Below are 57,671 nucleotides of genomic sequence, written 5' to 3' on the forward strand. Positions count from 1 at the left end.
TCTACCTTGACAGATAGCGCACCCAAGGGGTTAATAAAAAAAGCTTTTATGGACTGATGAAATAAAACCAATGAAAGAATGTAAATTTTATTGACATACCAGTCCGTTTTGAAACGGTAAAAAAGGAGGAGCATGCGGCCACGCATTGCACTTGCGTCGGCGAATACGAGGGGATGAGTGGGATAACGTACGGACACCACGAAGACGCTGCGTCAGTCTGGCGATGCAGCCAAAACTGGAAACGGGATCACGCCATGAACACAACGTTTCGAAAACTGATCATTGCCTCGGGTGTCGCACTCGCGCTTGGTGCCACGAGCGGTGCTGCCACCGAGGACTCGCCGTCCGGCAACCCGAGCGACATCCGGCTGGAGGAGCGGATCTCGACGACCTACGCCCTGGATCCGCACCTGCAGGAGGGCGATATCACGGTGTCGGTGGCGGATGGCAAGGCCACGCTGACGGGAACGGTACCGGAAGACATCCACAAGGAGATGGCGGAACAGTTCGCACGAAACGTTGAGGGTGTCACCGAAGTGGACAACCAGCTGATTGTCGATGCGGAGTACGTTCCTCCGGAAACGACAGACTCGCCCGGCTTCGGCGAACGGATCGCCGATGCGACGATCACCGCCGCGGTAAAATCCCGGCTGATGTGGTCGCGGCACGCGGAAGGGCTGGCCACCGACGTGAGCACCACCTCCGGTCACGTCACGCTGGAGGGGACGGCTGAATCGGAGGAGGCGAGTGAGCTCGCCGAGCGGCTGGCCATGACCACCACCGGCGTGATCTCGGTGGAAAACCGGCTGGAAATCCGGGATCCGGACACCGCCGAAGCACCCGACACGGATGACGGCCCCGTGGCCGGGCCCCGGGAGACTGCGTCTGACACCGGAGACTACATCAGTGACACCTGGATCACCACCAAGGTACGGTCTACCTTCATCTGGTCCAGCGGCGTAAGCGCCAGGGACATCTCGGTGAGCACCGAGGATGGTATCGTCACCCTCAGCGGTGAGGTGGACAGCGAAGCGGAGCACCAGATGGCGATCGAGCTGGCCGAACAACTGCGCGGCGTAAGGCGGGTCGACGCCTCTGGGCTCACGTTCTGAGCGGGCTCACTGCGAGCAGAGACCGCCGTCGACCACGGGGATGTGGTGCCGGTGAACGGTTATCCGGACAAAACGGCCAGATTTGAAAGGGCTGTGCTGACCAGGTCCCGCGCCCGATCCTCGCGGTCTGCTTCCGCGTAACAACGCAGCTCCGGGGCGTTGCCCGAGGGTCGCAGGTGTACGATGTCGCCGTTGGCGAGGGTCGCGCGCAGACCATCGGTGGTGTCGAGCGCCGTGACCGAAGCGGGCAACCCGAGGGAACGCTGGAACGCCGCCCCGTCCTCTTGCCACCGATTCAAAAGGCCCCGGCTGCGTTCAGAGGGGAAATCCCGGAGCCGGTCACTGGCGGTGTAACGTGCCGGCAAATCCGCCATCAGGGCCGAAAGCGGGACATCCGCCCGGGCTGCCGCCACCATCAAGGCCAGGGCGGGAAGCAGCGCGTCACGGGTCGGCAACGGCTCCAGCCGGCGCCCGTTTTCCTCCACTGCGGTGCCCAGGAGAAAGCCACCATTGGCTTCGAACCCGGCCACGCGGTCAAACTGCGCTCCCAGCCGCTCCATCCCGGCCAGCACATGGGGCGAACCGATCTGCGTGCGAACGACCCTTTGGAAGTCACTGCAGGCCTCGATGGCGGTGTTGCAGCTCACCGGCACGGCCAGTGCCTGAATGCCCAGCGCCCGGGCACACAGCAGACCCACGATATCGCCATGCAGCCAGTGCCCCCGCTCGTCCGCCAGCAGCGGGCGATCGCCGTCACCATCCGTGGTGAACAGGGCATCCAGCTGGTAGCGGCGGGCCCAGACTTCACCGTTGCGGCGATCCGCGTCACTGACCGCCTCCGTATCCACCGGGACAAAGCGTTCGCTGCGCCCCAGTACCACCACCTCGGCCCCCAGGGCCTGCAGAACCTGCCGATTCAGTGCGCGCCCGGCGGCGGAGTGCTGATACAGCCCGATGCGCCTGCCGGTCAGAGGCTGCCCCGGGAACCAGTCCGTATAGCGGGCCGTATAGCGGCGTGCGGCATGCTCACTCAGGGGCATGCGCTCGCCGGGTCCGCATTCGGGCAGCGCGCTGCTCACGGCCATGATCGCCTGCTCGTCGGCCTTGGTGATCTCGCCGTCCGGCCGATAGAACTTGATGCCGTTGCGATCGAAGGGGATATGACTGCCGGTAATCATGATGCCGGGCATGCCCCCGGCCATGGCCTCCAGGGCCAGTGCCGGGGTCGGCAGCACGCCACAGTCGATCACTTCCACCCCCATTGCGTGTGCCGCTGCGGTGCAGGCTGCGGCCATCGGCGAGCTCGCGGGGCGCCGGTCGAGCCCCAGCACCAGCTGCCGCACCTCGCCCCGCTCGCGCATCACGGTCAGGAACGCCGCCGTGAAGGCCGCACAGACCGGATCACCGAATTGCTCGACCCGGCCCCGCGCTCCGCTGGTCCCGAAGGCCACGCCACTGCGGGCCAGGACTTCGTCGATCCGGGGGCGGCGCGAATCCACCCGCCCGCTTGCGCTCGAGCGACCGGGTCCATGTTGTCCGGCGGGCATGCTCAGCTCCGTCCGTAGCTGTCGTCCAGGCGCACGATGTCATCCTCGCCCAGGTATTCCCCGCTTTGCACCTCGACCATCACCAGCGGAAGAATGCCGGGGTTCTCCAGGCGGTGCTGGTGACCGGCCGCGATGTACGTCGACTCGTCCGTTCTCAGCAGGTGCTCGCTTTCGCCGTTGACCACCCTGGCCGTTCCGCGCACCACCACCCAGTGCTCGCTGCGATGGTGATGCATCTGCAGGGACAGCGACGCCCCCGGCTTCACCTCGATCCGTTTCATCTTGAAGCGTTCGCCCTCCTCCAGCACGGTGTAGGTGCCCCAGGGGCGATGCACGGTCACGTGGTGGTGATGCAGCTCACCGCCATTGGCCTTGAGACGCTGGACGATCTTCTTTACGTCCTCGCTGTGCTCCTTGCGGGCCACCAGCAATGCATCAGCGGTATCCACGATCACCAGGTCCTCCACGCCCACGGCGGCGACCAGACGATGCGGGCTGCGAACATAGGTATCGCGGCAGTCTTCCAGTTCGGCCTGGCCGACGACGCGATTGCCCGCCGCATCCGGCTCCACCAGCCCGGCCATCGCCTGCCACGACCCGATATCGCTCCAGCCCGGGTCGCAGGGCACCACGGAGACCCGCGAGGATTTTTCCATCAGGGCGTAGTCGATGGAGTCATCCTCGACCGCACCGAAGCTCTCCGGCGCAAGCCGAGTTACGCTGTGCCCCTCCCCTTCGCTGCGGCCGGCGGCCTCCAGGGCAGCGGTCACGGCCTGCAGCAGAGCCGGCGCGTGCCGGTTCAGCTCTTCGAGCAGGGTGCCCGCACGAAAGCAGAACATACCCGCGTTCCACAGATGCCGGCCACCGGCGAGATACTGCTCCGCCTGCTCGCGATCGGGCTTCTCCACGAAACGTTCGACCTCGAGGACATGGCTGCCGGACAGATCGCTGCCCTCCGGGACCTGGATATAGCCGAAAGCGGTTTCCGCGCGCGACGGCGGGATGCCGAAAGTCACCAGGCGCCCGTTCGCGGCCGCCGCTGACGCGCGCGCCACCGCCCGCACGAAGGCGTCCTCGTCCGTCACCAGGTGATCGGCCGGAAGCACCAGCATCAGCGCGTCGTCGCCGTAGCGGGCCTGCAGCTCCAGCCCCGCGGCACACACGGCAGGCGCCGTGTTGCGTCCGAAGGGCTCCAGCAGGTAGTGCAGCGGCACGGACAGCGCCAGCTCGCGGTATTCGTCCTCGGTGCGGAAGAACAGATCGCGATTGGTCACCGTGGTCAGACTCTCCACGCTGCCGGTGGCCACTGCACGCAGACAGGTCTTCTGCAGGAGCGACCGCCCGTCTTCCATCCGGATGAAGGGTTTCGGGTTGGTTTCCCGGGAGACCGGCCACAGTCGCGAACCGACGCCCCCCGCAATGATGACGATATGCATACAAACACCTCCGGGAAACGCTGATCAATGTGCGTGTTTGCGCTCGAATCGCCGGTGCGCCCCGGGGTGGGCCGTGGCCAGAAATGCCGCGACTTTCTCCTCCCAGGCCAGGGCATGACGTACGATCAGGTCAAGATTGGCGTATTGCGGTTGCCAGACCAGGGTCCCGCGGATGCGCTCGGCGTTGGCCAGCAACGCGGGCGGATCGCCTTCCCGACGCCCGCCGAAGGTCACCGCGAAATCGACACCGCTCGCGCGCTTCACGGCGTCGAGCACTTCGAGCACGCTGTAGCCATGGCCATAGCCACAGTTGAGGACCTGCGAATCGCCGCCGCGCTGCAGGAATTCGAGGGCACGCACATGGGCGGCCGCCAGATCCTCGACGTGGATGTAATCCCGTTCGCAGGTGCCATCGCGGGTGTCGTAGTCGGTGCCGAACACGGTGATGCCGTCGCGCTGGGCGGTGGCGGCCTGACAGGCGACCTTGATCAAATGGGTGGCGTCGGGTGTGGCCTGACCGAGGCGCCCGCGGGGATCGGCACCGGCCACGTTGAAATAGCGCAGACTGACATAGCGCAGGCGGGAAGCGGCCCCCAGATCCATCAGCATCCGTTCGGACATCATCTTGGAGGCGCCGTAGGGATTAATCGGCTGCAGCGGGGCATCCTCCGCCACCGCGGACGTATCCGGGATACCGTAGACGGCGGCGGTGGAGGAGAACACGAAATAGCCCACGCCGGTATCCGCGCATCCCCGCAGCAGGTTCAGGGTGTTGCGGGTGTTGTTGTCGTAGTACTTGAGTGGTTCGGCCACTGATTCCGGAACCACGATGTGGGCGGCAAAGTGCAGCACACCTTCGAATCCGCGCGCCAGAACCCGCCACAGGCTCTCGCTGTCGGCAAGATCCGCGACCACCAGCTCGGCGTCACCCACGGCCCATGCATGGCCGGTCGAGAGGTTGTCGTAAACGGTGACCGCATGCCCCGCTTCGCGCAGATGCCGCACCACGTGGCTGCCGATATAGCCGGCGCCGCCTGTTACCAACAGTTTCATGATGATATCCCCTGTTCCCGGCCTCCGGATGGCTGTTCCGCATTCGCAGGCGTTGCCGGGCGGTCCCGGGACCGCCACCGATACCACTGGATGCCCAGATATTCGTGCATTGCCAGCCAGCTCATACGCAGTGCACTGGCCCGGGGCCGGAACACCCCGGGCGACATCCCGTTGTCCGGGGCTATGAACGCCCCGGTCGGGGCCGGGATCACCTCGACCCCCGCTTGTTCGAACGCCCGTATGGCCCGCGGCAGGTGGTGGGCGTGGGTCACCAGCAACGGGCGCTCCAGCCCGGCCTCGCGCAACAGCCGGGCCGAATGCAGCGCATTGCCCCGCGTATCGCGGGACCGGTCCTCCCGCAGGATCGAACTCACGCCGAATTCTTCGAGCACCTCGGCCATCCACCGCGCCTCCGGCTCGCGACCTTTCGCGGCACCCCCGGAAGCGATCACCGGAAGTCCCGTACGTCGATGCAGCACCGCCGCATAGCGCAGGCGGACCAGGGCGAGGTCATTGACCGTCTCCCCGGAAAACTCCGCCGCACCGCTGCGGTAACCCGCCCCCAGCACCACGATGGCGTCGGCCTTGACCAGCACCGGATCATCGGGAGGCTCATACGGGGTCTGCAGCGGTGCCATCAGTGCGTAGCCCACTGGCGGAATGGAAAAGAGATAGAGCAGCAGGACCCCGGCCACGGCGAGCCATCGACCCGCCGGCCGGTGCCAAAGCAACAACCCGACCATGGCCAGCACCAGAGGTCCCGCGGGAGGCAGAAACCAGGCGGCCAGCGCGCGCAACGAGAAGATCTCCAGAATGTGCCCCCTTCATCGTCAGATGAAACCTGCGGGGAGCGCTGTCCCGGGCCAGCACTGGCCACGGGGACGTCGCGCACCCGGAGAAACCGCACCCGACAGGCACCTCAGAAACGCCGTTCGGGGATAATCAGGGTGTCGCCCGGGACCATGTCGACGTTGGCCGAGATGTCCCCCCCGTTGACCAGGTCATCGAGACGCACCCGGTATTGCTGCCGCTCACCATCCTCCTGACGCACGATCAGTGCGCGATTGCCGGCGGCGAAGTCGGTAATACCCCCGACGGCGATCATCACGTCCATCACGCTCATGTCTTCGCGGTACTGCAGTGCCTGAGGCTCCGCCGCCTGTCCGATCACGCGAATCTGGCGGTCATACGGGCCTGCAAAGCCGGTCACCATCACGGTCACGATCGGGTCGCGCAGCAAACGCGAGAGTTCTTCTTCCATCTCCCGGGCCAGTTCGGTCGGGGTCCGGCCGCTGGCCTGCACGTCCTCTACCAGGGGTGTCGTGATCTGCCCGTCGGGCCGCACGGACACCCCGGTGGAGAGGTCCGGATTGCCACGCACCGATACCTGGAGGGAATCCCCCGGACCAATCACGTACTGATCCAGCACGGCCTGTTCAACCTCGCTCGGAGCATCCGGTGAATCATTCATGGCACAGCCGGCCAGCAGCAGTGGCACGAGAATGATCAGAGCCGGCCCGGCGTTTCGAAAGTATGAAATGGACATTGTGATTTCTCCCCTGGCTTTCAGTATTTCAAAAAATGGCTAAGAACACCCCTGCCTCGCCGCACCCCCGAACCTGAAATCGATCCGCAATCGAAAACAACGATCGGCCATGATGCCGGGGTTTTTGTTCTGGTTAACAGCCAGCTTTCAGATCGAGCATAGTCCAACTTAAGGGAACATTTCCAGAGCAGAATTAATGTCAATAAATTTTACATTGGACACCCGCGGACGCATGTTGGCGAACCCGATCAATGCGACACCGGAGATGTTCAATGTGGCCGATTCATTCTCCTTGCCGAAACGGCGTCGCCAGTTTGGGAAGAGCCCCATAAGAACGCAACTGCCGGTTTTTTCCGCCTCAGTCACCCGCCAGGTCGCCGGGAAACCGACCGCCTGCAAAGACGAACCGAATTCTCCCGAGAGCCGGGATTTGTTCGGTAGCGCACAGACGCCCCCTCCGCAGACCATTAGTTTTCTACTCAACGCAGCCCCCGATCCATGACGGGATGTGGAGAACCGGGTACTGCTGTTCATATGGAGGAATTGAAATGAACAAGAATCAGATCAAGGGCAGGACAGACGCTGCCAAAGGCAAGGTCCAGGAAATCGCCGGAGACATTACTGGTGACAAGAAAACGGAGCAGGAGGGCAAGATGAAAAAATACGGCGGGAAGGCCGAGGCCGCCTACGGGGATCTCAAGAGCGACATCAAGAAAGCCACGGACTGACCCATCGCGGAACGGAGAACAACAGGCCACCAGGGCGGGGGCTCGACGAGTGGGCTGGGGGTTGTCCTCCACGCCCCGCACGACTCCGCGGAACAAGTGGGAGAAAAGGGGAACGTGAGAATCGACCACCTTGCCCGCCGCCGGCAGCCTGCCCCGGTGACAGCGTTGCGGCCCGGTCGTTGCTGTCCGGCCACACCGCTCTCACCGCACCCGCCAGGAAACGCAAACGACTCGAGGGCGTACGGAAACAGCGGAACGCGCCTTCTCCGGCACGTTCGTTCGTGCGCGCTTGCGCGGAGGTATTAGCTGTGCGCATCTTCAGTCATTACATCCCTCGCCGGGTTCTGGCGCTGGCCGCGGCAGAACTCCTGATGGCGTATCTCTGCCTGTATCTGGTGCTCACGCTGCCCCCGTTCGAGCCCGAGGGGCTCAGCCTGCTCGATCCCGTATTGATAGGCGCCACGGCCGTGGTGCTGCTGGTACTGATGCTCGCGGGGCTTTACGAATCGGATTATCTTTCGACCCATGGCGTGCGCGGTTCGCTGCCCCGCCTGGTTCCTGCCCTGCTGGTCGTGGCCGGGGTACTCGCGCTGTATGGCCTGACAACGCCCAGCGCCCTGTTCTCGCCCGCTGCAGCAGCCGGCGCGGCGCTCGTGTTACTGGGCGGTCTGGCGGCGGAACGCAGCCTGTGGGGCAATGTTTCTTCGGTGGACGCATTCAAGCGCCGGATCCTGGTGCTCGGCACCGGAAGTCGCGCTCGCGCCATCGAGTCGATCGACGCGGCTGCACTCCCGTACCGCATCCTCGGATACATCGCGACCGACGGCGAGAAAGACCGCCCCGAGGACCCGGAGCGCCACCTCACTCTGGACGGCGAGACCAGCCTGATCGATCTGATCCGCCAGCATCGCGCTCAGGAGGTGGTCGTTGCCATTCGCGATCGCCGCTCGAACCTGCCGATGAAACAGCTGCTGGAATGCAAGCTGCGAGGGGTGGCCATTACGGACATTTCCACGTTCTTTGAACGCGAGCAGCAACGGGTGCGGCTCGATTCGCTCAATGCCAGCTGGCTCGTCTTTGGCGAAGGTTTCCGTCAGGGCAGGACTCGCAATGCCGTCAAACGGACTTTCGACATCATGGCCAGCTCGCTGCTGCTGCTGGTGACACTTCCGGTGATGCTGGTGACCGCGGCCGCGATCAAGCTGGAGAGTCGTGGACCGGTTTTCTTCTGGCAGACCCGGGTCGGCCTGGGCAACCAGCCATTCGAAGTCTGCAAGTTTCGCAGCATGCGCGAGGATGCCGAAGTCGACGGCGTCGCCCGCTGGGCGGTACAGGACGATGACCGGGTCACCCGCGTGGGGCGACTGATCCGCAAGTTGCGGATCGACGAGCTGCCGCAGGTCATCAACGTCTTTGAAGGCAGCATGTCGTTCGTGGGACCGCGCCCCGAACGGCCGGTGTTCGTGCAGGAACTGACCGAACTGATCCCCTACTTCCCGACCCGCCATACGATCCGTCCCGGCATTACCGGCTGGGCCCAGGTGCGATATCCCTACGGTGCTTCGGTCGAGGATGCCCGGCAAAAGCTGCAGTACGACCTTTATTACGTAAAAAACCACACCCTTTTCCTGGACATACTGATCCTGTTCGAGACAGTCCAGGTCGTGCTGTTCGGGCGCGGCGCGCGCTAGGTTGCAGGTCATGGATCTGGCCGCCGCCAGCTATTTCATCGCCGCCCTGGCCTTTGCCGTACTCATCGCCCTGGCACTGGGTCGATGGCGCGAGCGTCCGGGCAGTTTCTGGGTTACGGGGGCTGCCGGGCTCTCGCTGATCTGGGCGACCTACATGGGTCTGCTCGCGCTGGGCTCGGGGGTCACCCCGCTCGGCGGCGGGGCCTTCGAGGTCCTGCGCAATGCCGGCTGGTTTGCGCTGCTGCTGGCGCTTCTCAGCGGGCGTGATGACCAGCCGGCCCGACTCTTCGGTGCCCTGCGCTCCGTCACCCTCGCCATCCTCGTGTTCCTGCTGGGTGCGCTGTTCTTGCTCACCTGGCCGGCGGTCGAGCTGCTTGGTCCCTGGCCCGCGGTCGCGGTGCTGGCGATGGCGGTCCTCGGCCTGGTGCTGGTGGAGCAGGTCTATCGCAACACCCCCCCTCACCGTCGCTGGGAGATCAAGTTTCTGACCCTGGGCCTGGGAGGGGTGTTCGCCTTTGACCTGTTCCTGTTCGCCGAGCTGGTGCTGTTTCAGGCGGTGGACGGACCCGCCTGGCAGGCGCGCGGACTGGTCAACGCCATCGTGGTGCCTCTGATCGCGATCTCCCTGGCCCGGCGCCCGGTAAGACTCGACGCGCCGACCGTCTCCCGCAAGCTTCTGTTCCACACCGCGGCCCTTACCGGGGCCGGGCTGTACTTGCTGGCGGTGGGTGCGGCCGGATACTACCTCCGTCATGTCGGGGGCGACCTGGGTGCGCTGCTGCAGGTCACCTTCCTGTTCGGGGCGGTGGTTATCCTGGGAGTCATCCTCACCTCGGGCAGTCTTCGTGCTCGTCTGCGGGTCTTTCTCTCCAAGCATTTCTTTCATGATTCGTTCGACTATCGCGAGGAATGGCTGCGTTTCACCAGCACCTTGTCGGCCGAGGATGACGACCTGCCATTCCGGCAGCGCGCAATTCAGGCGATCGGCGAACTGGTGGAAAGTCCGGGAGGGCTCCTGTGGACGCGCGAGCGGGACGGCTCCTGTCGTCTGGACGGAGTGCTCAACATGGGCGAGCCGGACTACCCCTCCGAGCCTCCCGAGAGCGCGCTGGCGGAATTCCTGCGGCGGACCGGCTGGGTTGTCAGCCTGGACGAGTATCGTCGCGATCCGGGGTTGTACGACCTTCTCGAGTTACCCGAATGGTTGCTCCGGAACCCCCGACACTGGCTGATCGTGCCCCTTCTCAAGGGCGAAGACCTGCAGGGGTTTGTAGTGCTGGCACGCCCGCGTGCACCCCGCAAGATCGACTGGGAAGAGCGCGACCTCCTCAAGACGGCAGCCCGCCAGCTCGCGGTTTACGTGGCCCTGGTGCAAACCGACGAGGCGCTGCTGGAGGCGCGTCAGTTCGAGACTTTCCATCGGCTGGCCGCCTACCTGGTCCATGACCTCAAGAACGTCTCCGCACAGCTGTCCCTGGTCTGCTCGAACGCCGACCGCCATGCGGAGAACCCGGCATTCGTGCGCGATGCCTTCCGCACCGTGGCCGGTGCCCGCGAGCGTCTCGAACGCACCCTGCAACAGCTGCGACAGGGCCAGCCCGGGCCGGCGGTCGCGCCGCGGACCCTAGATCTGCAGGCCCTCCTGCAGGAGGTGATCACTGCCAGTCGGGAGCTGCAGCCGGAACCTCTTCTGACCACCACGGAACCGGTCCGGGTGACCGCCGACCCCGAAGGGCTCCGCAATGTGCTGATGCACCTGGTGCGCAATGCCCAGGAAGCGACCCCGGACGACGGCAGCGTAATGCTGGGTCTGCATGCTCAGGAGCCCTGGGCCGTGGTGACCGTGACCGACAACGGTCAGGGAATGGACCAGGATTTTCTCAAACACCGCCTGTTCCGGCCTTTTCAGACCACCAAGGGGAACGCCGGCATGGGCATAGGCCTGTACGAGGCCCGTGACCACATTGTCGTCATGGGTGGCCGTATCGATGTCCAGAGCGCGCGGGGTGAGGGGACGCAGTTCACATTGCGACTCCCGTTGCCGACTGCCGTGGCGCCCGAAACCCAGATCCCGATAACCGGAGGCGTTGCGTGAGCTCACTGCCCAAATTACTGATCGTGGAAGACGACGAGGGCCTGCGCAATCAGTTGCGCTGGTGTTTCGATGGTTACGAAATCCTGGAAGCGGAGGATCGATCTTCGGCGATGACCGAAATCCGGCGCCATGCCCCCGGCCTGGTCACGCTGGATCTGGGCCTGCCCCCGGATTCGGCCAATGCCTCCGAGGGCCTGGAACTATTGCAGGAAATCCTGGCCGAGGCACCAGGAACCAAGGTGATCGTGGTGACCGGCAACGATGATCGGTCCAATGCCCTCAAGGCCGTGGCCCTCGGGGCCTACGATTTCTACATCAAGCCGGTCGAGTCCGATCTGTTGCGCATGATCGTGGATCGTGCGGCACGGCTCTACGCGCTCGAGGCGGAGAACCGCGCCCTGGCCCTCCACTCGAACAGCCCGTTGTCCGGATTGATTACCTCGGACCCCGACATGCTCAAGGTCTGTCGCATGGTGGAACGCGTGGCGCCATCCGACGCGACAGTCCTGCTGCTGGGCAGCAGTGGCACCGGCAAGGAGGTACTGGCACGCGCGCTGCACGATCTGAGCGACCGGGCGAACGAGCGCTTTGTCGCCATCAATTGCGCGGCGATTCCGGAGAACCTGCTGGAAAGCGAACTGTTCGGTTACGAGAAGGGCGCCTTCACCGGCGCCTCCCGCCAGACCATCGGCAAGATCGAACACGCCAATAACGGGACCCTGTTTCTTGACGAGATCGGGGACTTGCCGCAAAGCCTGCAGGCGAAGCTCCTGCGATTCCTGCAGGAACGCAAGGTGGAACGCCTCGGCGGCCGCGCCGAAATCCCGGTCAATGTGCGCATCATCGGGGCCACCAACCAGAACCTCGCGGATCTGATTCGTGACGGATCGTTCCGCGAGGACCTCTACTACCGGATCGGCGAAATCGAGATCCGGATCCCGCCCCTGAAAGACCGCCAGGGCGACGCCAGCCTGATTGCTCACGCCCTGCTGAAACAGTTCGCACGGGAACAGAGGAAGCCCCACCGCGGCTTCACGCGTGACGCAACGGATGCGATCGAAGCCTACGACTGGCCCGGCAATGTGCGCGAGATGGAGAACGTGGTCCGCCGCGCCGTGATCATGGCCGACGGGCCACTGCTTACCGCCCGCGACCTTGGACTGGATCACCTGACGGAAGAGGCGCCCTCTCCCCGACTGCGCGAGGTCCGCAACAGCGCCGAACGCGAAGCCATCCTGCGCGCCATGGCGCGCAGCAATCAGAACATCGCCCAGGCCGCGGACCTCCTGGGCGTCACCCGCCCGACCGTCTACAGCCTGCTCGACAAACTTGGCTTGAGGGAAACCCGATGAAGAATCCGTACCCGCAACGCCCCGCGCGTTTTCGTCACTCGCGCCCGGCGTTCCCGACCGCTCTTCTGACACTGGCCCTGCTGGCCGCCACCGGCTGCGATGGACTGGGCGGGGCCAGCGAGGCCGACTACCTCGAGCGTGCCGACCAGTACATGGAACGGGGTGATTACGCTGCGGCGATCATCGAATACCGCAATGCCCTGCGCGAGGAAAGCCGGGCCCCAACCCGCGCCGGTCTCGGCCTCGCCTACCACCATCACGGCCAGCACGACAACGCCGTGAGCCATCTTGAGCGCGCGTGGCACCAGCAGGAGCAGCCCGATCTCGTATTGCCGCTGGCCCGCAGCCTCTTTCACCTGAACCGGCTGGAGGAGATCGAGGACCTGGACCCTCCGGCGCATCTGACCGACACGGAGAAAGCGGAATTCCTGAGCTATCAGGCCCTGGGCCTGGTACGAGCCGGAGATACGGAGTCCGGCCACGAACGTCTCGAACAGGCTCGTTCGCTGGATCCCGGCCTGGCCATTCTGCACCTGACCGAGGCCGAGAAGGCCTTTCGTGACGGTGATATCGAGGCAGCCTTCACCGCAGTGCGGGCCGCCCTCGACGCCGACGAAGAGCTGGGTGCCGCATGGAGCCTGAAGGGAGACCTGAAACGTGTGGAGGGGGATGTCGATGCTGCCCTCGCCGCCTATGACCGTTCCGTGGAGCTGCGTCCGGACCAGATCACCGAGCGTCTCAAGAGAGGTTTTGCGCACTTCCACCTGGAAAACATGGAAGCGGCGGCGGCCGATGCCGAGGTCCTGCGGACCGGCGCACCCGGGCATCCCGGCGGCCATTTTCTGCAGGGCATGATCCATTTCCACCAGGACGAATACGACCAGGCTCAGGCGTATCTGGAAGAAAGCCTTTCCGCTGCCCGCAATTACCGCGCGGCGATGCCCTACCTGGCGGCCATTCACCTGGAGAACGGCAACCTGACCCAGGCGGAACACCAGCTCCAGCGCCACCGCGCGCTGGGTGAAAGCACCTCCATGACCTATCAGCTGCAGGCCCGGATCCACCTGGAGCGCGATGAAACCGATCACGCACGCCGAGTGCTGGCGAACGCCCTGGAGAGCCGCCCGGAACTCACGCCGGAGCTGGGTAACCTGCTGGCCGCAGTTTACCTGGAGACCGGCCACACCGAGCAGGGCGAAGCCCTGCTGCGGACCTCCATCGAAGAAGGTCACGCCACGCCGACCATGCGCCGCATGCTGGCACAGGTGCTTGTCGAGCGCGGCGAGGAAGACGAGGCCGCCGCCGTCCGCGAGAGCACGGCCGGCGAATCCGGGAACACGGCCGAGGCGGAAGCCATGACCCATCTCGGGGCCGGCCGCTATTCTCGGGCGCTGGAACTCACGCGCGAGATGATCGCGGACGCGCCGGACGCGGCCCAGGGCTACAACGTCAAGGGTGCGGCCCTGCTGGGGCTGGACCGTGTGGAGGAGGCCCGACTGACATTCCAGGAAGGCCTGCAGAAGGTCCCCGACAGCATCAGTCTGGCCATGAACCTGGGCTCGCTGGAGCTGCGGATGGGCCATCGCGATGCAGCCACCGAGGTGTTCGAGGAATTGCAACGCCGGCAACCCGGCCATCCCGGGTCAGCCATGCGCCTCGCGGGGATGGCCCTCAGCGATGGACGCCCGGAACAGGCGGCCGAGTGGCTTGAACCGGCCATCGAACAGGCCCCCGATCAGCTGCAGCCGCGCCTCATTATGGCCCGTGCTCAGCTCGCACAGGACCGCCCGGATGCTGCCGTTGAGACCCTGGCACAAACCCTGGAACGCCACCCCGAAGAACCGGAGGCCCTGTTCGCCATGGCCGACGTGCAGGAGCGCCGCGGAGCGCCGGAGGAAGCGGTGGATCCAATGCGCCGGCTGACTTCACTGCGACCCGACAACGCGACCTTCCAGTTCCGCCTGGCACGCGTTCTCGCCGCCAGTGGCGCCCCGGAGGAATCCGTGGTCGCGCTACGCGAGGTCCTGTCCCTGAACCCCGAGCGCATGGACGCACGGCAGGCCCTGGTGCGCCAGCTCAGCCTCATGGGGCAAGTGGATGAGGCCCGGGAGGCCTTTGGCCCGCTGGAAGAGGCCGGGCCCGACTTGCCGGCCGTGAAGGCTCAGCGGGCCTGGTTCGAGGCCCGCGCCGGGGACCACGAGGCCGCTGCGAAATCCTATTCTGCGGCGATCGAGCAGCAGCCACGACGGGAATGGCTGGCCGAACGTCATCAGGTACGCATGGCAGCCGGGCAGACCGAACAGGCGCTGAGCGAACTGGAGGAATGGTTACAGCGCAATCCCGAGGACCCGGGCGCACGCCACCTGCTCGGGTCGACCCTGGTGGAGCTGGGCGAGGAGGAGAGCGCCATCAGCACCTACCGGGTCCTGCTCGCCCGGCACGAGGACGACGTGATCGCGCTCAACAACCTTGCCTGGCTGCTGCGGGAACGCGACAACGAGCAGGCGCTGGATCACGCCCGCCGGGCACGGGACCTGGCGCCCGACCATTCCGTGGTCCTCGACACCCTGGGTGTTGTACTGCTTTACGGCGATCAGCCCGGCGAGGCCCGCGAAGTGCTGGAGACCGCCTTCGACGATGCCGCTTCCACCCCGGACATCGGCTACAACCTGGCGCGGGCACGCGACCGGGCCGGCGATTCCACGGGCGCACGCACCCTGCTGGAAGCCATCCTGCAGGAAGGAGGCGATTTCCCTGAGCGCAACGAGGCGCGGGCGCTTCACGATCAGCTGGCCCGCTGAGGGGATCCGGCAGGCCCGTACAGAAGGTTTACACCGGGCCCGGAAAACCCGCCCGGTGCACCTGGACCACTGGAGACAGGTTCTTTTAACCTCCTGTAATTAGGCCTTTTTCTGCAACTATTCATCCTTTGGCACGAGGTCTGCATAAGTATCCTTGCGGTACCCATTCAGACCTTTCAAAGGAAATGACGATGAACTACAAGAATCTCCTTTTGACAACAGCACTGGGCATGGCGATGACATCCCCTGCCCTCGCCGGATCCTTTGTCATTGATGTTGAGCAGGACTTCAGTGGCAACAGCAGCACGCAGACCGGCGAGATCGACACACTCGGAACCAGTAACACGCTGGCCTCGTCCTTCTACCTGGGCGACCCGAATACCGCGGGTACCCAGTTCGTGGACACCAATCTCGAAAGCACCATGGATGGTTTCGGATTCTCGGAGGGCAACTTCACGGCAATCGACGGTGAATCATCGGTATCGCTGAAATATCCGGACGATGTCGCCGACAAGAATGTCGTGAATCTCAACTTCGTGAGCGGCGTCGGTGGCACGCAGGCCAATAACGGCTTCTCCTCCGACGAATGGTTCTACGACGACACCGGCTGGGGACTCACCTTCGATTACGAGATCCAGGGGGAGGTCTACGAGACGGACAACGGCGACCTGAGCATTCGCTACACCGATGGCTTTTTCGACACCTACTTTGAAGACGGCGCCTCCGGTGACCGGACCAAGGTGATGCGCATGGACGTCGAGGGCTCCGTGATCCAGGCCGCCAATCTCGACATCATGGGCAAGGTGAGTTTCGACGACGAATGGGCCGACAACGAGTTCGTCCGGAACTTCTTCATCGATCACGAATCCGGCGAGAGCTTCTACGACATTGCGAGCGAAGAGGGCGGTGCCGGCATCCCCATCAGCTGGCGCCTTGACACCAACGTGGATCCGCCCATCCCGACGGCTGACCAGCTGGTGGAGCTGGAGAGCGGCGCTCTGGTTCGCCAGACCCAGCTGAACAGCACCGTACGCTACGAAGTGCCGGAGCCGGGCATGCTGATCCTGCTGGGCACCGGTCTGCTGTTCCTGGGCTTCATCGCCATCCGTGGCCGCCGGCAGACGAACGACAACAACCTGCGGGCGCAAGTCCCGCAGGTGTAGCCCGGGCCTTCCTTGCCCCCCCCCTCAAGGAAAGGCCCCTTTTCGGCCCCGTCTCCGGACGGGGTCTTTTTTTGTGCCGGTTACAGGGATCTACGCGCCGCCAGTCAGGAGAGAACCGGGCGGTTCCTCAGACGGTGGCCCAGGACCAGCAGTGCGGGCAGCACCAGCAGGTCGAAGATCAGCGCGGCGACCAGCCCGAAGGCCGTGAGCAAACCGAAGGCGGCGGTCGGCTGAAAGTCGGACAGGGCCAGCAACAGGAACTGCCCGACCAGCACGATGGTGGTGGCCGTAATCGCGCGGCCCGTGCGGCGGAACGTACGGGCCAGGGCCCAGGCGACCGAACTGCCGGCCAGACGGCGCTGGCGATAGCCGTACAACAGATGAATGGTGTCGTCCACGGCGATACCGATCGCGACACTGGCGATCATCGCCGTAGCCATGTCCAGCCAGATGCCGAGAACCCCCATCACCGCAAAGATCAAGGCCAGTGGAGCAAGGTTCGGGAGCATGCTCACGGCGGCCAGCGGGACCGAGCGCCACATCACCAGCATCAGCAGCGCGAGCATGCCGGCCACGGCGTACAGGCTGTGGAGCTGCCCCTGAATCAGCAGGCGTTCCTGATCGGCGAACAGCCGTGCCATCCCCGCAAGATCCCACTGCATGTCCGCCGGGGGGTGCGCCTCCAGGCGGTCGCGCAGATCATCCATCAGCGCATTGATCTCGCGGGCCCCGTGAGCATTCAGGTTGACCAGCAGCCGACTGCGCCCGAAATCCCGGTCGACCACGTCGTACAGGTCGCGACCGTCGTAGATAAACAGATACTGCGCCACCAGGTCGCTGCTGTCCGGGATCGTCCGGAAGGCCGGATCCTCTTCGTTGAAGGCCCAGTGCATCTCCGCGACCAGGTCCGGGAGCGACATGCTGTAATCCACCTCCGGCCGAGCATCCAGCCATTCCTGCACCGAATGGATGGCCTGCAGGCGGTCCGGGGCCTGCAGGCTGTCCCATTCCGGCCCCTGGAACACCACCTCAAGGGCCATCACGCCGGAAAGCTCCTCCTCGACCTGCCGGGTCGACTGAGTGATGGGGTGGTGATCGTCAAAGAAGGCATACAGATCGGTCTCGACCTCGACATGCCGGATCTGCGGCAGCGCGATCGCGATCAGCACTGCGGCGATGGCCACCACCCAGCCGGCGCGGCGGATGGCCAGATGGGCCGCGAAGCCGGTGACGCGGTCCAGCAGGCGCAGGCTCCGTCGGGGCGCATGCCACGGGCCCCGGTCCCAGCGGGCCATCAGAGCTGGCAACAGCCACAGAACAATGGCCGCCGCCAGCAATACGCCGAATGCCCCGACCAGCCCGAAGCCGCCAATCGGCCGGATACTGCTCACGTTCAGCGAAGCCAGACCCGCCGCGGTGGTCAACGCCATGAAAAGAATCGGGCGCGCCACCGCCTGCAGGGCCGCCACCACCCGATCGCGCCCGAGATAACCCCGCTGCGCCGCATGCAGCTGGGCATTGAAGAAGTGCATCAGCATGGCCACGGTCAGGGCCGTCAGCAGCGGTGGCAGAATCGCGGAGATCAGCGTGAACGGCCGCTCGAGCAGGATCAGCAGTGCGATGGCGGGACCGGTCACGGCGCTGATGGTGGCGGCCGCGACTCCCACCACCAGCCAGCGCCGGAACAGCCACCACAGCAGCAAAAGTCCGATTGTCATGGTGCCCGGCACCAGCAGCGCCAGGTCGGTCAGCATCGCGCGCAGCTGAGCCACGTCCAGGGCGATATGGCCGGCGACCGCGGACAGGTCGTCCGCGAGCCCGTGTTCCGCGATCCCCGCCCGCAGCAACTGTTCCAGCTGGAGCCGCTGGAGGCTGTTGTCGAGGGCGTGCGGACGGACCACCAGCGCGGTCGCCTCGCCCGAGTCGGCCACCACCAGCCCGGGTGCGAAGCGGTCCTCCAGCGCTCGCGTCCGCCAGGCCTCCGGCGTACGGCTGTCCAGTTCCCGCGGATCGATCAGTGGCTCGACCGAAAAGCCGGCTGGCGTCGCACGGATGTGGTCCAGGGTGGTGACCGACAGCACCCGCTCGACCGCCGGGGCGGCTGCCAGCGCCTGCGAGAGCGCCCCGATGCGTTGCAGGAATTCGGTCTGGTAGACGCCCTCTCCGGAAAACAGGGCGACAATCACCTGGTCCTGGGGAAAATGCTCGCGCAGCTCGCGGTCGAAGACCACGGCCGGTGCGTCCTCGGGGAAATAGATCTCGGGGGCGTTGTTGAAATCGACCTGCAGCAGGACGGGCCCGGGCAGGACGACCAGGAGGGTCAGGAGAACCAGTGCCAGGGACGGATGCCGCAGCATCCAGTGCATCAGAACTGGCCCCGCCAGCCAATGACCAGCATCCGGTTGTCGCGATAGAAGTCACCGGCGGTTCCGTCCGCGCCGTCCAGCCAGTGAGCGCCGATGAAGAACTCCATGGGCTCGCGGGCGGTCCATGCCAGTTCCGGATGCAGGTAGACGTCGCGCCGGTTCAGTCCCAGCGAGTACCGCAGCCGCGCGTTCCACGCGTGACCCGCGAACGGCAGTTCGAACTCGCCGGTCAGGAAATAGCTCTCCGTGTCATCGAGCACGTCGCCGGCGCCCATCAGGTGCTGCCCGGTCAGCTGAGTGGTCATGCGGAAATCGCCATCGCCGGGGAACCCCTCGACACCGATCACCCAGTCGAAGCCTTCGGTCGTTTCCTGGCGCAGATCGTCCGCGCGAGTCACGGGAACATCGCTCAGCCAGGCCGCCTCCGCGCGCCAGGTCCACGCCCCCGCGGCAAAGGCGATATCTCCCCCGGCGACCCAGGTTCGCGGATGGATGGCCTCCAGGGTCGCCTCTTCCGGCGGAGGCATGCCGGCGAGGATCGCCTGGCGTGTTGCTTCGTCAAACCGATAATAGGGTTCCGAGTGACGCGCCCGCTGCAGGGTGACGGCGAAATCGGCACCGCGCCCGGCACGCGCCAGACGGATACCCCCGCCCCCGTTGCCGGAGAGATCATCGTCGACATCGGCCTGGCGAATGAAGGGGGCCAGCTCCGGTTGTGCCGGGAGGCCCAGCAGTTCGCCGCGATTGCGATCCACCGGGTGCCACAGGCTGTCCCGGTGCGGCAGTTCGGCCTCGCGAAACAGCGGGAGAAACACCAGATCCGCATGCCAGGCGCCCTGGAAAAACTCCGCGCGGATCGCCGGGCTGGCGCGCCGCCGATCCGCATAGTCATCCAGACCGAAGCGAGTCAGATCCTTCGTGCTCAGGCGGTCGGTCGGCGGGATCTCGTCGACGCGCCCCCAGAGGATCTGCTGCGCCCCGAACGTGAAGCGTGTCCGGTCCCCGCGATAACGCAGGTAGGTCTCGTCGTAGTCGGCCCTCAGCCGCGAGACCCCCGGATAGTCACCGCCTTGCTGCAGATGCGCATCGACGCGCGCACCCAGACGCAGTTCCCAGGCCTCCCCCAGAGGGCGGGCGGCGGAGACCACGGCACGGCCATGCTGGGTGAAATCCACGGGACGATCGGAGGTCGCGAGGATCCCCGCCTCCACGTTCGCATCATCCACCCGTGTCCGCCAGGGCGAGTCCGGTTCGGGTGCCTCGCTTTCAGCGTCTCCGGCCTCCCCCTGAACTCCGAAGGTAAAGCGGACGGGAGCCTCTTCCGGCGGACTCTCCGTCATACCCTCCGTCGCGGCCGTCTCGCCGACGGCCGTTGGCGGCACGACGACCCCCAGCACGGCAAGGAACAGCCCCGCCCGGCCCGGATGCCGGCGCGGCCGCGCCCGTTCAGGGCCGATAGGGGCGCGCACGCTGCGGATCCGCCAGACCACGCGTGGTGAACAGGTCACGCGGCAGGTCATTGTCGTAGACCACATCCTGAACTCCGAGGATCGTAATGCGGCCGCTGTCGAGATCGGTCATGCTGCTGCGCATGACCGTCCAGTAGCCCTGGATTTCTTCCATTTCCTGAACCTCCATGCGTTTGGACGGCTCTTCCCCGCCCTCGTACAGGTCAATGCGCAGCGGGATCAGGGTCTCTTCGTGTATCCAGCTCACGCGCTTGCTGTAGGTCGAGTTGCCGGGATCGACCGGCACGCTTTCCAGGATCGTGACCTCGACTTCCTGGAACGTGTCCTGACCCAGGATCCGATGATCATCCTTGTGCGGCTCGCGGTCTTCGAGATCCTCGAAATACAGCTCGGACTGAACGAAACTCCCGCCCCGGTTCTCGCCGGAGACCCGGCGCTCACGCTGCGTTGCGGGCAGGTACAGCCACTGGTCCACATCGCCACCGGGGTGGTTGTGAATCAGCAGGGCGGTATCGGCGATGTTCCCGGGCGAGGTGAAGCGAATTAGGTTCCAGCTCTCGCCGGGCTCATCGCCATCCAGGCGGTATTCATAGCTCTCGCGCACGCGCTCGCGGCGGCCCTCCCCGGTCAGGGTCATGGTTCCCCGGGTCACGACGTCGTTGCCTTCGGGCCGCTCGTGGACGGCCTCTGCCAGTTCGCGGCCCGCGTCGTCGGCCGCGGCCACCGGGGCGAGTACCGGTCCGACGGCCAGCATGCCAAGGGCCATGAGGTTCGTTTTCATTCGTTGCATGCGGTTACCCCGTTCCCGAAGGTGAAGCGGTCGCGCGCCGTCGCTGCAGTCGAGCGAGCCGGCGGCGCGCGAAATGAATCAGCAGTCGCTGGACCGGATTGCGGTTGCCACCCGGTCGCCAGGTCCGTGCCAGGCGCTGACGATAGGCATCATAGTGCACCCCGCGCGGGACCCAGGTGCTTCTACCGCGGCCCAGCAGGGTTTTCAGGACTTCGGTCCCCATGACCCCGGCACACAGCTCGCACGCCATCGGCGTCGAGGGCCCGCGCCGGGCCTCGAAGTCCACCGCGTCGGGGTCGACCAGGTAGCCCGTGTGCAGCATCGCCGGCGCCAGACCCACCATGAAGCGTATCGACAGCTCGGTGTCGGACAGGTCATCGCGCAGATCGAAATAACGATCAAAGCTCATGCCCCCGGGACGAAAATTAAGCAGCGCAGCTCCGAAGCCGAGCGGTGCCACGGTCACGGCAGGGATGCCCATGCGATCACAGGCGGCGAAGACTTCGCGGCGAATCTGGAAGGCGAAGAAATCGAGTCCGTCGACATAGACGTCGATCCCCTGAAGGAACGCATCCAGGTTGCCGGTATGGACACCTTCCGGAAAGCTGCGGATCTCCAGTTGCGGATTGATGTCCAGCGCCAGGTCCCGCAACGCGTCCACTTTGGGCCAGCCCATTCGCGACATGCTCGCCCCGGCCTGGCGGTTCATGTTGTGCAACTCGAAGTGGTCGAAGTCGGCGATGTGGAAATGCCCGACACCCAGCCGGGCGAGGGTCAGCAGATGGCTGCCGCCCACGCCCCCCAGCCCCGCGATGGCGATCCGGGCGTTGCGCAGGCGCTCCAGTTCGGTCCGGGTCACCCAGCCGATCGTGCGAACGAAGGCGACGTTGTAATCGAACCCGGACATCAGGCAGCCCGGACCCGCGACACCCGATCCGCCGGAGGCTCCATGTTCCCGGTGAAGATGTCATAGGCGTGGTGATACAGGTCTCGCAGAAATTCCGAGCGTTCGATGCCTTCGCTGGCCGTCTCGCGGTGAATGTAAAAGGCAGCCCGCCGGCCATGGTATTCCTGCAGCCTGCCCACTTGTGCCATGGGCAGCCCGGTGCGTCGCAGGATGCGCGCCAGGGACGGTTCCATCATGGCAAAGGCATGCTCCTTGCCGTGCAGCGTCGCCATCGCGGTGGCGCCCATGAAAAGCCCGAGCGCAAGCATGGGGAAAGAGCGGTACTGCTCCGCCGCGATCTGCCGGGTGCGCACGTCCCCCCGCGGGGTTGCCGCCTCCCCACGACGGCGTCGGAACCGGCCGTGTACAGCCAGGCGCGAGACCTCACAGACCAGGCCGCGATCCAGACGATCCGGACGCTCGGGAACATCCAGGAAACTGCCCCGACAGTATTTCTCCATCGGGAGCTCGGTGTGGGAACCTCTGCCACTGGCGGGGACAATGCGCACACACCCGGCAGCGGTCCCGCTGGAACGGTGTTGCAGGACGCAGTGCCAGGAGTCCGCATCATACTCGTCGATTTCCTGTTCCTCCGGGCAGTCCTCCTCGCGTTCAAAGTGGAATTCGCGGCAGTAGACCTCGTAGCGCAGGCGAAAGACCGCTCTCAGAGCAGCGGCATCAAGGGGCTCGAACAGGTCGAAGTCCCGGTGAAACGCAGTGGTCAGCGGATCCTGGTCCACGCCGGAGCCCCCTTCAGCTATCTTGCAGTTGCGGGCAGTCCATCCCGCTGGCGCCCTGAACGTCCTGTACGTCCTGTACGTCAGGGGGGTGAGTCTCCAGGGGCCAGTACATGGGAATGTAGTGTGCACCGGTAGTGACTGCAGGGAGACCATAGCGCTGGCGCCAGTTCCTGAGCCGGTCCGCGGCGGCCGCCGCGTCCACCCGGTACGGGATCCGCAGGCCACGATGATCGCGTGCCTCCCCGCACTGTTCCAGTGGCAGTCCGAACCGGCACAGCAAGCGGGCCAGCGCCGGCCGGATCAGAAACTGGAGATGCGGATATCCATGTTCGACGGCGTAGGCCTGAGCCGCCTGGGACAGATGGTAAAGCACCCTCGACGATTCGAGATGCTGCGCATCACAGGCGATCAGCCGCGAGATCTCCAGGGGTGGCACCTTGCCCGGATCATGCGGTCCATCCGGGAGGATCAGGCGCATGGTTCCCACCCACCGCCCGCGACCGTGAAACGAGCCGACACGCACGACGAAGTGTTCCGAGCGCTGATCGAGGGCGTCGCGCTCCAGACCGTCCCGATACCGACTTGGCGGTTCATAGCCGTTTTCTACACAGTAAATTCGGTAACGCAGGCCGAAATGCACGCGGCGCAGCGACTCCGAACGTGCCAGATAGACCCGAATTGGTGCTTCTGGATGCATGGTATTCACTGACTCCCCGCCTGATAGTCGAATATCCGGTGCAGACCGGACCTCAATCAGACATGATGTTTGCAAGCAGCCGCACGGGTGTTGTCCGGAACTGCCCCGGCCCTGCTTGTCTGGTGGGTTCACAAATATTCGGATCGGTAAAACTGCAGGCCGGCCCTCCCCTGGCCGGCAAACACAACCACCGCCTCACGCACGTTGCCGTTGGGTACCGCAACGCGGATCGGGGTGCCCGGCCCGGGAAGCGCCCGGTAGCCGGTCGGCGCGGCAATGCGCGCACCACCCCGCGACAGGTCGACCAGACGGCAACGCAGAGCCTCGCCCCGGACCCATATCCGGGTGATCATGTCGATCAGGTAGCGAGGCCAGCGCCTGCGGTCCTTGCAGACGGTCTCCATGAATTTCGACAGATCCTCGGTTTCCTCGCCCTGGACGTATTGCCAGGCAAACGCCGCCCCCCAATGGTCCTGGTCGGAAGAGAAGCAATAGATGGAGGCTTGCGCCGACCGGATGACCGGGGGAGCACCCAGCGCGTCAATCACCGCCGCAACAAAACTCGCGGAGACTGACTCGTATTCCTCGCCCGTGGGCAAATACTCACAGAGCTCGGCGCGAACCTCGTTCACGACCTCGCGCCGCCCTTCCCAGTCACGTTCCTGCAGGGTTGGCAGCCAGAAATCGGCCAGCTCACGGGCGAGTTCTTCATGGTTCATGCGGTGTCTCCGCTCAATGCCGGGGCACATGGCCCTGTCTGCGAAGACTCAGCAAAAAACGGACCAGGCCACATAACACCCTGATAACAAGAAACAGAAGACTGCGTGTCTCCGGCTGACCGCTGGAATAAGGCCGCTCATGTAAACAAAAACAACACGGTCACCACTTCCCTGAAACACTTCCGCTGTAAAAGTATTTGACGTCCACGGAACCGAATAACGCCCGAGAAGCCCCTTGTGTAAACATTTCCGACAAATGTGGACAAAGCCCCAGAAACCATCTTCAATGGTGACATTGACAATCAAAACCAGCCGCAAACGATACCGCCGGGTAAAGAACGGGATACCACTCCCGCTCAGCCATGGGTCGTCTTTTAGCCACCTTTGGGGGGTATGGCCACAAGCCGGATTCTATGGAAAAGATAATCTACGAATTCCTTCATCACGCGCGCGCCACCTGGAACCGCCGATGGTGGATCCTTCCGGTTGCCTGGATCATCTCCCTGGGCGGCTGGGCATATATTCACAACCTGCCGGACATCTACGAGGCGGACGCGCGGGTCTATGTAAACACCCAGTCGGTGCTCGACCCGTTACTGCGCGGCATGACCGTAAGGCCGGACACCGAACAGCGGCTCCGGATGATCACCCACACGCTCCTCAGTCGCGACAATCTCGAACAGATCGCGCGGAACAGCGATCTCGACGTGGTGGAAGGCAACTCCAGCCTGGATGACCAGGTCGCCATGTTGCGCGAGGAAATCACCCTCGAGGGCGGGCAGCGGGACAACATCTACCAGGTCGGTTTCCGTCATCACGACCCCGATGTGGCCCATCGGGTGGTCCGGCAGACGGTCAACCTGTTCATGGAACGCGGCATGGGCGATTCGCGCCTCGATCTGTCGACCTCGCAACAGTTCATCGAACGTCAGCTCGAAAACTACGAACAGCAGTTGCAGGAAAAAGAGGCGGAGATCGAGGAGTTCAAGCGCGACAATGCGCGTTTCCTCAGCGGGGACGGCAACTTTTACAGCCGGATGGAGCAGGCGCGCGAGCAGCTGCGGCAAGCGCGCTTGCAGGAGCGCGAGGCGCAAAGCCGCCTGCAAGCCCTGCAGCGCCGCGCGGCAGAGGCTGGCGCCGGCGGCCAGGCCCGTTATCAGAACCCGGAGCTGGAGCGGCGCATCAGCGACCTGCAGGACAACCTCGATGCCATGCGCCAGCGCTATACGGACGAACATCCGGATGTCCGTTCCGCGCGCCGCATGCTGGAAGAACTTGAGCAACGGCGTGAGCGTGAGGCCGAGGCCTATGCGCAGAACCCGCAAGCGCTACCGGAGTCCGGCGGCGGTTGGGGCAATGATCCCCTGCAGGTAGCGATTACCGAGGCCCGGAGCGAGCTCGCGTCCCTGCGGACCCGGATCGAGGATTTCGAGGATCGCGTCGAGCGCCTTGAGGGGGATGTCCATCGTGCCCCCGCAGTGGAGTCCGAGCTGACCTCCCTGACCCGCAACTACAACGTCATGCGCGATTCCTTCCGCCAGCTGCAGAATCGCCGTGAACAGGCGGTGATGTCGGGCGAGGTGGAAATGCAGACCGACGCCGTCGATTTCCGTGTCCTCGAACCCCCGCGGCGTCCGGACCAGGCGGCCTTTCCGGACCGACCGTTGCTGGCGGCCGGAATCCTGCTCCTGGGGCTGGGGGCGGGCAGCGGGTTCGCGTTCCTGCTCTCGCAAGTGCGGCGCACGATCAGCGACACCCGTCAGCTCGCGGAAGTCACCGGCCGCCCCGTGCTGGGTTCGATATCGCGCGTGCGCACCGCGGTGCACAGGCGACGCCGTTATTCGGAGCTGTTCTTCTTCGCACTGGGGGTCGGCAGTCTGCTGCTGGCGTTCGCGATCGTGATGACCCTCTATCTGACGGACACGGCCAGTCTGCTGGATAACGTGACCGGTTTCCTGCCATGACCGCTCCGACCCCGAACGCAGTGACCGAGCCACCGCGGCCCGGCGGCGCGGGGGTAAAGGCCGCGCGCCAGCCAGACTCGTACCCAACCGAAGGATGCGCCTCATGAGTATTATCGAAAAGGCCCTGGACAAGAGCCGAACCCGTCCTCGCCAGGGTACGGGGTCCGGCGACGAGCGCAGCGCCCCCTTCGGGGTGGCGGCCCCCGCACCGGAGCCATCGCGTTCGAAACAGGTGCACATCGATTTTGCCTGGCTGCGCAAGCAGGGCATCGTCATTCCGGGGGAGGAGCGTTCCTCGATCGCCGAGGAATTCCGGATCATGAAGCGGCCGCTGCTCAACAATGCCTTCGGCCGACATTCCGCGATGCAGATCCCCAGGGGGCGGCTGATCATGGTCACCAGCGCCCTGCCCCGGGAAGGCAAGACGTTCACGGCCACCAATCTCGCGTTGAGCATTGCGCAGGAGCTCGACCGTACGGTCCTGCTGGTGGACGCCGATGTAGCCCGGCCCGCGATTCCGATCACCATGGGCTTCGAGGCGGACCGCGGCCTGATGGACGTCCTGACGGACCCCGGGATCGACCTCCCGGATGTCCTGCTGCGCACGAACCTGGAAAACCTCACGATCCTGCCCGCCGGGCGCCCGCACGGCCGCTCCACCGAAATCCTCGCGAGCGACGTGATGATGCGGCTCATCAATGACCTTCACGAGCGTTATGACGATCGCGTCATCCTGTTCGACTCCCCGCCGCTGCTGGCGACCAGCGAACCCGGCGTACTGGCGAGTCACATGGGCCAGGTGATCATGGTCGTGGATGCCGACCGCACGCCCGCCGCTTCGGTCGAGCAGGCCATGGAGCAACTCCAGTCGTGTGATGTTGTCCTTTCCGCTCTCAATCGGGCCCCCGCCCTGCCGGGACTGGGCTACTACTATGGCGGGAGCTACTACCATGGACGTGAACACGAGGTACAAGCCCGTGCCGGGGCCTGAGCGCATGCCGGGCGCCATCGCGAAGCGGGTCCCGTCAGCCCGTGGATGGATTTTGCCCGTCTTGTGCCTGACGTCGTCGCCCGCGCTGGCGGCCGACTGGGAAGTGACCCCGCGGATCAGTGGCTCGGTGGAGATCACCGACAACGTGACCCTCGCTCCACGCGGCGAAGAGTCGTCGGATCTGATCGGCCGTATCAATCCGGGGGTCAACCTGCGGCGGATCAGTCCGCGGATGGAAACGCGAGTCAGCTACCGCCTGAATTCCCGTTACCACGCCAGCGAATCGCAGGAGGACCGGGTCAGCCACCATCTGCGCGCGCGCAATGACTGGGAGGTGATACCGGATACCTTCTTCATCGAGGCGCGCGCATCACGACGGGAAAACGTCTCGTCACTGCTGGCACCAGTAGGCATCGATGGCAGCACGCCGCGCGGCAACCTGGAGGAAACCACGCGCTACAGCCTGTCCCCGGTGTTGCGGACCCGCTTCGGCAGCTTTGCCGAGCAGGAACTCCGCTACACCTATGACGAGATCCGCTACCACGGCAGCGACCGTCCCAACAGCGATGCCCACCGCGTGGAATACACCCTGGACAGTGGCGCGGCCTTCAACCGCCCGTTCTGGCAGGTCGCGGCCTCCCACGAAAAGGAACGCTTCGAGTCGGGCCCCGAGGGCGAATTCAGCGAGGTCAGCGGGACCCTGGGCTATCGCTTCGGGCGGTCGCTGCGGCTTTTCGGTGTGGCCGGCTACGAAGACAACGACTTTCCGACCACCCGCGAGGACGTGGACGGCGGCTTCTGGGAAGTCGGGGCCGGCTGGGCACCCACCCGCGTCACCCGGATCGATGGCCGCTATGGCGAGCGCTATTTCGGCAAGACGCGCGCCTTCTCGCTGGATCACCGCAGCCGTCGCGCCAGCTACCGCCTGAGTTTCAACGAAGGCATCACCTCCACCCGGGAACGGCGCGGGGCTCAGTTCAACGAGTTGTCGCAGCAACTGGGTATGACGGTCGATGAGCTGTTCGACCAGTTCACGCTCGAGGAAGTCAGTTTCCTCCTGGCGATCTCCGGGCTGACCGAAGAAGCCGTGGTGGCCAACTACTTCTTCACCCGGACCTGGCGCGCCTCCTGGAGTTACGACACCGGGCGCAGCGTGTTCGGAGTCAACGCATTCCAGACCCAGCGCGAGTCGGAACTGGAAAGCGGCCTGGGCCTGTTCCAGGACAATCGCCGGCGCACGGGGATCAATGCCTCCTGGCAGTGGAACCTCGGTCCGCGCACGACCAGCGAGCTGAGCAGCGGGTTCAGTAATACCGAGTTTCTGGGGGTCGATCGCGAGGATGACCGCTGGTATCTACGCGCCAGTGTAAGCCGCGAAATCACCCCGGTATTGACAGCGCGTCTCGCCTTGCGGCATCAGCGCCGCGATTCGGACAGCCGCGCCAACGAGTACCGGGAAAACTCGATCATCGGCATGCTGATCAAGGAATTCTGAGTCATGTACGAGGAATTCTACGGACTCGAAGCCCGCCCCTTCGCCCTCAGCCCCGACCCGCGTTTCTTTTACGCCAGCAAGGGCCACAGCCGGGCGATGGCCTACCTCGAATACGGGGTCCAGCTGGAGGAAGGCTTCATCGTCATCACCGGCGAGGTCGGTGCGGGCAAGACCACCCTGGTGCGCAGCCTGTTCGAGACCCTGGGCGACAAGCCGCTGGTCGCCGCCCAGCTGGTGAGTACCCAGCTGGATGCCGAGGACCTTCTGCGTTCGGTCTGTCTGGCCTTCGGCCTGGAGGACGCGCCCAGTCACAAGGCCGGGCAGCTACGACGCCTCGACGGGTTCCTCAACGACACCCGGGCACGGGGCCAGCGCGCCCTCCTGGTGGTGGACGAGGCGCAGAATCTCGGTCCCGACGCGGTCGAGGAGTTGCGCATGCTCTCGAATTTCCAGGGGACGGATGGTCCGTTGCTGCAGAGCTTCCTCCTGGGGCAGCCGGAATTCCGGCAACTCCTGCGCAGCGAAAACATGCAGCAGCTGCGCCAGCGCGTGATCGCGACCTACCACCTGGGGCCGATGGACGAGGACGACACGCGCGCCTACATCGAACATCGCCTCGCCCGTGTCGGCTGGCAGGACCGTCCGCATTTTGCGGACGACATCTGGCCTCGCATCCATGACTACACCGGCGGCATCCCGCGCAAGGTCAACACCTTCTGCGACCGCCTTCTGTTGATGGGCTACCTCGAGGAAAGGGCCGAACTGGACGCCGCTCATGCCCGGATGGTCATCGACGAGATCGAAGAGGACCTGGGACAGAACCCGGTGGAGGACGGGGCGGCAACCGACGCGCAGGCTGCAGCCACCGAGCAGACCGACGTCCCGGGCAGCAACACCACCATGGTCGCCGGCCAGGTGGCGTTGCTGCGCATGGAACTGGACATCGAAGCCCTGCACGAACGCCTCCAGCGGATGGAACGCAACCTTTCGATCAACTTCCGCCTGTCCCAGGAGATTCTGGAACTCCTGGGCGAACAATGCGAGCCGCGGGTCCACAGGGCCGACGGCACGCATTCATGACAGACCCGCGGGGTACACTCATGTCGCCAATCCGAAACCGGGCCGCCAACGCCCTCACCGTCGATGTCGAAGACTACTTTCAGGTCTCCGCACTGGCCCCCAGCATCCCGCGCAGCAGCTGGGACACTCGCGAATGCCGGATCGAGCGCAATCTGGACCGGATTCTCGAGCTGTTCGAACGCAACGGGGCACGGGCCACCTTCTTCACCCTGGGATGGATCGCGGAACGCTACCCCCGGGCGATTCGGCGCATTGTCGAAGCCGGACACGAACTGGCCAGCCATGGCTACGGCCATCAGCGGGTGACCGACCTGACGCCCTGGGCGTTCCGCGAAGACATCACGCGCGCCCGGAGGATCCTGCAGGACCTCTCGGGAACCGTCATCCGTGGTTATCGCGCGCCGAGTTTCTCGATCGGCGAGGACAATCTCTGGGCCCACGACGTCCTGGCCGAGACCGGGCACGCCTACAGCTCGAGCATCTACCCTGTCCACCATGACCATTACGGTATGCCGGATGCCCCGCGCGAACCTCACAGGCCGCTGGAAGGCGGCATCCTGGAGCTGCCGCCCGCCACTCTGCGCATGGGCGGCCGCAATCTGCCAGTCGCAGGCGGCGGCTATTTCCGCCTGCTGCCCTATGCGGTCTCGCGTCATGCCCTGCGCCACATCGCACGGGTCGATGGCATGCCGGCGGTGTTCTACTTCCACCCCTGGGAGATCGATCCGGATCAGCCCCGCATCCCCGGCATCGATGCGAAGACCCGTTTTCGTCACTACCTGAACCTCAAGCGCATGGCGCCGCGTCTGGAACGTCTGCTCCAGGATTTCGAATGGGATCGCATGGATCGCGTATTCGCCGACCAGCTCGCAGCCACGCCGCGCCCCGCGCTGACAACGGAGATCGCTCGTGTATCAATCGCCTGACAACCTGGGACCGCCTGCGGGCAACACCGAGCTGCGGATACACGAGCTGGATGCGCAGAACCGGTCGCGCTGGGACGCCTTCGTCCAGGAGTGCCCGGACGCGACGTTCTTCCATCGTGCGGGCTGGGCCGATGTCATGCGCCGCGCCTTCGGTCACCGGACCTTTTTCCTGTATGTCGAGCAGGGCGGGACGATCGTCGGCGTGCTCCCGCTGGCACGGGTGCGCTCCCGCCTGTTCGGCGACGCCCTGACGTCGATGGCTTTCGGTGTCTACGGCGGCATCGCCGCGCGCACCCCGGACGCCTTTGCGGCGCTGGACCGGCACGCCTGCCGACTGGCGGATAGCCTGGGCGTCGACTACCTCGAGTACCGCCACCGCGAGCCCCACTACCCCGAGCGGCCCACCAAGGATCTCTACGTCACCTTCCGCAAGCCGCTGGAGGCCGACGTCGAGGCCAACATGAACGCGATTCCGCGCAAGCAACGGCGCATGGTGCGCAAAGGCATCAAGGCCGGTCTGGCGAGCGAATTCGACGCCGGCATCGAACGTTTCTTCCCCATTTATGCCGCCAGCGTGCATCGCATGGGCACACCCGTCTTCAGCCGGCTCTATTTCCGGACCCTGCTGGACGTGTTCGGCGACGACTGCCGCCTACTGACCGCGACCCGCAATGGCAACCCGGTCGCCACGGTGATGACGTTCTATTTCCGCGATGAGGTACTGCCCTACTACGGCGCCGGGACGCCCGAGGCGCGCCAGGTGGCGGGCTACGATTTCCTCTACTGGGAACTGATGCGCCGCGCCTGCGAGGACGGCTATCGCATCTACGACTTCGGCCGCAGCAAGCGCGATACCGGCTCCTTCAGCTTCAAGAAGAACTGGGGGTTCGAGCCACAGCCGCTGCACTACGAATACCACCTGGTGCGCGCCCGCGAGATGCCCGACGTCAATCCGCTCAACCCCAAATACCGCTACTTCATCAAGGCCTGGCAACACCTGCCGCGGCCGGTCGCCAACTGGCTGGGCCCCCGGCTCTCCCGCTCCCTCGGCTAGCACGGAGTGCTCCTATGGATGATCTTCTGTATCTCGTGCACCGGATTCCGTGGCCGCCGAACAAGGGCGACAAGATCCGCTCGTATCACATCCTGCACTACCTCGTGCGGCACTACCGTGTGCACCTGGGAACGTTCATCGACGACCCGGCCGACCGGACGTACATCGGCGAGCTGGAGGCACTGTGCGCCAGTGTCTGCGTGCGTCCCCTGCCCGGTCGCCGCGCGCGGCTGCGGGCACTGCGCGGTTTTGCCACCGGCGAGGCGCTGACGCTGCCGTGGTACCGCGATCCCGCGCTCCAGCACTGGGTCGACCGTACCCTGGAGGCCCACCCTGTCGAACGTGCGCTGATCTTCTCCTCGGCAATGGGGCAATATGTCGACCACCGCCCGGGACTGACGCGGGTCACCGATTTCGTCGATGTCGACTCCGACAAGTGGACCCAGTATGCGCAGACCCGGCGCTGGCCGATGAATGCGGTCTACCGGCGCGAAGGCCGCAAGCTGCTGGACTACGAACGACGCCTCGCACGCAGCAGCGATGCCAGCCTGTTCGTATCTCCGGCCGAGGCCGAATCCTTCCGCAAACTCGCACCGGAACGTGCCGGCCGGGTGCACGCAATGAACAACGGTGTGGATACCGATTTCTTCGCCCCGGCCCGCATTCCCCCGCAAATCCCCTATGCACCCGATGCGCGGGCCCTGGTCTTCAGCGGGGCGATGGACTACTGGCCCAACGTCGATGCCGCGATCTGGTTCGCCCGCTCCGTGTTCCCGCGGATCCGCGAGACCGAACCGACCGCCGAGTTCCACATCGTCGGCAGCCGCCCCACACCCGCGGTGCAGGAACTCGGCGCCCTGCCGGGCGTCGAGGTCACCGGATTCGTAGAGGACATGCGACCGTGGATCGGCCATGCGGAACTGGCCGTGGCCCCCCTGCGGATTGCCCGCGGCATCCAGAACAAGGTGCTGGAGGCCATGGCCCTGGCGCGCACGGTAGTGGCTTCCCCCCAGGCCCTGGAGGGCCTGACCGCGGAGCGCGAGCATGAAGTGATCGAGGCCGACACCGATCCGGAGACCTTCGCCGCCGCCGTGTTGCGCGCACTGCACGACACGGGGGGCCACCGCGGCGCTTGCGCGCGAGCGCGGGTGGAGGCGGATTACAACTGGGGACGCAACCTCGCGATGCTCGACCGGCATCTGAACGCCTCCACTCACCCGTCGGTGGTCACCTCCGGCACGGAGACGGCATGAACGAGGCTCTCGCTTCCCGATGGCCCCTGCCGGCACCCGCCTGGCAGTGGCCACTGACCGCATTCGTGCTGGTGCTGGCCATCACCCTTGTGGTGTTTGCCCCGACCTGGCTCTCCATGGTGGAGACCTGGTCGCGCTCGGAGACCTTCACCCACGGGTTCCTGATCGTCCCGATCGTGCTGTTCCTGGTCTGGCTCAAGCGCAGCGAGCTGGCGACCGTGGTACCCCGACCGAATGCCCTGGCCGTGGCACCTGTCCTGTTGCTGGGCATGGCCTGGGTGATGGGCGACCTGGTGGATGTCTCCTCGGTACGCCAGTTCGCGGCCACCCTGATGATCCCGGCGGTGGTATGGCTGGTGCTGGGCAGCGCCGCGATCCGGGTGTTGATGTTTCCTCTCGCCTACCTGCTGTTCGCAGTGCCGTTCGGCGAGTTCCTGGTGCCGCCGCTGATGGACTTCACCGCCGATTTCACCGTCTACGCGGTGCAGTTGTCGGGTATCCCGATCTATCGAGACGGGTTGCAGTTCGAACTGCCCACCGGGAGCTGGTCGGTGGTCGAGGCCTGCTCCGGCGTGCGCTACCTGATCGCCTCGGTCGCGCTGGGGACGCTGTATGCGTACATCATGTACCGCAGCCTGTCGCGGCGTCTGCTCTTCATCGCCGTCGCCATTGTAGTGCCGATCATCGCCAACGGCCTGCGCGCCTACATGATCGTGATGATCGGCCACCTCAGCGGCATGGAGCATGCGGCCGGCGTGGATCACCTGATCTACGGCTGGATCTTCTTCGGCGTGGTGATCTTCCTGATGTTCTGGATCGGCGCCCTGTGGCGCGAAGACGAACCCCGGGCGGATACACCCTCGTCGCCCGCTCCGGTCGACACCGCCGGTGGCGCTACGGTAACGGCGGGCACCGCCTTGCTGTTCGCGATCACGCTGCTGGGGATCATCCTCGTCAGCGCCGGGCCGGCCTGGAGCCAGTGGATGAACGAGCGCGACCTAGGTGAGGTCGCGGGGCTGGGTGACGGCGCCATCGTCACCGACGACTGGCACGCGGTCTCCGCCGGCACCGAACCGGACCCCTGGCAACCGGGGTATCGCTTTGCCCGGGCCGAGCGTGGCGGCTGGGTCGCGGACAACGAGGGCGTCCCCGCCGTGGGCCTGCATGTCGCCTATTACCGCGAGCAGCACCGCCACGGCAGCATGGTGGGCTGGGACAACACCCTGGCCGGGCGAGAGCGCTCCGACTGGTCGCAGCAGCGCGCCGGATCGGTGACGGTAAACGACGGGCCGCGGGCGGAGCGCTTCCTGGTGCGCGGGCCCGAGCGGCAATTCGTGGTCTGGCGGCTTTACTGGGTCAACGGGACACTGACGACCCGGGCCCACGAGGTCAAGGCGCGCGAGGCGGTACATCGCCTGCTGGGCGGACGGGACGATGCCGCACTGGTCGCCTTTTATGCCGAATTCGACCAGGACCCCTCCGAGGTCGAAGCCAGCCTGCAGCGCTATGCCGAAGACGCGCTGCCGGCGGTCCTGGAACGGCTGGAACGGGTGCGGGCGCAGTGACGGAAACCACCCCCGCCCCGGCCCTGGCACGCGACGGTCGCGATACCCGGCCGCTGGTCGCGCATATCGTCTATCGCCTGGACGTGGGCGGGCTCGAGAACATCCTGATCGAACTCGTGCGCAATCTGCCCCGCGATGCCTTTCGCCACGTAATCATCTGCATCGCCGACTACACGGATTTCAGTGCCCGCCTGCCGGAGGGCGTCGAGATCTACGCCCTGCACAAGCGACCGGGGATCGGTCCGGGCATGTTCCTGCGCCTGTGGCGGCTGCTGTACCAGTTGCGCCCGGACATCGTCCACAGCTCCAACCTGGCCGCGCTGGAATGTCAGCCGACCGTTACGCTGGCCGGGGTGCCCGCAAGGGTGCATGCCGAACATGGCTGGGACATGGCAGACCTCGACGGCAGCAACCCCAAGTACCGCCGCCTGCGTCAGTGGCTGAGCCCATGGGTCCATCGCCACGTCACGGTTTCCGCGCACCTGGCCGACTACCTGACCACCACCGCGGGGATCCCCCGGACGCGGGTGCAGCACATCGTGAACGGCGTGGATACCCGGCGCTTCCGCCCGCACGACCACACGCAGCGCTCGCCGGACGCGCCGTTGGTGATCGGCACCGTGGGGCGGCTGTCGCCAGTCAAGGATCAAGCCACCCTGGTCGCGGCCTTTGCCGGTCTGCGCGAGCGGCTGCCCGAGCACTTTCCACGCCTGCGCCTGGTACTGCTGGGCGACGGCCCCGAGGCAGCACGTCTGCGCGAGCAGGTCGCGGCACTGGGGATCGAGGAGCAGACCTGGATGCCCGGCAACCGGACCGACATGCCGGAACAACTGCGGGCGATGGACCTGTTCGTCCTGCCTTCGCTGGCCGAGGGCATCCCGGTCACGGTCCTCGAGGCGATGGCCAGCGGCCTGCCGGTGGTCGCCTCGCGCGTCGGCGGGCTCCCGGAACTGGTCGAGGACGGCCGCACCGGCACGCTGCTGGAACCGGGCGATCCCGACGCCCTGTGCAGCACCCTGGCGGACTACGTCCGGGATCCCGGGCGCCTGCAACTCGAAGGCGCCCGGGCACGCGAACGGGCCGAAAGCACCTTTGGCCTGGGACGCATGGTGACGGCCTACGCCGAGCTCTACCGCTCCCTGTTGCCAGCTGCTCGCCGACCCCGCCACCCGTCCGCGGGAGGGGCCTGACCATGTGTGGTCTGGTCGGCATCCTCGCCGCGCAAGCCGATGTCACGCCCGGGCACGCGCTCCTGGAACGCATGAATGTCGTGCAGTTCCATCGCGGTCCGGACGACGATGGCCAGCACCAGGAACCCGGGATCGCCCTGGGACATCGGCGGCTGGCGATCATCGACCTTGCGGGTGGCCGCCAGCCGCTGGCCAACGCGGACGGCAGCGTACTGACCGTCTACAACGGCGAGATCTACAACTTCCCCGAGCTGATGCGGGAACTCCAGGCCTGCGGGCATCACTTCCGCACCCACTGCGACACCGAGGTGATCGTGCATGCCTGGGAGGAATGGGGCGAGGCCTGTGTCGAACACTTCCGCGGGATGTTCGCCTTCGCCATCTGGGACCGCAAGCGCCAGACCCTGTTTCTCGCCCGCGATCGCCTCGGCATCAAGCCGCTGCACTACGCCCGTCTGCCCGACGGGCGCTGGCTGTTCGCCTCCGAGATCAAGTCGCTGCTGACCTGTCCGGAGCTGCCGCGCGATCTCGACCCCAAAGCGGTGGAAGAATATTTCGCCTATGGCTACGTACCCGATCCGCGCAGCATCTTCGCCGCCATCCGCAAGCTGCCGCCGGGCCACACCCTGAGCCTGCAGCCCGGCACGGAAGACGCGCGACCGCGCCCGTACTGGGATCTCCAGTTCGCGGCCTCGAGTCCGGCCAGCACGCAGGCGGCACAGGACGAACTGCGGGCGCGGCTGCACGAGGCGGTGGACATCCGCATGGTCTCGGAGGTGCCACTGGGGGCCTTCCTGTCCGGCGGGGTGGATTCCAGCGCGGTGGTGGCCACCATGAGCCAGCTCTCGGAGGACCCGGTGAATGCCTGCTCCATCGGGTTCGGCGATCCCCGTTTCAACGAGAGCGATCATGCCCGTGCAGTGGCCGGGCGCGTCGGTGCCCGGCATTTCCTGGATCAGGTGGACGTCGACCGCATGCAGCTGATCGACCCCCTCGCCCAGCTGTATGACGAACCCTTTGCCGACAGCTCCGCGCTGCCGACCTACGAGCTTTCCCGCCTGACCCGGCAGCACGTCACCGTCGCGCTGTCCGGGGATGGCGGGGACGAGACCCTGACCGGGTATCGGCGTTACCGGGGGTTTCGCCAGGAGGAACGCCTGCGCGGCCTGCTGCCGGGCGGACTGCGCCGGCCGCTGTTTGGCACCCTGGCGGCACTGTACCCCAAGGCCGACTGGGCCCCGCGCGCGTTCCGCGCCAAGGCGACCTTTCAGGCGCTGGCCAGGGACGCGGTGGAGGGCTATCTGCGCAGCGTGACCGTGGTCGACGATGCCAGCCGTGCCCGGCTCTTTTCCCCGCGCTTTCGCCGCGAGCTCCAGGGCTACGCGGCCAGCGAGGTGCTGCACGCGCACGCCGCCCGTGCCCCGCGCGAGGAACCGCTGGATTTCGTCCAGTACCTGGACCTGAAGACCTGGCTGCCGGGCGACATCCTGACCAAGGTCGATCGCGCCAGCATGGCGCACGGTCTGGAGGTGCGGGTGCCGATCCTCGATCACCCGTTCGTCGAATGGGCGGCGACCCTGCCGGCCAACCTGCGCCTGCATCAGGGCGAGGGCAAGTACCTGCTCAAGCGTGCGTTCGAGCAGGACCTGCCGCACGACGTGCTGTACCGGCGCAAGCAGGGCTTCGTCATGCCGATCGCCGACTGGTTCCGCGGCCCGTTGCGCGACACCCTGCGCCAGGCGGTGCTGGGCGAGCGGCTGGCCGATTCCGGCTGGTTCAACCCCGAACGCCTGCGCCAGCTGGTGGACGAGCACCAGAGCGGACGCTCCGACCACTCGCGCCCGCTGTGGGCCCTGCTGATGTTCGAATCCTTCCTGCGCCAGCGAGTCGACGTACCCGCCGAGCGCATCGCGTGAGGAGCCATGCCCCATGAACGACTCCGCCCGCCCTGCACGTCTTCTGCCACAGCCCGACTGGCCGCTGCGCATGCCGCAGCCACTGGCAAGACACCTGCTGTGGCCGGTCCACGAGCAGTTACGCGGGCGCGAGACGGCCGCTCATCTGCGGAGCTTGCGCCAGGGCGAGCAGGCCGGCGCGGCAGCAGTGTCGCGCGAACACAGGATCAGACTGCAGGCCCTGCTCGAGCATTGCACCTGCCACGTTCCGTACTACCGCGAGATCCTGGCGGGGGCTTCCCCGGAGCTCGCCGCGTTCCCGGTGCTGGAGCGCGACACGGTGCGCGAGCGCGGGCGCGATCTGCTGGCCGACAACGCCGCCGGCCCGTTGCTGCCCTCCAGCACCGGCGGCTCCACCGGGCGGCCGCTGGTGTTCTGGTCGGACCGGGTCAAGGAGGCACGCCACAACGCACAGAAGCTGCGCTTTCGCGGCTGGTTCGGCATCCGGCCGGGCGATCGCCAGGTGGATTTCTGGGGCTCGCCAATCGAGCTGGGCAAGGCCTCGCGCCTGCGCGTGATCAAGGATCGCTACTTCCTCAACCAGGTGGTGCTGTCGGCGCACGAGCTGACGCCGGAGCGCCTGGAGGCCTATGCGCGCTTCCTCGGGCGCTTCCGGCCACGACTCGTCTACGGCTACCCCACCGTGATCCTGCGCGTGGCCCGGACGCTGGAGGCGAACCCGGGACTGGCACGCGGCTGGCGCCCACGGGTGGTGGTCTGCACCTCGGAGATGCTTTACCCGCAGGTACGCGAACAGATCGCGAGCATCCTGCAATGTCCCGTGGCCAACGAATACGGCTCGCGCGATGGCGGCCTGGTCGCGCACGAGTGCCGGCACGGGCGCCTGCATATCGCCACCGAACATGTGCATGTGGAGGTCGACCAGCCGGATGCCGACGGCATCGGGGATCTGCTGATCACCAATCTGGATGGCTACAGCATGCCCTTCGTGCGCTACCGAGTGGGCGATCGCGGGCGCCTGGGCGATGGCACGGACTGCCCGTGTGGCTCGCCGCTGCCGACGCTGGACCGCCTGGAGGGACGACGCAACGACTTCCTGGTCGGGGCCGCCGGGCGCCGGGTGCACGGTTCGGCCGCCAACTACGTCATGCGCGACATGCCGCAGGTCGCGCAGTACCGGCTGGTGCAGCGCGCGGATCTGAGCCTGGATATCGAGGTGATCGCCAGCGGCCCCTGGGGCGCGGACGAAACCCGGGCCGTGACGCGGGGCATGCAGGGCATCCTGCATGCCGAGGTACCGGTGCGGCTGCAGCTGGTGGATCACATCGCCCCCTCCCCCTCCGGGAAGTACCGCTGGGTCGAGAGCGAGGCCCTGGAATCATGAAGATCCTCTACCACCATCGCACCCGCGGCGAGGACGCCCAGGGCGTTCACATCCGTGCGCTGTGCGATGCGTTTCGCGAGCTGGGCCACGAGGTCCACATGGTGGCGCCGCTGCAGCGGCGTCTGCCGGAACACACGGACGACGACGATATCCCGCCGGCCCCGGCGGCGAAATCCTCCGACGACGGAGATGCACGCCCCACGCTGGGAGGCGTGCCCATCCCCTTCTGGGTCTACGAGCTGCTGTCGCTGGCCTACAACGGCCCGGCGATGGTCCTGCTGCTGGTGGCAGTCCTGCGTCACCGGCCGGATTTCATCTACGAACGCTACAGCCTGTTCAGCTTCGCCGGTCGTCTGGTGGCGTGGCTGACCCGCCGCCCCCTGGTGCTGGAGGTGAATGCCCCGCTCAGCCTCGAACTGCAGACCCACGGCGACCTGGTCTTCCGCCGCCTGGCCCAGTGGCTCGAGGACTGGCTTTGCCGCCGCGCCAACCGGACCATCGTGGTCACTCGGGCCATGGCGGATATCTTCGCCGCGCGCGGCGTGCCGCGGGAACGCCTGCTGGTAATGCCCAACGGCGTCGACGGGGCGCACTTCCATCCCGGCGTGGAGGGCTCGACGGTGCGCGCACACTACGGCCTGCAGCGGGCCCGGGTGGTCGGCTTCGTCGGCTGGATCCGCCCCTGGCACGGGGTCGACGGGCTGATCCATGCCGTGGCCGGCCTGCGCGCCCGCCACCCGGATCTGCACCTGCTGATCGTCGGCGACGGTCCGGCCGTTCCGGCGCTGCGCCAGCAGGTCGAACAGGCCGGGCTGGAGGCCTGCGTGCATTTCACCGGGCCGGTCGAGCGCGCCGCGATCCCGGCCCATATCGCCGCCCTGGATATCGCCGTGCAACCGGACGTGACCGACTATGCCTCCCCGATCAAGCTGTTCGAATACCTGGCCCTGGGGCGCGCCGTGGTCGCCCCGGACAAGCCGAACATCCGCGAGGTCGTGCAACACGAAAACGGCGCCCTGCTGTTCCCGCCGCGCGACTGGGATGCGCTGGCGGAACAGCTGCACCGCCTGCTGGCGGACGATGCCTGGCGGAAACAACTGGGCGATCAGGCCGCCGCACTGGTGGAGTCGCAGGGCTGTACCTGGCAGGCCAACGCCCGGCACGTGATCGAGAGCGTGCGGCAGGCGGCCCCCTCGGTCGGGGTTGCCACATGAAGCTGCTGGTGCTGTCGCGGGTGTTCCCCAACGCGGTGCAGCCGACCTATGGCGTATTCGTGCGCGAGCGCATGTTCCGCGTCGCCGAACACATCCCGCTGGTGGTGGTCGCCCCGGTCGCCTGGTTCCCCGGACAGGGGCTGATCCGCCGGTTCTGGAAGCCGCACTTTCGTCCGCCCATCCCGCGTCACGAGGTGCAGGACGGGATCGATGTGTACCACCCCCGCTTCCTGTGCATCCCCGGCATCATGAAATGGACCGACGCGCCGTTCCTGGCCCTCGGCATCCTGCCGCTGGTGCGCCGCCTGAAGCGCGAACAGGGCATTACCGCCATCGACAGCCACTTCATCTACCCCGACGGCGTCACCGCCTGGCTGCTGGGCCGCTGGCTCGGTCTCCCGTGGACCATCACCCTGCGCGGCACCCTGCTGCGGATCTCGCGCACGCGTGCCTGCCGCTGGCTCGCCCTGCGTGCGATGCACGGCGCCGCCAGGGTATTTTCCGTGTCGGATGACCTGCGCCGCCTCGCCCTGGAGATGGGCATCCCGCCCCACCAGGTCGAGGTGATGCCCAACGGCATCAATCTCGAGCACTTCCGCCCCGAGGATCGCGAGGCCTGCCGGCGAGCACTGGGCCTGCCGCAGGCGGCGAAGATCATGATCACCGTAGGCGGCCTGAACGAGCGCAAGGGTTTCCACCGCGTGATCGAGCAGATGCCCGCCCTGCTCCAGCGACACCCGGACCTGCACTATCTGTGCGTGGGCGGCGGCGGTCCGGACGGCAACGAGCTGGCCTGGCTGCAGGGGCTGGCGGAGGAGAAAGGGGTGAGCGAACGGGTGCATTTCACCGGCGCGGTCGCCCCGGAACGCCTGCGCGATTACTACTCCGCCGCCGACCTGTTCGTGCTCGCCACCCGTTTCGAGGGCTGGGCCAACGTGTTCCTGGAAGCCGCCGCCTGCGGCCTGCCGACAGTGACCACCCGCGTCGGCGGCAACGCCGAGGTGATTCACGCCGACTGGCTCGGCCGCCTGGTCGAACTGGGCGACGGCGATGCCCTGCGCGACGCGATCGCCGACGCCCTGGAGGCCCGGTGGGACCACGAAGCGATCATCGCCTACGCCCGCGAGAACCGCTGGGAGATGCGCATCCCGACGCTCGTGCGTCGCCTTCACGAGGCCACCCACGCCGAGCGTCAGGGTTCCACCGATCTATAAAACGGCCCCTCGCCCTTCCGCCTCTTTCTGCAGGCTGGATCACGTTCCAGGCCATCAAGGCCGCATACGTACCCCCTTTGTGTCTCACCGTACGGAGCCCCTGCGCCGCAACTCCCAGAATCCTCTACGCGTTCATCTCCTCGGGCGAACCGGCCCGCGGCATGAACGCGGCGATTCATCCGGTACGAACACCGATCTTGAGAGGAAACAATCATGAAGACCTTTACCAAACTGAAACTGACCGCCGCCATCGTTCCCGTCCTTGCCCTGGGCATGGGCGGCAGCGCTTTCGCCGGCGAACACAACGATGAAGGACCGGATCACGGGGCCATGAACGGACCCGAAGCCGGCATGGATGAACCGGGTGCCCGGGGGGCCGATCACGCGAGTGCGCCCCATTTTGACCGCGCCCCGGAGGGCGCGCAGCATGCCGGCGACATTATCGGTGCGAACATCCACAGTCGCAGCGACGACACGGACATCGGCGAAGTCAGCGACCTCGTGATCGACCGGGACGGGAACATCGTCGCGGTCATCGTTGGCACCGGCGGAGTCCTGGGCCTCGGCGAAAAAGACATCGCCCTCTCCTGGGACCGCGTCAGCCACGAAATGGACGGCGATGACATCAAGCTCTACGTCGACATGGACGAAGAAACCCTGCAGGACGCACCCGAGTACGAACGCAACTAAAACACCCGAACCCGAAACCGCAAGGGACAGGGTTCAAAAATACGGGGCATGGTTCGCTGGCGCACATACGGAGGCCCGTTCTCCGGGTAGCGTCAGGGACATGCTCCCTCCGAGCATTCCGGATCTGCATCACACTCCCAGGTTGGCCTTCTCTCTCGTCAAGGCCAGTTGCGATTCCGGATTCAGCCTGCCTGCAGCCAATGCGGGCGGGCTGTTTTTTTCGGCAGGCCCGCGGGGGGCTGTGCTTGCGGTGGTGTCCGACCACAAGGGACTATGAGGTCATGTCGCGGACAACTTATGCAGCCTCTTCGGCAGACGAGCGTGCGCGTCTGCGATCGCTTGCCGGCGGTGTCACCGGGGCGCTGGAAGCCCTTGTGACATCCGATGGTGTCCTGCATGACCCCTGTGCCGACCGCTCCACACCCACCGACCACTATGGCGCGGTGCTGGCGGCCCTGGCCCTGACCCATCATGACCGGAACGAAACAGCCCATGTCCTGCTGCGACAGTGGTCCGCACTCCCCGCAGCGCAGCGCGGACACGAACCGTTCAACCGGCTCGGGCTGGGGCTGCTGGCCGGGACGCTGGAGCAAACGACGGAATCCGACCGGGTGGCCGCGGCACGCACCCAATGTCCGCTGGCCCGCGGGTACCCGTCAAACAACTGGAGCCTGCTGGCGCAGGCCCTGCGGGTGCGTGAGGCGAGCCCGGATCGGCTTCCGCGCGAACAGCACCGGTTGCGCAGTCAGGTGCGGGCATGGACCACCCGGGCGGGGGGGTTCATCGATTTCCCGCGGCATCCCGACCCGCAACGGGGCATCGCCACGCCGGTGGCCTACCATCTGAAATTTCTCCTGTGCCTGCATCTTGCGCTGGGGCGGGCGCCGGATGCCGAACTGGAAACCGCACTGATGCGCGGCCTGGACTGGCTGGGGTTGTTTCTGACCGACTCCGGCTATTGTGGCGGGCTCGGGCGCAGCAACCATGCCCTGTTCGGCGATGCCTGCCTGCTGACGGTGCTGCACGGACTGCTGCTGCGTCCGGGGGCGCTGCGGCCGGACACGGCAACCGAGGTCCTGCAGGTCGCCCGCAACCTCCGCCAGCGCCTCGAACGCCAGCAGCGCGACGACGGCCTGCTGTGGCTGACGCCGGGCGGAGGCTGTGGCGAGGCCGCCGGCTGGGATGGCTACATGTACCTGACGGTGTACAACGCCTGGTTCGCGGGGTTGCTGTCCGCAACCCTGGCCGGCCATCCCTGGCTTTCGGGCACCGGCCTGCCCGACTGGTCGCCGGCCTGGAACCCGGGGCCCGGAGTAACCGAAGACGCCGAGGCGGGGCTGCTGCGCTATCGCGGCGCACGCGTGGATGCCCGGATCTCTACCCGTGGCCAGGCCGTCCAGGGGTTCGGACGCGCGGTCGCCGATCTGCGCCAGGCGGCCCTGTGCCCCTTCCATGTGGAGGTGGACGGTCGCCCGGTGGTCGCACCACCGGTCCGGATGGCGGCGTCGCACCTTCAGGATGAACCGGCGGTGGCTGGCTGGACCCCGATGGTGGAGTCCGCTGGCGGGCTCTTCGGCCTCACCCGGCTGGATGTCCTCTCGGTAGAGCCGACGGATTCGGGGGTCACCCTCACTGGCTCCGGAGCGCCGGTGCGCCTGACGCGGGCGCCGGAACGCACAACCCTCGACCGCCTGCAGGCGACCCTGGACTGGCGGCTGTTCGGCGGGCGGCTGGGCCGCCGGCAGGCCCTTCGCCCCGCAACCCTGGCGGACCACCGGTGGCAGGCACAACTGACCATCGACGACCAGGAGGCCACCCTGCACTATCGGCTGCAGTTGCAGCCGACCTCCGCGGACGTACCTGCACGCTGGCTGAACCCGCACGGGATCCGCCGTCTGGCGGGCGACAGCGAACCATCCGGCGACGTGCACCTGTCCACCCTGGGACCCGCCGAATGTCGGGCCGATCCCCCGGCCCTGTGGCCCGCCGCGGGCACAACCCGCAAATGGCAGCTACGCCTCACCCCGTCGGATGCTGCCGCCTCAGTCTTTCCCTGACTGTGCGCGCAGTTGAGAACGAGCCCGGCGGGCCGCCTGCCGCCCGTGGCGCAGGAGCACGTGTCGGATGCATTGCGGTGCCTTCACAGCCCTTCCAGCCCGCAGTCTCGATATCGCCGTGCTGATCCACCGCATGAGCGACGGCCTCCGGGTCGGCAACCCGCTCGAGGCGCTCGTTGAAACCGTCCTGCTGAAGGCGTTTGGCATACCGCCGCAGATTCGACCGGAGCTTGCGCGGACGGGTGTTGAAGTACTCCTCGAAAGATCCCTCGTTGGCTACCGCCATGGTGGTGCAATGCTGCAGCAATTCGGCTCTGCCGCCGTCCTCGGACAGCTTGCAAAAGGCGGGGTCCAGCAACGTGAGGTCCAGCTGCAACACGAAGCCCGGCAGGGCCTTCATCAATTCGCTCACGGCCCTGGTTGTGTCGACCCGCTCATGATCCAGCATGATCGGGCCAAGGGGTGCCTGGCTGGGCTGGAACAGTTGCCACCGCTGCCGGAACACACGAACATGGCGGCCCCGGGCCCGGCGGCCGTCCAGGGGCTGCGCCAGTACCGGGAAGGCGAGCGATTCCGGCAGGTCGTGGAGCTGAGCCGGTGTCGCGAGATCCATTCGCGGGATCACCTCCCGGGACCGCACCGGCGGCTCGACGGGCCGCACGCCGGCCCCGCGGACCGCTACCCCATGCGCCACCAGGCAGCGTGCCACTGGCACCACAACCCGTGGTGCATTACCGATCAGCAATGTCGGCGCGCGCGAGTGAGGACCGGAGGACAGTGGCATGGGCGGTCACCGGCGGCCGGGAGGCCAGAGACTGCGCATGACTGAAACCCCGATGTAGGCCCATGTGCGCCACGCCAGGGGTTGGTTCCGAAACGCGTACCCGAAAGCGCCGAGGGCGATTCGGGGGTCTCCGGACCAGAAATGCTTGTAGCCAAAACGGAAGCTGAGCCCGGCGAGCCGTTCGCGCAACTGCGTTGCGGTTACCGTGGACCCGTCCGGACCCGCACGGCCCCAGCGGGCCAGGGCGCGCTGGAGGATCTCGAGCTCGAAATTGCGCGCGCGGGGGGTATGGGTGGAATTGTCCGCATGCTGGCGGTAAAGAGCGAGGATGCGGTCGATGCGCAATATCCGGGTTTCCCGGGAGGCCCGCAGCCAGTAGTCGTAGTCCTGGCCCAGCCGGAGTGTTTCGTCGAACTCCCCCATCCGGTCGATCAGTTCCCGCCGCATCACGACCGTGGAGGTCCATACCCACGCGGGCCTGAGCAGCAGGAGGTGATAGATCCACCCGGCCGGCCGGAACGGGATCTCGCCGGAGGCGGGGCTTTCGGGCGTAGCTTCCTGTTGCCAGGCTGCATCACTTTCGCTTTCGGGAAACCAGTGCGCACCCCGGGTGCAGACCAGGGCCACATCGGGATTCTCGTCCAGGACCCGCTTCTGCAGTGCCAGCTTCCCCGGCAACCACACGTCATCCCCGTCGAGGAACGCCACCACCGGCGCCCGCGCATGCCGCATCCCCACATTACGGGCCGCGCCGGGCCCCGAGCGAGGCCGGGCCGTGGACAGCAGACGGACCCGGTCATCGTAGGTGCGGGCCCGCTCCGCGGTGTTGTCGGTGGAGCCGTCGTCTACCACCAGCACCTCTACACTCACGCCCTCCTGAGCGAGGATGCTGTCCAGGGCATCAGCGAGAAACGCCGCGCAGTTGAAGGCGGGTACCACCACGGAGAAATCCGGGGTGGCCCGGTCATCACGGGGGCGCCCCTGTTGCTCCGGCATCGCGGCTTCCCCGGCCGGCGAAGTCATCCGATATCCCTCCGGCTGATGTACTTCGAGGCCATCGCTCAAACCAGCAACTCAGCGGCCATCGGCTGACCGAGAAAGCCCACCGGACTCGCCGACAGGCCATACGCGCCGGACTGGAAGACGGCAATGAGATCGCCCGGTTCCGCTGCAGGCACATCAATCTGTTCGGCCAGAATATCCAGCGGAGTGCAGAGCGGGCCGACGATCGAAGCCTTCCCGGTTTCGGCCTCGGTCATGCGCGTGGCAACCGCGACCGGATAATTCTTCCGGATCACCTGCCCCAGGTTCCCCGACGCCGCCAGGTGGTGATGCATGCCGCCGTCCGTCACCAGGTAGACCCGGCCCCGGGAAACCTTGCGATCAATGACGCGCGCCACATAGACCCCCGCCTCGCCCACCAGATAGCGGCCCAGCTCCAGCACCACCCGGGCATCGCCCAGCCGTCGGGCACAGGTCTCGACATGCCCGGCCAGGTGATCGGTCACCACGTTCAGGTCCAGCGGCCGGTCATTGGGGAAATAGGGGATACCCAGGCCACCGCCAACGTTCAGCAGCTTGACCGGGCCTGGCGCCTGCTCCGCCAGACGGTAGGCGAGTTCGAAGATGCCGTCCTGAGCCGCGGTCAGTGCCTCGGTGCTCAGGTTCTGCGAGCCGGCAAAGATCTGAAAGCCCTGGAACGACAACCCGTAATCGCCAATGCGCTGCAACAGCTCGGGGACCTGTTCGGCATCCACACCGAACGGACGGGACCCCCCGCCCATGCGCATGCCCGAGGACTTCAATTCGAAATCGGGATTGACCCGCACGGCCACACGGGCCGGCTGGCCCGCCGCCTCGGCCAGGCGATGGACGCGTTCCATCTCGCCGAAGGATTCCAGGTTGATCACGATGCCGGCCTGCAATGCCGCCGCAAGCTCCCCGTCGCGCTTGCCGGGCCCGGCGAAACTGATATCGCCCGGCGAGGTACCGGTATTCAGGGCCAGCTCGAGTTCCGCGGCCGAGGCCACATCGAGGCCATCAACACGCTCCGCCATGTACTCCACGACGGCGGGCATCGGATTGGCCTTCACGGCGTAGTGCAGGTGCACGGCGCGGGGCAGGCAGCCACGCAGCTCCGCCAGGCGGGCGTCCAGCATCCCGCGGTCATAGGCGTAAAAGGGCGTGCCGCCGGCCTCCCGGGCCAGTTCGGTGACGGGCCTGCCACCCAGCGCCAGACAGCCGTCGACGAGCCGGAATTGCTTCATGCAGGGGAGTTCCGTGACGTGTGGCGTCATGCTGGATCCTCGGTGAAGGCGTCCCGGTAGAAGGTGCGCAGCCCTGCACGGTCGATCTTGCCGTTGGAATTGCGGGGCAGGGCCTCGGCCCGGACGATGAATCGGGACGGGACCATGAAGGCCGGCAGGGCCGCACGACACGCGGCCGTCAGTGACTCAACAGGCGGCTCGCGGCCCGGTTCTCCGGCGACGACCACGACGATCTCCTCGCCCAGTCGCTCATGTGGCAGACCGAACGCCACCGCCTCGCGCACCCCCTCCATCCCGTCGAACACCTCCTCGATCTCCCGGGGGCTGACGCGGTAACCGGAAGTCTTGATCATCTCGTCCCGGCGCCCGACGAAATACAAAAACCCGTCTTCGTCGCGTCGCACCGTGTCGCCCGACCACACGGCCCGTTCCGGAAGGCCCAGCTCCGGACGCTGCCCGGGCACCGGGCGAAAGCGCCGGGCCGTCGCTTCCGGCGCATTCCAGTACCCCAGGCTCACCAGTGGCCCCCGATGAACCAGTTCACCGGGTTCACCGGGGGCGCACGGCTCACCATCCGCGCGTACCACCATCACCTCGGCATTCGGGATGGCCTTGCCCATGGAGGTCGGGCGCGCGTCGATTTCCTCCGGCGGCAGATAGGTCGAGCGGAATGCCTCTGTCAGCCCGTACATCAGATAGGGCGCTGCATTCGGCAACTGCTCGCGCAGGGCGGTCAGGGTAGTCAGGGGCATCGCGCCCCCCGAATTGGTGAAATAGCGGAGACTCCGGCGCGCGCCCTCGGACCACTCCAGACCCGCGAGCTCAACCCACAGGGGAGGCACCGCAGCCAGCCCGGTAATCGAGTGCCTTTCGACCGCCCGCACCACGTCACGCGGCATCAGGTAGTTGAGCAGAACGGCTTCGGCCCCTACCCGGAACGCGGTGGTCAGCTGGCTGAGGCCATAATCGAAGCTGAGGGGCAGTACGCTGAGGATCCGGTCCGCGGCCGTGTTTTCCAGGTACTCGCTGACGCTCCTGGCACCCGCCACCATGTTCCGATGCGACAGTACGACCCCCTTGGGCCGCCCGGTGCTGCCCGAGGTATACAGGATCGCGGCCATGTCCGACTCGATCCGCCGGACCGGCGCCGGCGGAGCCTCCCTGTCCGTTGACGACGAATCCCAGGCGAACAGACGCATCCCCGGGGGAACGATGTCGTCCGTATCCGGCCCCGTGTCCGCCGTGTAGACCTGTTGCAGATCGGGACACCCGTTCAGGAACTCCGCCAGCGGTCCAAGCCTGCCGCGCGAGGTGACCAGGGCCATTGCACCGGCATCCTGCAGGATGTGCGCGACCTGGTGCGGCTTGAGAGTCGGATTGACCGGCACCGCCACGCCGCCGGCCGCCATGGCTGCAAACAACGCGACGACCGTCTCCGGCCTCTTGTCCAGGAACACGGCAACGCGATCATTCGGCTGTACACCGTTGCGCCTCAACGCGGCTGCCTGCCGCATCACGTCACCGGACAGTTCCCGATACGAGCGCTGCTGATCTCCGTGCGTCAACGCGGGGGCATCCGGACGCCGCCGCGCGGAGGCCAGGATCAGTTCGTGCAGCAGATGGGCCATTACCGCCGACGCTCCTCGCCATACACCCTTTTGCCACGGCCGAGATTCCTCGTCTCCACCCCGTGCCGGCTGCGCTGCAGACCCCTCATGACTGCTGGCTCCTTGCGCGTCCCTTCATGACCCGTACGAGATTGAGCGGCAACAACATATACGTCGGCAGATCCCACGCCGCATGCCGCCTCAGGACGCCTCAGGACGCCCCGGTCGACACGAACACGCTGACGCAGGTTATGCACCAGCACGGCTGCAAACTCTTTCCGCTTTCTTCCGATGCTGGTCCGCACCGTCTCCTGCTGATTTTCCGAGAGCCGGAATCGCCTCTGCCATTTCTTTCTCAGGATCAGCTCGTAATGCACCCGGTTCAGAACCTTCTCTCCTCCCCACTGAATGGACGACATGTAGATGTTGACCCCCTCACCGTAGAACACCTGAAAGCACGGGACGATACATACGACTTTCTCGTGCTTTTCCCAACAATGCAAATCTCGGTGCAAGCTCGCGCTGACCCCCCGTATTTTTCTTGACTTGGCACAGCACTCGATATCGGAGACACTGCACTCACCCCCCCGGCCAACCATTTTGTAAAAAAAACTGACACTCGGATGCGAACTCAATCAGAGCGTTCTTATAAGTCCTCAACCCTTGTTGATATACAATGTCTCCGAATCAAACCGGCAAACGGAATCGAACATGTCCAGCATTGAACAGGTGAAGACAATCATCGACTCCACACTGGAGCTTGGCGGACGCGCACGGGCCTTCGGCCGGGAGACTCCTTTGCTGGGGGACATCCCCGAACTGGACTCCATGGCTGTCGTAAATCTCATGACCACCATGGAAGAGCAGTTCGACATCGTCGTGGAGGACGATGAAGTGAGCGCCGAGACCTTCGCGACGCTGGGCGATCTGGTGGATTTCGTCGATTTCAAGCTCGCTGCCGCCTGAGCCCGTCATGCTGGCTGGATTCCGTTCCGGAACCGCGGGACCGGTCTTTGAGGTCCTGCACCCTCCGGGGGTCACGCCCTGCAGAGGAACGGTGCTTTATGTGCAACCCTTTGCCGAGGAGATGAACAAGTCCCGGCGGATGGCGGCTTTGCAGGCGCGGCAACTGGCCGGCCAGGGATTTGCCGTGCTGATGCCGGACCCCTATGGCTGCGGCGACAGTGGGGGTGACTTCTCCAACGCGCGCGGGAATATCTGGCGGCAGGACCTGGTGCAAGGCGTTCACTGGCTCCGGCAGACCTATCCCGGCCCGCTGGCTTTGTAGGGGCTGCGGACGGGCTGCCTGCTCGTCAGCGACGTCTTCCAGCGCAGGGTGCCGGAGGTGCGTCATTTCGCTATCTGCTGATCGGTGTCCACGCTCGCGCTCGATCACAGATCCGTGAACAGGCGACCATGCCGGCGTTCCAGTTCGTCGGGCAGGTGGCAGGTGCCGGCGGAATACTGAATCGCCCCCACGTCCGCGCGCCCTTCCCGTGGCTGCCCGCAGAAGTCGTGGTCGACCTCGGGTGGCGCCGACCCCGCGCCCAGGGGCCGGGCATCCATGTCTTCCAGCCGCAGGTCGCCGAATTCGGGCGCCAGCAGCCAGCGCTCCACCGGGCGGGAGTGCTGCCCCAGGAAACTCCCGCGCACCTGGTTCAGGCTTGCTTCGATGAAGTCCTGCGTCCAGCGAACGGCCCCCTCGCTGATCCAGCTCGGGTAGAGCACGTGATAGTCGGAGATGCGATGCGTCAAATGATCCCGCAGCCCGGGGATATACGACGCCTTGTCGAACCACCCCGTCTCGATGTTGCCGGTTTTCTCCAGTTCGGCATCGTCGCGTGCCCAGACTGTCCCGGTCATCAGGTTGTCCACCACCCGGGCGCGCGTCTCCGGGAACCGGCCCTGGATCCCGTAGGCGTTGAACACCGTGTTGTTCGCCACCAGCGCATCGCGCCCGCGATTCACATAGATCCCCGGCTCGTCCGGGCAGTTGAGGATGATGTTGTTGGTCATGCGGCTGTCGAGGGTCTCCGGACAGGTCTCGCAATCCCCGATCCTGCGCCGGTCCAGGACCCCGGGGCTGGTGCCACCCCCGCCCAGCGACAGGCCGATGCGCCGTTCGCCCGTATGGCGCCATTCGCAGATCACCAGGTTGCGATCGAACAGGGCATCGGCCGCCCCGCCCTTCACGAACCCGGGCGAGCCGTGGCGTCCGCGTTGCCCCTGTGCCATGTCCGCAATGAAGTTCTCCTCGATCCGCCAGCCCTGCCCGCCGACGATGTCGATGGCAACCACCGGCCAGCGCGTAGTGTGGATCCCATCATTCACGAACACGTTGCGCCGGACATGCACATTGTCCGGAAAGCGCCGCGGGTCGCCTTCGCCATTGGCCTTGATCGCCGCGTGAAAGTTACGAAAACGGTTTCCCTCGATCACCGCATGGTCGGCCCGCCGCACGATATGCAGGGCATGGTTGCCGCTACCCTCCCCCTGGAAGTCCAGACCCCGGATCTCCCAGTGCGGAGCGAACAGCTTGAAGGCGGTGGTCCGGCTGGAGTGGATGACCGCCGTCCCGGGGGTGCCCGCCCGGATCACGATGGGCTCCGACTCGGTTCCGTCCGCGCGCAGGTTGAGCCGCTCGCCAAGCCGGTAGTCACCCGGGCGCAGTTCGATGACATCGCCGGCCTCGGCCTGGGTTACGGCGCGGGCCAGCCCATCGGCATCTTCCACCACGCGCGGTTCGGCCATGAGGGCCAGAGGCAAACCGGCGAGCACCCATACCAGGAGCCGGAAACCCCGCTGCAACGTTTCCTGATTCAGCCACATCATCTCGGTTCACCTCCCGTGCGGGCCCGATCCCGGCGGACCTCCCGCATCACCCCTGGCCTGCCCGGATAATGCACCCGCTTTACGTTTGCGATTTTCATGTTCAAAACACAGGCCCCGGGCGATTCCACCGTCTCCCGAAACGGGAACGGCGAAGATGGTTCAGCAGGACGGCGAACACCGCCGCGGGAAGCCTGCGAAGCTGGTCCGGAAATTCGAGGTCATAGGTTTTGAGTCTCTCGCGCACCGGATCCGTCAGATAGCCATCCGAATGAATCTGCACGGACTCCAGGCCCCAGTTGGCGTTGCCCTCGACCAACACCGGCCCCTCGGGGGTTACCACAATGTCCCAGCCCACGGACGGGGTGCCGGAGAAATTGGCGGCCACCCTCCTGGACAACTCGACGCAATCCTCCCAGTACGGGACCCGGGTTCCCGTAAAATGGACTTTCGAATCGGGGTGGACCTGGTACCAACGGCTCCCGGAGGTGGGACAGGACACTCCCTGACCCATGCGTCCGGTATCCGGATCGACATGAACGGACAGACTTCCCTTGTACCAGTTGTCTGCCATCGATCCGGCCGTGCCCAGCCGCAGGATGGAAAAATCAACGGTGATCGTGCCCGAGGTGTCATGAAAGGTGACGATCCGAACGCAGTTAATGCAGCTTGAATTGATCTTCTGCAGGTCGGCGTGCTGCTGCAGCCGCTGTTGTACAATCCAGCCGTCGTAACGGGTTCCATAGTAACGCCTGGTCGTGTTTCCCAGGCGCTCGAGGAATGCCCCCAGGTTGTCCACGGTTCCGCAAAATCGATGGATCTGCTCACCCTGCTGCCCCCCCCTGGGCTTGAAGATCCAGTCGACCTCGCCCCCGGGAGGGGCGAGCCCCACGAAATCTCTTTCCGTGGTCAGCGCTTCCTCGCTGACGGTCCGGCCGAAGACCGGATGGTAGAGACCCAGAGTTTCGGGCGTGGGGATGCCTAGGCCCGCGAAAACGAAATGGCTCAGCCATTTGTCTTCCAGAATGTGCTTCTGGCCACCCTGATTGACATGCGTTCGATACAGGCGATGAAGCTGGCGGTGGTTCATGAACCGCACACATGCCTCCGGAGTCCGGTCACCGAGCCGGTAGAGCTCATACTCCGAACTCTTGAAGCCACTGCCCAGGACTCGCATCTTGTGCAGTCTGGCCCGTGGGTTCATGGGAGGACCCCCTGGTGGTATCCGGTCGAGGGGGTCGCGCTCGCTTCCGGCACTGCCGTTGCGGCCTGCCTCGACTGCCGGGTCGCGGACTCCAGACGCGAGGCCGTCAGCATGCCCCCCAGGCAGTCGATCCGCTGCGGGCCCATGTTCCGCGGTGTGCGCAGCACATCTTCGGGGGAATCGGTCGCGAGGATCGCGCGCAGCCATTCGGAACCGGAGAGTGTTCCCCGCGCAGTGGCACGAAAAAGGGGGTCATGCCGCGCCAGCCGGGCGAAATTGCCTTCCGGCGGCTGGAAAAACTGCCGGCCCGGCCAGACCCGGTTCAGGAACGGGCGGAGCTGGCGCACCGTGGCCTTGCCGAGCGAACGTGGACGCGGACTCAGCAGCGGCAGCCCGGTCTTGTCATATGGGATGCCCGCCAGTTCGGGGCTGAGCCGCTGGATGATCCGCCGGTAAAGCCACGAGCCCTTGCGCAGTTGCCAGGGCAGGGCCAGAGCAAAGTCCATCAGCGCGTGGTCGAGCGCCGGGGTGCGCACATCCAGATAGTTCTGATTCAGGCGGACGATGTTGTAGACCAGGCGTCGGCTGCGGTTCTCCAGATAGTGTCGCTGACTGGCCTCCAGGCCGGTGTCACCGGCGGGGAAGTCCTCGCGTATGCATTCCTCGACCCGACGCACTTGCGGGCTGTCGGGGCCAAAACCCAGGGCCGCAGCGTTGTAGCGAAGGCGCGCCAGATGTCCCTGGATCTGCTGTTCCCGCGATTGCTCGCACAGAAACGTGGCCTTGAACAGCAGATCCTGCAGGAACCCGTCGACCGTGGCGCGTGACCCGGTGGCGGCAAGTCTTCGCGCCGTCCCGACCAGACGCCAGTGGCCGATATTGAAGTCGCCGGGGCCCAGGTCGGGGTTGAAACCAGGCGCATGGCGCATGTCGTCGGCCGAATCGAAACGTTCGATCGGGCGGCGGAGATGACGCCCGATCCGGCGGGCATAGGGCCATTCCACATTGGCCAGGTCGTGGCAATGAAAGAGCCGTGCGCACAAGGCCAGGTCCGGATGTAACGCCAGATTGCAGCGCGAGTCCAGACCGGCGGTCACCGGCATGGCCACCGTCTCCGGATCGAGGTCCGCCGCGTGCCGGACATGGGCCTGCCGGAGCCGTTCGGTGGCGGCTTCCAGCCACGGCTCGACCGACCCCGGGTCGCCGACCTCCGGGACGGGCGGCAGCCAGTAGCGATCACATACCGGGTCGGCCCCGGTGCCCGGGATACGGCAGCGGCTGGCCGGGGGCAACAGGTGCACATCCCGCAGCAGGGTGCGGCTGCCCCATGGGTGATCCAGGAAGATCGTGGTCAGCACCGCCGCCGGGTCGGGTTCGACCGCTCCCGGCAGGAGCCGGGCGACGTCGGCAAGACGGGTGGCGAAATAGAAGGTCCTGCCGCGGACGGCCCAGTGGACCGGGATGGTCCCGAGGCGGTCCGTAATGATCTCCATGCCGGCGGGCGTCCAGCGCAGCTCCAGCCACGAGCCGTCGCGCCGCGCGGGATCGGATGGCTGGTCCTGGATCAGGTGGCGTTCCCCGATCACCACGCCCGTCGGGTCCCTGCGAACGGTGCAGGAAGGGTGACCCGGCTCGTACTGCAGGTGAAAACCCGGCCCCGTTTCCCAACACCAGCCGGCGGGTACCGCCGGAGCCGTTTCAGCGGCTCCGGGTCCAAAAGTGCCGCGCAGTTTCAACATGATGATGCCCCCATTACGACACCTCTCCGAAGTGGGATTGATTGCCGGACAGTCGACACGCCCAGCGTCGGTTCAGGACATTCCGGTCCACGGCCATCTGAAGGGCACGCATTTCGGGTCCTTCCGGCCGCCCGGATGCAAACCAGAGCCCTGCCAGCACAAGGGCATACGTGAGCCCCCCGAGAGGGATCAGCAACAGCAGATGCAGGGCGGCGATGGCGGAACTGGTGACGCCCGGGAGTGCGGCGACGGTGCCCAGCAAGGTCGCCAGCATCACCAGCGAAGCCAGCACCGGGCGCCAGATCACAGCGAAGAAATCCCTGCTCGGCATCCGGAGGAAATGCGAAACCAGCATCACGCCGAAAGGCATCAGGGCGCTGGAGGCGAAGACCTTCGACCACACGGCGATTTCCAGCCCGTGACCGGCCCACAACAGGTACGCCATCAGAGGCAGCGTCAACAGGACATCGGCCAGGATGAAAATGCCGACCCAGTACGGCTTGTTGAGGGCCATGAACAGTGAAAAACGATTGCCATGCAGGATCCGCGTGGCACCCAGAATGGCCAGCACCTGGATCAGTGGGATGGTCACCAGCCAGTTCTCGCCCAGAAGAAGCCATACCATGGGTTCGGCCACGCCCACCATGCCGAGCGCTGCGGGGACGGTAACCAGGGTCACCAGGCCCTGGGCCAGCAGATAGCCCCGGCGCAGGCGCGGCAAGTCGTGCGCCACCTTTGCAAAGCCGGGGAACACGGCCCGCATGATCGGCGCATAAAGCTCCGAGGACGGGAGTTTTGCGATATCCGATGCGACCCGGTAGGCACCGAGACCATCCGCCCCCACGAGACGGCCGACAATCCAGTCCGGCCCCCTGCCCTGCGCGTACATGGCCACGTTGTTGAACGTGACCCAGGCGGAAAATCCGATCAGGTCCCGCCAGCCGGACAAGTCCGAACGCGGCCGGAACGGGTGCATCGCGTAGCTCAGGCTCAACCCCACGAACGCCGACGTCAGGGAGCCGAGGACCAGTGCCCAGTAGCTCTGAAGGTAGAACCCCATGGCAATGGTCACGGCCACCGCCGACGCCTTCTTGCCGAAGCCGAACAGGAATTCCTTGCGGAACGTGAGCTCCTTGCGGAAGGCGACGATGCCGATGTTCTCGAACCCGTGCATGAACGAGATGGCGGCAAAGGCGTAGACAATCATCTCCACCCGGGCATCATCAAAGAACACCGCCGCATGCGGCGCCGCCAGCACCAGCGCCAGCGCACCCATTGACTGGTACACCAGCTTGATGGTCCAGGCCGTGTCGTAATGCCGCCGTTCCGCCTTCTGGTCGCGGATCAGGGCCAGATCCAGCCCGAAGGCACCGACCATCTCGATCAGGGCGTACAGGGCGAAGGCCATCGCCACCAGGCCGAAGTCCTCCGGCACCAGCAGCCGCGCGAGGATCACCGTACTGATCAGGCCCATGAAGCGCTGGAAGGTGCGCAGGCCCATCATCCAGGCGGCACCACCCGCCACCTTGTCGCCGAGGTCCTTCATGACCTGTCCCGTCCGGTTCTTGTCACGGGAAACATGATCAATAACCGCGCAGTTTCAGTCGGGCCCAGCGTTTTGCGCGATACCCTCGCGGCAGAAACTCGAGCATGCGGGCAATCCTGTTGTTCAGCCGGGATCGCCACGGCAGGCGATACCCCACCCCCTTTGAGATTGTCATGCGGCACGGCACGCAAAACCCGCATGGCTGCCCCGCACGCGTCGGCATGTGGCAGAACCAGGTCTGCTCCAGCAGATCCAGGAATCCGTGGTCTCGGGCGTGTTCGCGCATCTCGGCCTTGCCGATATGCAGTGTCGGAAAACTGAACAGATTGAACAGACTTTCCGGCGCCTCCTCGTCCAGGTACGGGCGTACAGGTTCCCGTTTGTATTCACGTATTCCGCTATTCAGTCGGGGATCAAGAAAATAGAAATCCTCATTATGCTGGACGCAGACTTCGATGCCCTCCAGTGCGTTCTGCCGCACCAGCTCCGCCAGCCATATATATTGCGGGCCGATCCCCCGGGTTTCCTGCAGCTTCTCGAATTTCTTTTGCAACACCGGATCCGGCCGTGCGGCGGCGGCGTGAAGGACCTGTAATGCCAGAAGACGCCCGCCCGTGGCACGTTCGTTGATTGCAAGACGCAAGCGATCCATGACGGCGAGTTCCTGGCCGATCGACTGTCGGTTCTCGTCACGTACATACCAGGGCTCAACCGTTTCCCCGTAATGAAGAACCAGATCCAGCACCCGGAAAGTCGAGTCCCAGCCACCGGTCCAGAATATCCTGCGCGGGGGCGGTGAACCGGAGGATGAACCGTCCGGCTGCGGGAACCCGGCCGATCGAGCTTTGGGAGTTGCGTTAGTCAATGCAACAATCTCCTGAAGTGAGCCACGCAGTTGAATATATTTTTCACCTTCGGAACACACACGGGGATCCCACCGGGTCTGTTATCGTTATAATGGAACCCCAGCCATGTACTGGCGACCGAAACTCGGGGGAGTCCAAATTGAAACTGATATTCACCGGTGATACCCGACTGATTCGAACTCCCGGCACGGAACAGGCAGGCAAACCGCAATCGCCCTTCGCACGCGTGCAGCACCTTTTGCAGGGCGCGGATGTCCTCTCCGGGAACCTTGAATGCTTCTTCACCGAGGACCTCGAGAACCAGAAGGGACTGTGGAAACACCCGAAAGTCCTGCGTGCCGACCCCGCGATGGCGACGACCCTGGTGGAGGCCGGATTCAGCATCCTGAATCTCGCCAACAACCATATGATGGACGGCGGGCCTCAGGGACTGGAGACAACCACGGACACCCTGAACCGGATCGGCCTTCCGTGGTCGGGGGCGGGCCGCGGGCACGGGCAGGCGATCGCGCCGGCATGGCTGGAACGTGGCGGGCGGACATTGGCCTTCATTGGAGCGGGCGACAACTCTCACGATTACGCCGG

46 protein-coding genes (1 of these 46 running past the window's edge) are annotated in these 57,671 nt (G+C 65.7%); 25 read left to right on the top strand and 21 right to left on the bottom strand.

Features of this window, described 5'->3' with window-relative positions:
- Positions 1-254: 254 nt before the first annotated feature.
- The gene (locus tag B1A74_RS00095) at positions 255-1,112 is read left to right on the top strand and encodes a BON domain-containing protein (RefSeq protein WP_077243407.1); all 858 of its coding nucleotides are present in this window, start codon (positions 255-257) and stop codon (positions 1,110-1,112) included.
- A gap of 59 nt (positions 1,113-1,171) precedes the next feature.
- Here B1A74_RS00095 and B1A74_RS00100 read toward each other — a convergent pair whose 3' ends face one another.
- From B1A74_RS00100 to B1A74_RS00120, 5 genes are all read right to left on the bottom strand, one after another.
- Positions 1,172-2,659 carry a phosphomannomutase gene (locus tag B1A74_RS00100; protein ID WP_244269138.1) on the bottom strand — a complete coding sequence of 496 codons (1,488 nt, stop codon included), beginning with the start codon at positions 2,657-2,659 and terminating at the stop codon, positions 1,172-1,174.
- A 2-nt stretch (positions 2,660-2,661) separates the two neighbouring features.
- Positions 2,662-4,095 (bottom strand): mannose-1-phosphate guanylyltransferase/mannose-6-phosphate isomerase, encoded by a 1,434-nt coding sequence (locus B1A74_RS00105; RefSeq protein ID WP_077243408.1) that lies wholly within the window; start codon positions 4,093-4,095, stop codon positions 2,662-2,664.
- A 24-nt stretch (positions 4,096-4,119) separates the two neighbouring features.
- Positions 4,120-5,148 carry a UDP-glucose 4-epimerase GalE gene (gene galE / locus B1A74_RS00110; protein ID WP_077243409.1) on the bottom strand — a complete coding sequence of 343 codons (1,029 nt, stop codon included), beginning with the start codon at positions 5,146-5,148 and terminating at the stop codon, positions 4,120-4,122.
- On the bottom strand, positions 5,145-5,960 hold the full coding sequence (locus B1A74_RS00115) for a YdcF family protein (protein WP_077243410.1): 816 nt from the start codon (positions 5,958-5,960) through the stop codon (positions 5,145-5,147). The genes galE and B1A74_RS00115 overlap by 4 nt, the downstream gene beginning before the upstream one ends.
- Before the next feature lie 107 nt (positions 5,961-6,067).
- On the bottom strand, positions 6,068-6,694 hold the full coding sequence (locus tag B1A74_RS00120; RefSeq protein WP_018945806.1) for an XrtA/PEP-CTERM system exopolysaccharide export protein: 627 nt from the start codon (positions 6,692-6,694) through the stop codon (positions 6,068-6,070).
- A 548-nt stretch (positions 6,695-7,242) separates the two neighbouring features.
- On the opposite strand from B1A74_RS00120, the gene B1A74_RS00125 reads away from it, so the two are divergent.
- From B1A74_RS00125 to B1A74_RS00150, 6 genes are all read left to right on the top strand, one after another.
- Positions 7,243-7,422, top strand: a complete 180-nt coding sequence (locus B1A74_RS00125) for a CsbD family protein (RefSeq protein ID WP_018945805.1) — start codon at positions 7,243-7,245, stop codon at positions 7,420-7,422.
- Positions 7,423-7,730: 308 nt separating this feature from the next.
- Entirely contained in the window at positions 7,731-9,113 is a 1,383-nt protein-coding gene (locus B1A74_RS00130; RefSeq protein ID WP_018945804.1) for a TIGR03013 family XrtA/PEP-CTERM system glycosyltransferase, read from the top strand.
- Positions 9,114-9,123: 10 nt separating this feature from the next.
- A complete protein-coding gene (gene prsK / locus B1A74_RS00135; protein WP_077243480.1) occupies positions 9,124-11,208 on the top strand; it encodes an XrtA/PEP-CTERM system histidine kinase PrsK in 2,085 nt (694 codons plus the stop codon).
- 5 nt (positions 11,209-11,213) lie between these two features.
- Positions 11,214-12,560, top strand: a complete 1,347-nt coding sequence (prsR, locus tag B1A74_RS00140; protein ID WP_026288843.1) for a PEP-CTERM-box response regulator transcription factor — start codon at positions 11,214-11,216, stop codon at positions 12,558-12,560.
- Positions 12,557-15,361, top strand: a complete 2,805-nt coding sequence (gene prsT, locus B1A74_RS00145) for an XrtA/PEP-CTERM system TPR-repeat protein PrsT (protein WP_077243411.1) — start codon at positions 12,557-12,559, stop codon at positions 15,359-15,361. The genes prsR and prsT overlap by 4 nt, the downstream gene beginning before the upstream one ends.
- Before the next feature lie 191 nt (positions 15,362-15,552).
- Positions 15,553-16,524 (top strand): PEP-CTERM sorting domain-containing protein, encoded by a 972-nt coding sequence (locus B1A74_RS00150; RefSeq protein WP_077243412.1) that lies wholly within the window; start codon positions 15,553-15,555, stop codon positions 16,522-16,524.
- Between the two features lie 104 nt (positions 16,525-16,628).
- Here B1A74_RS00150 and B1A74_RS00155 read toward each other — a convergent pair whose 3' ends face one another.
- The 7 genes from B1A74_RS00155 to B1A74_RS00185 form a co-directional block, all read right to left on the bottom strand.
- On the bottom strand, positions 16,629-18,890 hold the full coding sequence (locus tag B1A74_RS00155) for an efflux RND transporter permease subunit (RefSeq protein ID WP_077243413.1): 2,262 nt from the start codon (positions 18,888-18,890) through the stop codon (positions 16,629-16,631).
- On the bottom strand, positions 18,890-20,287 hold the full coding sequence (locus tag B1A74_RS00160) for a hypothetical protein (protein ID WP_425274663.1): 1,398 nt from the start codon (positions 20,285-20,287) through the stop codon (positions 18,890-18,892). The genes B1A74_RS00155 and B1A74_RS00160 overlap by 1 nt, the downstream gene beginning before the upstream one ends.
- Positions 20,288-20,336: 49 nt before the next feature.
- Positions 20,337-21,113, bottom strand: a complete 777-nt coding sequence (locus B1A74_RS00165; RefSeq protein ID WP_244263427.1) for an outer membrane lipoprotein-sorting protein — start codon at positions 21,111-21,113, stop codon at positions 20,337-20,339.
- 40 nt (positions 21,114-21,153) lie between these two features.
- Positions 21,154-22,056, bottom strand: coding sequence for a ThiF family adenylyltransferase (locus B1A74_RS00170; RefSeq protein ID WP_018945796.1), 903 nt, complete (start codon positions 22,054-22,056; stop codon positions 21,154-21,156).
- Positions 22,056-22,835, bottom strand: coding sequence for a PEP-CTERM/exosortase system-associated acyltransferase (locus tag B1A74_RS00175; RefSeq protein WP_018945795.1), 780 nt, complete (start codon positions 22,833-22,835; stop codon positions 22,056-22,058). The genes B1A74_RS00170 and B1A74_RS00175 overlap by 1 nt, the downstream gene beginning before the upstream one ends.
- Positions 22,836-22,848: 13 nt before the next feature.
- Positions 22,849-23,532, bottom strand: coding sequence for a GNAT family N-acyltransferase (locus B1A74_RS00180; RefSeq protein WP_018945794.1), 684 nt, complete (start codon positions 23,530-23,532; stop codon positions 22,849-22,851).
- Between the two features lie 128 nt (positions 23,533-23,660).
- Positions 23,661-24,251, bottom strand: coding sequence for a PilZ domain-containing protein (locus B1A74_RS00185; protein ID WP_077243415.1), 591 nt, complete (start codon positions 24,249-24,251; stop codon positions 23,661-23,663).
- A gap of 413 nt (positions 24,252-24,664) precedes the next feature.
- On the opposite strand from B1A74_RS00185, the gene B1A74_RS00190 reads away from it, so the two are divergent.
- From B1A74_RS00190 to B1A74_RS00260, 15 genes are all read left to right on the top strand, one after another.
- Positions 24,665-26,215 carry an XrtA system polysaccharide chain length determinant gene (locus tag B1A74_RS00190; protein ID WP_077243416.1) on the top strand — a complete coding sequence of 517 codons (1,551 nt, stop codon included), beginning with the start codon at positions 24,665-24,667 and terminating at the stop codon, positions 26,213-26,215.
- A gap of 103 nt (positions 26,216-26,318) precedes the next feature.
- Positions 26,319-27,206, top strand: coding sequence for an XrtA-associated tyrosine autokinase (locus B1A74_RS00195; protein WP_018945791.1), 888 nt, complete (start codon positions 26,319-26,321; stop codon positions 27,204-27,206).
- A gap of 4 nt (positions 27,207-27,210) precedes the next feature.
- Positions 27,211-28,701: a TIGR03016 family PEP-CTERM system-associated outer membrane protein gene (locus B1A74_RS00200; protein WP_077243417.1), complete on the top strand. Its 1,491-nt coding sequence runs from the start codon at positions 27,211-27,213 to the stop codon at positions 28,699-28,701.
- Positions 28,702-28,704: 3 nt separating this feature from the next.
- Positions 28,705-29,781, top strand: coding sequence for an XrtA/PEP-CTERM system-associated ATPase (locus B1A74_RS00205; RefSeq protein WP_024328387.1), 1,077 nt, complete (start codon positions 28,705-28,707; stop codon positions 29,779-29,781).
- Between the two features lie 20 nt (positions 29,782-29,801).
- The gene (locus tag B1A74_RS00210; protein ID WP_024328386.1) at positions 29,802-30,707 is read left to right on the top strand and encodes an XrtA system polysaccharide deacetylase; all 906 of its coding nucleotides are present in this window, start codon (positions 29,802-29,804) and stop codon (positions 30,705-30,707) included.
- Positions 30,708-30,711: 4 nt separating this feature from the next.
- Positions 30,712-31,761: a FemAB family XrtA/PEP-CTERM system-associated protein gene (locus tag B1A74_RS00215; protein WP_425274664.1), complete on the top strand. Its 1,050-nt coding sequence runs from the start codon at positions 30,712-30,714 to the stop codon at positions 31,759-31,761.
- A gap of 14 nt (positions 31,762-31,775) precedes the next feature.
- The gene (locus tag B1A74_RS00220; protein ID WP_077243419.1) at positions 31,776-33,014 is read left to right on the top strand and encodes a TIGR03087 family PEP-CTERM/XrtA system glycosyltransferase; all 1,239 of its coding nucleotides are present in this window, start codon (positions 31,776-31,778) and stop codon (positions 33,012-33,014) included.
- A complete protein-coding gene (gene xrtA, locus B1A74_RS00225; protein ID WP_077243420.1) occupies positions 33,011-34,579 on the top strand; it encodes an exosortase A in 1,569 nt (522 codons plus the stop codon). Before B1A74_RS00220 ends, xrtA begins: the two co-directional genes overlap by 4 nt.
- Complete coding sequence (locus B1A74_RS00230; protein ID WP_077243421.1) at positions 34,576-35,769, top strand: TIGR03088 family PEP-CTERM/XrtA system glycosyltransferase; 1,194 nt, start codon at positions 34,576-34,578, stop codon at positions 35,767-35,769. The genes xrtA and B1A74_RS00230 overlap by 4 nt, the downstream gene beginning before the upstream one ends.
- A 2-nt stretch (positions 35,770-35,771) precedes the next feature.
- The gene (locus B1A74_RS00235; RefSeq protein WP_077243422.1) at positions 35,772-37,685 is read left to right on the top strand and encodes an XrtA/PEP-CTERM system amidotransferase; all 1,914 of its coding nucleotides are present in this window, start codon (positions 35,772-35,774) and stop codon (positions 37,683-37,685) included.
- Between the two features lie 13 nt (positions 37,686-37,698).
- The gene (locus tag B1A74_RS00240; protein ID WP_018945782.1) at positions 37,699-39,069 is read left to right on the top strand and encodes a phenylacetate--CoA ligase family protein; all 1,371 of its coding nucleotides are present in this window, start codon (positions 37,699-37,701) and stop codon (positions 39,067-39,069) included.
- Positions 39,066-40,283, top strand: a complete 1,218-nt coding sequence (locus B1A74_RS00245; RefSeq protein ID WP_077243423.1) for a glycosyltransferase family 4 protein — start codon at positions 39,066-39,068, stop codon at positions 40,281-40,283. Before B1A74_RS00240 ends, B1A74_RS00245 begins: the two co-directional genes overlap by 4 nt.
- A complete protein-coding gene (locus tag B1A74_RS00250; protein WP_077243424.1) occupies positions 40,280-41,497 on the top strand; it encodes a glycosyltransferase in 1,218 nt (405 codons plus the stop codon). Before B1A74_RS00245 ends, B1A74_RS00250 begins: the two co-directional genes overlap by 4 nt.
- 213 nt (positions 41,498-41,710) lie before the next feature.
- Complete coding sequence (locus B1A74_RS00255) at positions 41,711-42,187, top strand: PRC-barrel domain-containing protein (protein ID WP_077243425.1); 477 nt, start codon at positions 41,711-41,713, stop codon at positions 42,185-42,187.
- A gap of 281 nt (positions 42,188-42,468) precedes the next feature.
- Positions 42,469-44,244, top strand: a complete 1,776-nt coding sequence (locus B1A74_RS00260) for a hypothetical protein (protein ID WP_244269140.1) — start codon at positions 42,469-42,471, stop codon at positions 44,242-44,244.
- On the opposite strand, the gene B1A74_RS00265 is transcribed toward B1A74_RS00260, so the two are convergent.
- The 4 genes from B1A74_RS00265 to B1A74_RS00280 all read right to left on the bottom strand — a co-directional run bounded on the left by B1A74_RS00265 (position 44,207) and on the right by B1A74_RS00280 (position 48,923).
- Positions 44,207-44,857 carry a GNAT family N-acetyltransferase gene (locus B1A74_RS00265; RefSeq protein WP_143592216.1) on the bottom strand — a complete coding sequence of 217 codons (651 nt, stop codon included), beginning with the start codon at positions 44,855-44,857 and terminating at the stop codon, positions 44,207-44,209. The two genes, B1A74_RS00260 and B1A74_RS00265, sit on opposite strands and share 38 nt — an antisense overlap.
- Before the next feature lie 177 nt (positions 44,858-45,034).
- Complete coding sequence (locus tag B1A74_RS00270) at positions 45,035-46,051, bottom strand: glycosyltransferase family 2 protein (protein ID WP_077243426.1); 1,017 nt, start codon at positions 46,049-46,051, stop codon at positions 45,035-45,037.
- A gap of 38 nt (positions 46,052-46,089) precedes the next feature.
- Entirely contained in the window at positions 46,090-47,295 is a 1,206-nt protein-coding gene (locus B1A74_RS00275) for a pyridoxal-dependent decarboxylase, exosortase A system-associated (protein WP_099049978.1), read from the bottom strand.
- 26 nt (positions 47,296-47,321) lie between these two features.
- Positions 47,322-48,923: an acyl-CoA ligase (AMP-forming), exosortase A system-associated gene (locus B1A74_RS00280; protein ID WP_077243428.1), complete on the bottom strand. Its 1,602-nt coding sequence runs from the start codon at positions 48,921-48,923 to the stop codon at positions 47,322-47,324.
- Positions 48,924-49,613: 690 nt separating this feature from the next.
- Here B1A74_RS00280 and B1A74_RS00285 point away from each other — a divergent pair.
- Both B1A74_RS00285 and B1A74_RS00290 read left to right on the top strand, forming a co-directional pair.
- Positions 49,614-49,868: an acyl carrier protein gene (locus B1A74_RS00285; protein ID WP_077243429.1), complete on the top strand. Its 255-nt coding sequence runs from the start codon at positions 49,614-49,616 to the stop codon at positions 49,866-49,868.
- A 7-nt stretch (positions 49,869-49,875) separates the two neighbouring features.
- Positions 49,876-50,190 carry a CocE/NonD family hydrolase gene (locus B1A74_RS00290; RefSeq protein WP_341853160.1) on the top strand — a complete coding sequence of 105 codons (315 nt, stop codon included), beginning with the start codon at positions 49,876-49,878 and terminating at the stop codon, positions 50,188-50,190.
- Between the two features lie 104 nt (positions 50,191-50,294).
- Here B1A74_RS00290 and B1A74_RS00295 read toward each other — a convergent pair whose 3' ends face one another.
- The 5 genes from B1A74_RS00295 to B1A74_RS00315 form a co-directional block, all read right to left on the bottom strand.
- Entirely contained in the window at positions 50,295-51,734 is a 1,440-nt protein-coding gene (locus B1A74_RS00295) for a chondroitinase-B domain-containing protein (protein ID WP_208855967.1), read from the bottom strand.
- Positions 51,735-51,834: 100 nt separating this feature from the next.
- A complete protein-coding gene (locus B1A74_RS00300) occupies positions 51,835-52,821 on the bottom strand; it encodes a sugar-transfer associated ATP-grasp domain-containing protein (protein WP_208855968.1) in 987 nt (328 codons plus the stop codon).
- Between the two features lie 110 nt (positions 52,822-52,931).
- Entirely contained in the window at positions 52,932-54,524 is a 1,593-nt protein-coding gene (locus B1A74_RS00305; protein WP_077243431.1) for an asparagine synthetase B family protein, read from the bottom strand.
- A gap of 163 nt (positions 54,525-54,687) precedes the next feature.
- Positions 54,688-56,220 (bottom strand): lipopolysaccharide biosynthesis protein, encoded by a 1,533-nt coding sequence (locus B1A74_RS00310; RefSeq protein WP_018945763.1) that lies wholly within the window; start codon positions 56,218-56,220, stop codon positions 54,688-54,690.
- A gap of 37 nt (positions 56,221-56,257) precedes the next feature.
- A complete protein-coding gene (locus B1A74_RS00315; RefSeq protein ID WP_231363030.1) occupies positions 56,258-57,085 on the bottom strand; it encodes a hypothetical protein in 828 nt (275 codons plus the stop codon).
- A 140-nt stretch (positions 57,086-57,225) separates the two neighbouring features.
- Here B1A74_RS00315 and B1A74_RS00320 point away from each other — a divergent pair, with 140 nt between their 5' ends.
- Positions 57,226-57,671, top strand: partial view of a CapA family protein gene (locus B1A74_RS00320; RefSeq protein WP_244269141.1) — the 5' portion only. The gene runs 667 nt beyond the window's last position; the window shows 446 of its 1,113 coding nt (coding positions 1-446); it begins with the start codon at positions 57,226-57,228; the stop codon falls past the right edge of the window.

It is taken from the genome of Thioalkalivibrio halophilus, from assembly GCF_001995255.1.
Taxonomy (GTDB): Bacteria; Pseudomonadota; Gammaproteobacteria; order Ectothiorhodospirales; family Ectothiorhodospiraceae; genus Thioalkalivibrio; species Thioalkalivibrio halophilus.

Coding starts and splice junctions, on each gene's coding strand:
- B1A74_RS00260 (WP_244269140.1), top strand. CDS start 42,469: ATGTCGCGGACAACTTATGCAGCCTCTTCGGCAGACGAGCGTGCGCGT.
- B1A74_RS00295 (WP_208855967.1), bottom strand. CDS start 51,734: ATGATGTGGCTGAATCAGGAAACGTTGCAGCGGGGTTTCCGGCTCCTG.
- B1A74_RS00255 (WP_077243425.1), top strand. CDS start 41,711: ATGAAGACCTTTACCAAACTGAAACTGACCGCCGCCATCGTTCCCGTC.
- B1A74_RS00125 (WP_018945805.1), top strand. CDS start 7,243: ATGAACAAGAATCAGATCAAGGGCAGGACAGACGCTGCCAAAGGCAAG.
- xrtA (WP_077243420.1), top strand. CDS start 33,011: ATGAACGAGGCTCTCGCTTCCCGATGGCCCCTGCCGGCACCCGCCTGG.
- B1A74_RS00265 (WP_143592216.1), bottom strand. CDS start 44,857: ATGGATCTCGCGACACCGGCTCAGCTCCACGACCTGCCGGAATCGCTC.
- B1A74_RS00290 (WP_341853160.1), top strand. CDS start 49,876: ATGCTGGCTGGATTCCGTTCCGGAACCGCGGGACCGGTCTTTGAGGTC.
- galE (WP_077243409.1), bottom strand. CDS start 5,148: ATGAAACTGTTGGTAACAGGCGGCGCCGGCTATATCGGCAGCCACGTG.
- B1A74_RS00190 (WP_077243416.1), top strand. CDS start 24,665: ATGGAAAAGATAATCTACGAATTCCTTCATCACGCGCGCGCCACCTGG.
- B1A74_RS00170 (WP_018945796.1), bottom strand. CDS start 22,056: ATGTCCGGGTTCGATTACAACGTCGCCTTCGTTCGCACGATCGGCTGG.
- B1A74_RS00270 (WP_077243426.1), bottom strand. CDS start 46,051: ATGACTTCGCCGGCCGGGGAAGCCGCGATGCCGGAGCAACAGGGGCGC.
- B1A74_RS00095 (WP_077243407.1), top strand. CDS start 255: ATGAACACAACGTTTCGAAAACTGATCATTGCCTCGGGTGTCGCACTC.
- prsT (WP_077243411.1), top strand. CDS start 12,557: ATGAAGAATCCGTACCCGCAACGCCCCGCGCGTTTTCGTCACTCGCGC.
- B1A74_RS00200 (WP_077243417.1), top strand. CDS start 27,211: ATGCCGGGCGCCATCGCGAAGCGGGTCCCGTCAGCCCGTGGATGGATT.
- B1A74_RS00155 (WP_077243413.1), bottom strand. CDS start 18,890: ATGCACTGGATGCTGCGGCATCCGTCCCTGGCACTGGTTCTCCTGACC.
- B1A74_RS00100 (WP_244269138.1), bottom strand. CDS start 2,659: ATGCCCGCCGGACAACATGGACCCGGTCGCTCGAGCGCAAGCGGGCGG.
- B1A74_RS00180 (WP_018945794.1), bottom strand. CDS start 23,532: ATGCATCCAGAAGCACCAATTCGGGTCTATCTGGCACGTTCGGAGTCG.
- B1A74_RS00245 (WP_077243423.1), top strand. CDS start 39,066: ATGAAGATCCTCTACCACCATCGCACCCGCGGCGAGGACGCCCAGGGC.
- prsK (WP_077243480.1), top strand. CDS start 9,124: ATGGATCTGGCCGCCGCCAGCTATTTCATCGCCGCCCTGGCCTTTGCC.
- B1A74_RS00280 (WP_077243428.1), bottom strand. CDS start 48,923: ATGGCCCATCTGCTGCACGAACTGATCCTGGCCTCCGCGCGGCGGCGT.
- B1A74_RS00220 (WP_077243419.1), top strand. CDS start 31,776: ATGGATGATCTTCTGTATCTCGTGCACCGGATTCCGTGGCCGCCGAAC.
- B1A74_RS00275 (WP_099049978.1), bottom strand. CDS start 47,295: ATGAAGCAATTCCGGCTCGTCGACGGCTGTCTGGCGCTGGGTGGCAGG.
- B1A74_RS00150 (WP_077243412.1), top strand. CDS start 15,553: ATGAACTACAAGAATCTCCTTTTGACAACAGCACTGGGCATGGCGATG.
- B1A74_RS00300 (WP_208855968.1), bottom strand. CDS start 52,821: ATGAACCACCGCCAGCTTCATCGCCTGTATCGAACGCATGTCAATCAG.
- B1A74_RS00195 (WP_018945791.1), top strand. CDS start 26,319: ATGAGTATTATCGAAAAGGCCCTGGACAAGAGCCGAACCCGTCCTCGC.
- B1A74_RS00235 (WP_077243422.1), top strand. CDS start 35,772: ATGTGTGGTCTGGTCGGCATCCTCGCCGCGCAAGCCGATGTCACGCCC.
- B1A74_RS00185 (WP_077243415.1), bottom strand. CDS start 24,251: ATGAACCATGAAGAACTCGCCCGTGAGCTGGCCGATTTCTGGCTGCCA.
- B1A74_RS00285 (WP_077243429.1), top strand. CDS start 49,614: ATGTCCAGCATTGAACAGGTGAAGACAATCATCGACTCCACACTGGAG.
- B1A74_RS00120 (WP_018945806.1), bottom strand. CDS start 6,694: ATGTCCATTTCATACTTTCGAAACGCCGGGCCGGCTCTGATCATTCTC.
- B1A74_RS00250 (WP_077243424.1), top strand. CDS start 40,280: ATGAAGCTGCTGGTGCTGTCGCGGGTGTTCCCCAACGCGGTGCAGCCG.
- B1A74_RS00105 (WP_077243408.1), bottom strand. CDS start 4,095: ATGCATATCGTCATCATTGCGGGGGGCGTCGGTTCGCGACTGTGGCCG.
- B1A74_RS00210 (WP_024328386.1), top strand. CDS start 29,802: ATGTCGCCAATCCGAAACCGGGCCGCCAACGCCCTCACCGTCGATGTC.
- B1A74_RS00240 (WP_018945782.1), top strand. CDS start 37,699: ATGAACGACTCCGCCCGCCCTGCACGTCTTCTGCCACAGCCCGACTGG.
- B1A74_RS00165 (WP_244263427.1), bottom strand. CDS start 21,113: ATGCTGGCCGTCGGACCGGTACTCGCCCCGGTGGCCGCGGCCGACGAC.
- B1A74_RS00205 (WP_024328387.1), top strand. CDS start 28,705: ATGTACGAGGAATTCTACGGACTCGAAGCCCGCCCCTTCGCCCTCAGC.
- B1A74_RS00310 (WP_018945763.1), bottom strand. CDS start 56,220: ATGAAGGACCTCGGCGACAAGGTGGCGGGTGGTGCCGCCTGGATGATG.